The organism is Streptomyces sp. NPDC054866, assembly GCF_053610745.1.
On record NZ_JBSGZA010000001.1, the window covers coordinates 1,707,676 to 1,765,346 of the forward strand.

A 57,671-nucleotide genomic window follows, 5' to 3' on the forward strand; every position below is an offset into this window, starting at 1 on the left:
GATGACCGCGTCCACGCGCACCGTGACGTTGTCGCGCGTGATGCCGTCCTGCGCGGGGACCGGCATCGTCACGATCTGCAGGTTCACCTTGTGCAGCCGGTCCACACCGGGGACGATCATGGTGAATCCCGGCTGGCGGATGTTTTCCCGCAGCCGGCCCAGGCGGAGCACCACGCCTCGCTCGTACTGCTTGACCACGCGGGCCGCCGACACCACGTACACAAAACCGGCGGCCGCGACCGCGGCCCCTGCTGTGAGCAGCTCTTCGACCATGACGACCCCCCTTCTTCCGAGTCGCCCGTCTGATAACAAAGATATGCCCAGGTTTGTCCGTGGTCGAGCCTCGGCCGATCCCGCCGCTGACCAGCGCCGCTGACTAGGGTGGGGCGGTGTTCACCTCCCAGGGACCCACACTCCGCGAACTGGCCGTGCAAGCCCTTTCGTCCATCGAGGACGGCTACGACCTGCTGGCCCCGAAGTTCGACCACACCCCTTTCCGTACGCCGGACCGGATCCTGGACGCGGTCGCGGACACGCTGGGCGGCCTCGGGCCGTTCGACGCGGGTCTCGACGTCTGCTGCGGGACCGGCGCGGGCGTCGAGACGCTGCTGCCGCTGTGCCGGGAGCGGGTCATCGGCGTGGACTTCAGCGCCGGGATGCTGGCCGAGGCGCGGGCCGCCGTTCCGCGCGAGGGTGGGTTCGCGGTGGGTGACGGTGGGCCCGCCGGGGATGACGGCGGGCCCGTGGTGGACTGGGTGCGGGCCGACGCCCGCGCCCTGCCCTTCGTCGATGCCTTCGACCTGGCGGTGAGCTTCGGGGCGTTCGGGCACTTCCTGCCCGCCGAGCGCCCGCGGCTGTTCGCGGAGGTCTGCGGGGCGTTGCGGCCCGGCGGGGTCTTCGCTTTCCCGATCGGTGCGCCGCCGCCCCTGACGTCGCCGCTGCACTGGGCGATGCTCGGCTTCGACGGGGTGATGCGGGTGCGGAATCTGCTGTGGCGTCCGCCGTTCGTCATGTACTACAGGACTTTTCCGCTGCGGGGTGTGCTTGAGGACCTGCTTCGGGCCGGGTTCACGATGCGGTTGCATCCGCTGGAGGAGTTCGGGCGCCGGGTCGATGGCAGTCCCCGCTGGTGCATGGTCGAGGCGCGGAAGGTCTGAGCGTCACTCGGGGCGGGGCTCGCGGTTACTGGAATGCCCTGCGGTAGGCCTGCGGGCTGACTCCGGCGACGCGCTTGAAACGGTCGCGGAAGGCTGTGGGCGAGCCGAAGCCGACCTGGACGGCGATGCGCTCGACGGAGTGCCCGGTCGTTTCGAGCAGGTGCTGGGCCTGGCGGATCCGTGCGCGGTGCAGCCACTGCAACGGCGTGCTGCCCGTCTGATCCCGGAAGCGGCGCAACAGGGTACGGGTGCTCATGCCCGCCCGTCCCGCGATGTCCTCCAGGGTGAGCTCGCGCCCGGCGTTCTCCTCCAGCCAGCGCAGGAGCGGTTCGAGCTCCGAGCCCTGCGGGGTGGGCGGAGCCTCGGCGACGATGAACTGGGCCTGGCCGCCCTCGCGTTCCAGGGGCATCACCGAGAGGCGGGCGGCGTCCGCCGCGACGGCGGAGCCGTAGTCCCGGCGGATCAGATGCAGACACAGGTCGAGCCCGGCGGCGGCGCCGGCGGACGTCAGGATCTGCCCGTTGTCGACGTAGAGCACGTCCGGGTCGACCTCGATGTCGGGATGGCGTGCGGCAAGACCGGCCGCGGCCATCCAGTGTGTGGTGGCGCGGAGCCCTGACAGGAGTCCTGCCGCGGCGAGCGTGAAGGTGCCCGCGCAGATCGAGGCGATCCGCGTGCCGTTCGCCGCCGCGTCCCGCAGCGCGTCCAGCACCGCGTCGGGAACCGGCCTGGACACGTCGGCGGTGCCGGGCACGATGATCGTGTCCGCGTCCGCGAGCCCCTCCAGGCCCCACGGCGCCTGGAGGGTGAACAGTCCGGCGTCGACCAGCGGCGCGGCGGCGCAGACGCGCACCCGGTAGCCGTCACGGCCGCCCGGCAGCCGGGTGCGGCTGAAGACCTCGATGGGAGTGGACAGGTCGAACGGGATGACGGTGTCCAGCGCCAGAACGGCCACGGTGTGCATGGCGGCAACGTACGGCAGAGTCGGGATCCCGCCAAGCGCGAGCACAGGCGATGAGGCTTCCCCGTACCGCGTGAGCTGGCCTGGGATTCGATGGCGGTATCTCTGCGAAGCCTGTCACTAATGCCACTGTTCCGCCGCGGGGAGCGCTGGCTAATCTCGGCGACCGGGTCCCGATCGGGAGCCGCCTGACCTCCGCCGTTCTCCGAATCCCAGAGGCCCTTGTGACCAAGTTCTTCCTGACGCTGCATGTGCTGGCCGCCATCCTCGCCGTCGGCCCGGTCACCGTCGCCGCCAGCATGTTCCCCGCGGCCCTGCGCCGCGCCCAGGCCGACCCGCAGGACACGGCGGCCGTAGCCTCGCTGCGCCTGCTGCAGCGCATCTGTTCGGTGTACGCGTTCGTCGGAGTCGCCGTCCCCGTCACCGGATTCGCGACCGCGAGCAGCCTGAACGTGCTCGGCAGCGCCTGGCTGATCGCCTCGATCATCCTCACGGCCGCGGCGGCCGCGGTGCTCATCGTCCTGGTCCTGCCGCGTCAGGAGGCGGCGCTCGAAGCGGTGACAGGGGAGGGCGGCGACGACGGCGCGCGCGGCCAACTGGCCGAGGGCGCAGGAGTGGTGGCCGTAGCCGACCGCACCAGTTCCCAACTCGCGATGTACACAGGCGTGTTCAACCTCCTCTGGGCCACCGTCACCGTCCTCATGATCATCAGGCCCGGCTCCACGACCGGAGCCTGATCCCTCGTACGGAGTTGCTCGAACCTAGGGCCTGTCCCAGGGCCCGTCGTCCTAGATCGCTGTTGACCCCCGTGGAGCGAAACCCCTAAGTTCGGTGAACGTGCGTTCACCAGCGCTTTCCTTACCACGGGGGTATCAGGAATGGTCCGTGCACCACATGCTCCACAGGCCGCTGACCCGGCCGCCCTGCCACCGGCCGCCGCCCTGTACGTCGAGCTGGCGCTCGACGACGCCGAACAGGAGCGGCTGCGCGCCGTCGCGCCGGGGCCTGTCTGGTTCGCCGAACCGGACTCCGAATCCGCCGACGACGCACGCGTCCTCGCCGACTCCCACATCGCCCTCGGCAACCCGAGGGCGGACCGTCTTGAGCAGGCGCCGCACCTGCGCTGGCTGCAGCTCGCCTCCGTCGGCATCGACCGCTATGTGGGCCTCGACTGGCCGGTCCTGGGGCAACGGCTGACCGTCACCAACCTCGGCGGGCTCTTCGCCGACCCGGTCGCGGAGACCTGCCTCGCGGGCATCCTCGCGCTCTACCGCGGTGTCGACGTCCTGGCCGGACTCCGCGCGGGGGAGTCCTGGTCGAAGCTCGACGTACGCCCGGGCCTGCGGCTCCTGGGCGAGGCGAACGTCCTCATCCTCGGCAGGGGATCCATCGCCCTGCGCCTGGCCGCACTCCTCGCGCCCTTCGGCTGCTCCGTCACGCACTTCGCCCGGGGCGACGGCGACATCCGCACCCGGCGCGAACTCGACGCCACACTGCCCGAGTTCGACGTCGTCGTGGGACTGCTGCCGGGCACGGACGAGACCGCGGACCTCTTCGACCGGCGGCGCGTCGACCGGCTGCGTCCCGGCGCGGTCTTCGTGAACGCCGGACGCGGCACCCTGGCGGACGAGGACGCCCTGGTCGCCGCCCTCGCCTCCGGCCGGCTCGGCGGCGCGGTCCTCGACGTGACCCGCGAGGAACCGCTCCCCGCCGGGCACCCGCTCTGGAGCTGCCCGAACGTGATCCTCACCCAGCACACCGCGGGCGGTTCACGCGACGAGACGAAGCGGATCGTCGACGTGTTCGTGGACAACTGGCAGCGGCTCACCGAGGGAAAGCCGCTGCGCAACGTCGTGCGCTGGTCCCAGGGGTACTAGTAGGTACTGGTACCAGGACCACGCGCCGTCACAGGAAGTGGAAGCCCGGCCTCGGGTGCATGAGGAAGTCGTGGTGCGAGATGTTCCACGCGTACGCGCCCGCCATCGCGAACGCCACCCGGTCCCCGGCCCGCAGCCCCGTCACCGGAACCTGCCGGGCCAGGACGTCCTTCGGGGTGCACAACTGCCCCGCGAACGTCACCCGGTCCTGCCGTGCCTCGGACCGGGGCCAGGGGTGCCGCCACGGCTCGCGCGCCGGGAGCACGGTGCAGGGCTGGTCGTGGCCCTTGGCCGCGGGGGTGCGCAGATGGTGGGTGCCGCCGCGCACCACCGCGAACTCCTCGCCGTGGCTCTGCTTCACGTCCAGGACCTCGGTGGCGTACCAGCCGCAGTACGCGGTGAGCGCCCTCCCCGGCTCGATACGCAGCGTCAGTTCCGGGTGCGCCGCGCAGAGTCGGGCGAGGCCTTCTCCGTACGCGGCCCAGTCGAAGCGCGCGCCGGGGTCGGCGTAGTCCACGCTCATCCCGCCACCGACGTTCACCTCCGCGAGGCGGATGCCGTGCCGCCGGGCCAGCGCCTGCGACCAGGTCACGACGGACTCGGCGATCGCGAGCTGCCGCGGTGCGTCGAGTCCGCTGGCCAAATGGGCGTGCACGCCCAGTAGATGGAGTTGGCCGAGGCTGCCGTCGGTGAACAGCGAGACCACGGAATCCGCCTCGGCCGGGTCGATGCCGAAGGGAGTGGGGCGCCCGCCCATCGCGAGGGAACTGCCCGCCAGGGACTCGGCGTTGAGGTCGAGATTGAAGCGGAGCAGGACGCCGACGCGGGTGTGCGGCGCGGCGCGGGCGGCGATCGAGGCCAGCATCCGCAGCTCGTAGGCGCTCTCGACATGGAAGCGTTCCACGCCGAGCTCAAGGGCTGCCGTGGTCTCGTCCGGCGTCTTGCCGGGGCCGCCGAAGGCCAGCGGCCGTCCCGCGACCGCCTTGGCCACATGGGCGAGTTCGCCGCCGGATGAGACCTCGTAGCCGTCGACGTGCGGGCCGAGCGCGGTCAGGATCTCCGGCTCCGGATTGGCCTTGGCGGCGTAATAGAGCTCCACCTGCCGGGGGAGCGCGGCGCGCACCGCGGCGGCATGGGCGTCGAGCGCCGACAGGTCGTACAGATAGGCGGGCAGTTCCTCCGCGGCGAGGCCGAGGGCACGCTCACGTACGGCGGGGGTGGGGAGGGTCATTCGGTGATGCTCCAAGGTGCGTCGGTGCGGGCGCCCAGGTCCCGTACGTGCTCGGCGAGCGGAAAGGGGGAGGTGAGACGGACATATCCCGCGTCCCGGTCGGCCTTGCGCTCCCAGCGGGTGAGCAGATTGGCCTTGGCGGGCAGCGGCACTCCGGCGAGCAGGGCGCTGAGCCGGGGCGGGCAGCCGTGCGTGTCGGCGAACTCCTGCACGGTGGCACGGACTTGTGACCAGAGCGCGGCCTCGGTGTGCGGATGGAGGTCGGCGAGGGCGGCGAGCAGCTCGGCGACGTGGTTCACCAGGAGGCAGTAGACGACGCGGTCCCAGCCGCGCTGCGCGTCGTACGTCATCGGGCCCGCGACCTCGGGCGGGAGCGCGGCCAGGGTCTCCGCGTGACGCTCCGGGACCAGCTTGGTGCCCTCCAGGTCGCGGAAGAGCACCTGCGCGGGCATGCCGTCGTCGTCGACGCAGATCAGGACGTTCTGCAGATGCGGTTCGAGCACCAGGCCGTGGTCGAAGTACGCGGCGAGCACCGGCGGCAGCAGAAGCCGGAGATACCTCTGCCACCAGTCGAGCGCCCGCTGCGGGCCCGCGCCCCCGAGGAGGCGGGAAATGTGGCCCGGCCCTGTCGGGTACTCGTCCGCGACGGCCGCGGCGAGCAGCGGTGTCGTGCCGGGAAGGAGCCGTCCGGCCAGGCCTTCGCGGACGATGACGCCGAAGCCCTCCAGGAGGGCGAGGTCGGGGCGCCCGTCGGGACCCGGGAGCGCAAGGCCGCGGTAGGCGGGCTCACGGAGCACGGCGTTGCCCGGGAAGCGGGCGGCCAGGTCGTCCAGGGTGCCTTCGAGTACGCGGGTGAGTGCGACCGCGCCCGACAGTTCGTAACTGGCGTTCTTGCGCAGGCAGTTGGTGATGCGGACGTTCAGGCTGAACTTCAGGAAGGTGTCACCGTCGTACAGCGTGCGCACGGAGGCGGTGGCGGCGAAGGGGGAGCCGCCGGGCCCCAGGTCGATGACGTCGTCGCGGTCCAGGGCGGCACGCAGCCCCGGGTGCTCCCGCAGCAGGTCGTACTGCCAGGGGTGCACCGGAAGGAGCCGGTAGCCGTCCGGCACGGTGCCGAGGCGGTCGAGGGGGGCCGTGGCGCCCGGCCGCGCCGACTCCTCGGCGATGAGGTGGTCCCGTACGGCGAGGTGGCGCAGCGGGAAGGCTGCCGCGGTCTCGGGGGCGTACGCCGCCCAGTCGGCGAGGTCGCCGCCGCGGGCCTTGGGAGTGGGGTGGAAGCGGTGGCCGAACAGCAGGGACTGCTCGGAGGCGAGGTAGTCCGCGAGCCACTTCGGGGCCGGGGCCGGGGTCGTCCCCGTGAAGGGAGCCGAGGGCGTCTCCGGGGAGGGAGCCGGGGCCGTCTCCGTGGACGGCGCCGGACGGGCGGCGGCGATCGCGGCGCTGACGCCTTCGTGGCTGGAGGCGATCTGCTCCAGGAACTCCTCGTTGCTCACGCCCGTACGCAGCGAGAGCTCGGCATGGGTGTACTCGGCGAGGCGCGGCCAGCCCACCTCCACCCAGGCGCCGTCCCGCTGCTCGGTCACCGGGCCGGTGAAGCGGTGGGCGCCGAGGAGGGACGCGCGGCGCAGCGCGACGCGCAGGAGGACCCCGCGGCGCGGCAGCCGGAGCAGGAGGTCGCCGTCGACGACGGCGGTCTGGTGCTCGGGGCCGGAGACCTCGCGCAGCAGGCAGTTGAGGAGGGTGTGCGTCACCGCTTGGTCGGCGCTGGGCAGACGGGTGGGCGCGGCCCCGGCGACGGGGGCGCCCGCGACGAGGGCGGCGGACTGGGCGGGCGCCCAGGGCGGGGCGGCGAACGTGCCGGTCGGCAAGGACATCAACGGCTCCAGCGGATGCGGGGCGAGCGGCGGAACAGGGCGGGGAGAGTGGCGGCGGCCAGGGCGACCAGGGCGATCGCGGTGCCGGTCAGGAGGGGCGCGGGCAGGCCGATGAGGCTGTGGCCGGCCGCTGCCGCGAGACCGGCGGCGACCGCGCCGCCTTTGGAGACGAGCTCCAGCGTGCCGAACATCCCGCCGGGGGGCCTGCCGTGGGCGCACTCGGCGGCCAGCACGGACAGGCTGACGAGGCCGAGGGTGAGGCCCGCGCCGAGCAGCAGTCGCACGCCGGTGAAGGCGGCGAGCGAATCGGCGGCGCCGTGCCCGGCGAGACCGAGCGCGACCAGACCGAACCCGGCGGCGATCCCCTGCATGGGGCGGCGCTCGACGGCCCGGTGCACCCGCAGCGCGAACAGCAGGTAGCACAGGTGCGGCAGGGCGAACAGCACGCCGGACACGACCGGCGAGACGCCGGGTATTCGCTCCTCGACCAGCGCGATCAGGTAGGGGAAGGAGATGACGGTGGAGAAGACGAAGGCGAACTCGAAGGCGTAGAGCGCCCTGAGAGGGGCGAGCGGTGCGGCGGTCTCCGGCGCGTCGGCCACTTCGGTGCCCGGCGGTTTCGCCGTGGGCTCCGGCAGGGCCGCGAGCATCACGGCCGCGGCGAGCGGCAGGGCGGCGAGCAGTGCGTACTGGCGGTGCGGGGAGATCCAGGGGGTCAGCGAGCCGACGACGATCGGCGCGAGGACGAGCGCTGCCCGCGCGGCACCCTGCATCAAGGTGAGCGCCTTGGAGAGGCCCGAGCCGGTGAGCGCGGCGGCGAGGTAGCCGTTGGACGCGGCGAACGTGCCGCCCAGGACGCCTTGCAGCACCAGGGCCGTGACGAACGCGCCGAGGGAATCGGCCCATCCGGCGAGCAAGAAGGAGACGGCGAGGCCGAGTTGGGCCCGCAGGAGCAGCCGTTTTCGGCCGAAGCGGTCGGCGGCCCGGCCCCACAGGGGCGCGCCGAGCGCGCCGAAGACCGTCGGGACGACGTACAGGAGCCCGGCCCAGCGGGCGGTCGTGTCGCCCAACTCAGGGAGGATCGCGGTGAGATACGGGGGCAGACCGAGCGCGGCGAAGGACGCGACGAAGTAGCAGGCGGCGACGGCGTGCACTTGGCGCCGGCCGAATCCTGTGCCCACGGTCGGGCCCTCCGTAAGCGCGTGCGCCGATGAAGCGGTGGCCATCATGAAGTCCCCGCCTGCCGCAGGTAGTTGGGTCCTGTCGTGTAGTGCTTGTTGATGTCGGCGGCCCCGGAGCGCTCCTTGGAGAGCAGGGTGCCCGCGGTGACCATCGCCTTGACGGGCAGCTCGGGCGCGTCAAGGACGTGCGCCCGCAGAAGCGCACCCGGTTCGCCCGGGCCGAGCCGCTCGACGGCCTCGGCGAGCCGCTCGCGCACGAGCCGGAGCAGCCGCTCCAGCGGGGCGTGGCCGTGCCGGGCGAGCCCGAAGGCGTAGGAGCCGGCGCAGAGGTGGAGGGTGATGGTGGTGAACACGTCGAGCACGGGCCGATCTCCGTCGACGAAGATCCTGAGATCATTGAACGCGCCGGTCTCCAGGGCCTGTTGCCCCATGGCGTCATGCAGCCGGTTGAGGTTGACGCGGGGCCCGTCGTTGTCCTTGAACAGCAGCCGCAGCCGGGTGGGGCCGGTCACGTCACCCCCCGCGGGGTGGTCCATCACCAGCGAGATGTTCTGCTGATGCGACTCCAGGGCGATCCCGTAGGCGAAGAGGGTGGTCTGCCAGTCGAAGAGGAGGGTGAGTGTGGCGTCCAGGAGGGCGAGGGGGTCGCCGCCGTAGAAGCGGTCGGCGAGGTGGTCGATCAGCAGCCGGTCGCCGCCGGGCGCCGGGCACAGGAGCGCGGCCATCGGCACGACCGCGGCGCCGTCGAGACCGGCGGGGTAGCGGCGCAGGAGCACGGCGAGGAGTTCATGTCCGGCGTGGGCGAAGCGGGTCTCGTCCGCGTGCAGGACGACACCTTTGAACCGGGGTTCACGGTCGATGACGGCTTCGACGAGCCGCTGGCCCGCGGCGCCGTCGGCGAGGGTGCCCGGCTTGATGGTGCGCCGGTTGCGCAGGCCCAGCGTGGCGGTGGCGAGCGGCAGTTTGAGGTGCTGCGTGGCGTCGGAGGTGAGGGCGACGGTACGCATCGAGAGGGTCGGTACGACGTCGGGTCCGGGACGGTCGACGAGCCGGGCCCGCCCGTCGAGCCCCGCTGCCCGCAGCGCGTCCCGCAGGGGTCCTTCCGCGGTCAAGGGGTGTACGGGGAGGAGGAGATGGGTCCCTTCGAGCTCGGGCATGCCGGCTGCGGCGGGTGACAGCCAGGAGGTGGTGTTGCCGCCGATGGTGAGGGCCTCGCGGGGGAGGGCGAGCTGTCGCAGCGCGAAGGTGGGGTGGAACTCGGGTGCGTACGAGCGCAGTTGGTCGACGGAGAGCCCGGAGCGGCCGCGCGAGGTGGGATACACGGGGTGATCGGCCCGAGCGGCGAGGACGTCGTAACCGAGCCCGCCCGCAAGTCCGGTCCAGTCGGCGGGATCCGCGCCGTACCGGCCGACGAGCAGGCTCTCCACCTCACCCTTCGTCTCGTCATGCAGCCGCAGGGCATCGAGGGCCTGCTCACACTCCACGGCGAACGCCTCGAACCCGCCACGGTCGACGGGCTCGGCGAGATCACGCAGGGCACCGAGAATGCTGCCCGCGTCGGCGAGTTCGCACCCGTCGGACTCCCACCGAAGCAGGGGGAGCCGAGCGGCGTACGCGGCTTGATAACCGTCCGGGTGGACGGCCATCAGCAGAGCGTCGGCGCCGGGCACGCACCCGGCGGGGCGCGGACTCGGCGTGTTCCCGGCGGGGCTGCCTCCGGGCGGGTCAGCGAAGGCGACCTCGGCTTCTACGGAGCCAGGGGGTTCCGCGCCAGGCGGGACGGCGGCCTGGACGTCGGGGCCGACCGCCCCCGAGCCAGGCCCACCGCTCACGCCGACGCCGGGCAGGCGGGCGGAACCACGGGAGGCCGCAGCTTCTTCTACGGAGGCATGGGGTGCCGCTGCCGGCGGGATCGCGCCTGGCAGGCCGCATCCACGGCCCTCGGCGGCGGCTTCGTCCTCGGCGGAGGCATCGCGCGTGCTTGGCGCGGCCGCAGTGGGCAGGCCGCCCCTGGCCGCGTCGGTACCGACCCGCGGCGCGGGGACCCTAGCGGTGGCTTCGTCGTCCGCGGGGGCATTGCGCACCGCGTCCGGCGGGATCGCCCCTGGCAGGCCGTCCCCATGGTCCGCGTCGGCGTCGATGCCCTGCCGTGGCACGGCGGTTCTGGAGGCGGCTTCGTCCTCTGCGGAGGCATCGCGCGTGCTTGGCGCGGCCGCAGTGGGCAGGCCGCCCCCGCCTCCGTCGGCACCGACCCGCGGCGCGGGGACCCTAGCGGTGGCTTCGTCGTCCGCGGAGTTTTCCCGCACCGCCGCCACCGGCAGTCTCAGCCACAAGCCGTCCGGTTGCCGCACCGCCGTGCTTCGGGTGCGCCACCCCGCCACGTCCTCGCGCAGGAGCGCGCTCAGTACGCGTAACAGGAGCTCGGCCTCGACGTCGGCCCCGGTCGAAGGCGCCCCGCCAGGCTGACGCGTCACGGCGTGATCTCCCAGTGATGCTCGGCGAGGAAGTCCGCCACGGCTCGGTCCACCGCCGACTGTTCGGTGCCGGTGGCGCGGACCACCCCGAGGAAGTCCCGGTTCGTGCCGTGGAGTTCGTGGCGTTCGCCGACTTCGCGCAGTGGGCGGTAGGTGAGATGTACCCCGCCCACCCTCACTTCGGTCGCGCCCGGCGCAGCCGTCAGCGTTCCGGCGCTCTGCGCGCACGGATAGTCGAGCAGTGCCCGGCCGTCCGTCCGCGCGCCCAGGTCCGAAGGGAGCGGCTCGCCCAGATGCGTACGGAGGATGTGCTCGAAGAGCGGTATGTCCAGGAGCTGGGCGAGGAGCAGATCGCACTGGTCGCCGATGGCCCGGTAGTTGACCTCGATGAGCCGTGCCCGCCCCTCCGACACCACGAATTCCGTGTGGCACGCCCCGAACCCCACCCCAAGCACATCAAGTTGGGTCAGGACCTGAGCCACCACCGCCTCCGGATGCGCCGGGACGAACGTCAGCCGTTCCTCTATGAAGTACGGCGGCGGCGACACCTCCGTACGGAAGCCGCCCAGTACGTGCCTGACGTGGCCGTCGCCGAGCGTCTCCAGGGTGCACAACTCCCCGGCCAGGTACTCCTCGACGACCAGTGCCGCCCCCGGACGCCGCGCCTGTATCTCCGCGCACCGCCTCACCAGCTGCTCCGGTCCCTCGACCAGCACCACGTCCTCGCTCGCTACACCCTCCCGCGGCTTGACCACGCACGGGAACGGCACGTCGAGAGCCGTGAGTTCGGCCGGATCCTGGTCGGCGGACAGCTCCGCCGACCACACCGCGTCAGCACCCGCAGCCGCGAGATGGCGCCGCATCTGCGCCTTGTCCTTGGTGCGCAGCGCGGCCCGCCAGTCCTTGCCGGGCAGCCCGAAGTACTCGGCGGCCAGGGCGGCTTGGGTCTGCAGATGGTCACTGTTGGTGAAGATCGCGCCGGGGGAGTGGTGGGAGGAGATCCGGCTGATGACGGCACGGAAATCGAGTACGTCGCACTCCAGGATCTCCACAGACCCCACAGGCTTGCGAGACTCCAGGGATTCGAGGCTCTTCTGAGCCAGGCCGTCCCGGTGGGCATCCGGCTGATCGGTGAGGAGGGTGACGTCGAGGCCGAGCCTGCGCGCGGCGGGCAGAAAACCTTCGGTGACCGAGTCGGTGGGGTTGCGGGCAAGGACGTACAGCCGCATGGCGAGTCCACTTCCGGGTGCGAGCGGAGGTGCATGTGGGGGGAGAGAACCGGGGGGGGAGGGGCGGGCCGGTCGATCGGCCCACCCCCAACCAGCGGCTACTTGGCCGGAAGTTCGGCGCCCGTCGCCTTGGCCACGTCTTCGAGGACATGCTCCGCGGCCTGGACACCGATGCCGGACATCCACGTCTCGTCCGGGACCGTGAAGACCTTCTTCTTCTTGACGGCCGTCAGGTCCTTCCAGACCGGGTTGGACGTGACGTCCTTCTGCTGGGTCTTGTCGGGAGCGTCGGCGACCGTCACGAAGATCAGGTCGGCGTCGGCCTTGTCGATCTGCTCGGGGCTGACGTCCAGCATCGTCTTCTCGGGGTCGGACGAGTTCTGCGAGGCCGGGCGCGTGAGGCCGATGTCGTCGAGGACGATGCCGCTGTAGGCGGACTTCTGGTAGAGCCGGGTCGGGCCCGCGATGAAGCGGACGACCGAGGCCGACGGCATCTTCCCGTCGTACTTCGCCTTGATGGATTCACCCAGGGCCTTGGCACGCGTCTCGTAGCTCTTGAGCGCCGTGTCGGCCTGGCTCTCCATGCCGAGCGCCTTGGCGTGGACCTTCAGGTTCTCCTTCCAGGGAGAACCCGTGGTCTCGGTGAAGACGGTCGGCGCGATGCCCTTGAGCTTGTCGTAGACCTTCTCGTGCCGGACCTTGGAGGAAAGGATCAGATCGGGCTTGAGGGAGGCGATCAGCTCCAGGTTCGGCTCCTCCATCGGGCCGACGTCCTTCACGCCGCCGATCTTGTCCTTGAGGTACGAGGGGAAGCCGCCCGCGGTCTTGAAGTGCGGGGAGACCGCGCCCACCGGCTTGACGCCGAGCAGCGTGACGTCGTCGAGCTCTCCGGTGTCGAGGACGACGACCTTCTGCGGCCGTGAGGGGATCTCGGTGCTGCCCATCGCGTGCTTGATGGTGCGCGGGAAACCGGTGTCGGCGGCGGAGTCGCCCTTGCCCTTGTCGTCCCCGTCGGAGTCACCGCACGCGGCGAGCGCGCCGGTTCCGAGGACGACGGTGAGCAGGACGGCACTGAGCCTGCGTGGAAGGGTGCTTGTGGTCATGAGGGCTGGATTCCCTTGCTGTGAGCGGATGGTGGGGCAGTGGGACGGGACCGGTCGTGATGGACGGGACGTGACGCCGGGGACGGTCAGACGGGGACGGCCAGGCGGGGACGGCCAGGCGGGGACGGCCAGGCGGGGACGATCAGGCGGGGACGGCCGGATCGCCCGAAGCGCGGCGGGCGGTTCTGCCTTTCGGTACGACCAGTGGGGTGCCGGTCTCCGGGTCGGGGATGACCCGGCAGTCGACGTCGAACACGTCCTTGACGAGTTCCGCGTCGAGTACGTCGGCGGGCGCCCCGGCCGCGGCGAGCTGCCCGTCCTTGAGGACGACCAGGTGGTCCGCGTACCGGGCGGCCTGCCCGAGGTCGTGCAGCACCATCACCACGGTGCGGTCCGCCTCGGTGTGCAGATCGGCGACCAGGTCGAGTACGTCGAGCTGGTGCCGCAGGTCCAGGAAGGTGGTCGGCTCGTCGAGGAGCAGCAGTTCGGTGTCCTGGGCGAGCGCGAGGGCGATCCAGGCGCGCTGGCGCTGGCCGCCGGAGAGCCGGTCCACGCTTCGATCGCGCAGCTCCGTGGTGCCGGTGCGCTCCAACGCCTCGTCCACCGCGGCCTGGTCGGCCTTGGACCAGGGGCTGAGGAAGGTCTGGTGGGGGTAGCGGCCCAGGCGTACGAGGGCTTCGACCGTGATGGCCTCGGGTGTCACCGGCTGCTGCGGCAGGAGGCCCATCCGCCGGGCGAGCGCACGCGCGGACATCCGGTGGATGTCGGCGCCGTCCAGGGCGACACTGCCGCCGGCGGGCGCGAGCAGCCGCGTCAGACCGCGCAGGAGGGTGGACTTGCCGCAGGCGTTCGGGCCGACGATGGCGGTGACGGCGCCGCCGGGCAGCGTCATGTCGAGGCCGCCGACCACGACCTTGTCGCCGTACCGCAAGTCGAGCCCGTGCGTGGAGAGTTGGTTGGCGGGGGACGCCGGTGCGGACGTCTGTGTGGGGCTCATGCGGCACTCCGGTTGACGGGCCTGCTCTGTCGGATCATCAGGACAAGGAGCCAGGGAGCGCCGAGCGTCGCGGTGACCACCCCGACGGGGAGCCCGGACACCGGCAGCAGATGCTGCACCACCAGGTCGGACGCGAGGAGCAGCACCGCGCCCGCGAGGCCGGTGAGCGCCAGCGTCCCCGGGGTCGGCGGGCCCGCGACGAACCGCACCAGATGCGGTACGGCGAGCGCCACGAATGCGACGGGCCCGGTGAGAGCGGCGGCGAGCGAGGCCAACACGATGGCGGTGAGGAGGAGTTGGAGACGGGCGGCGGACGGGTTCAGGCCGAGCCCGCCCGCCGACTCGTCGCCGAGATCCAGTACGGCGAGCCGCCGCTGGAGCGCGAACGCGGCCACCAGCGCGAGCGCCACAGTGCCTCCTGCGGCCCACACCTCGGTCCACGTCCGCCCGTAGAGCGATCCGGTGGTCCATTGCAGTGCGGAGCTCGCGAGTTCGGCGGGGAAGCGTACGACCATGAGGTTCACGGCGGCGGCGAGGCCCGCCTGGACTGCGAGCCCGACGAGCACGAGGCGGGTGACGGTGAGCCCCGAGCGCCAGCCGAACACTCCGAGAAACAGAGCCGCCAGGAGGCCGCCGCCCAGCGCTGCCAGGGGGATCAGTGTCTGGGACGCCCCCGTGGCGAGCAGTACGACGGCCCCGAAGGAGGCGCCGCCCGTCACGCCCATCACGTCCGGCGAGGCCAGTGGATTGCGGAACACCCGCTGCAACATCGATCCCGCGACCCCGAGCCCGACCCCGGCGATGACCGCCGCGACCACCCGGGGCGCCCGGAAGTCCTGCACCACGAGCACGTCCGCCGGGTCACCGAGCCCGACAAGGCCACGCAGCGCGACGGACGCCGCCATCGGCATCTGGCCCTTCGTCAGGGCGAGTGTGAAGAGGACGAAGAGGATGGCGAGGCCGCAGACGGCGAGCAGCGCGAGGCGGCGGGCCTGCCGGGCTCGTGTCCCGGTGGGGGCGGCCTTGGCCTCCCGTACGGCGAAGACGGTCATCGCGCCACCTTCCGGGCCAGGACCGCGAGCAGCGGCGCGCCGAGGAAGGCGCTGACGATGCCGACCTCAAGCTCGGAGGGGCGCACGACGACGCGGCCGAGTACGTCGGCGGCCAGGAGCAGCAGCGGCCCGGCGATCAGACAGCCTGGCACGAGCAGCCGGTGGTCGGAGCCGACCGCGAGCCGCACGAGATGCGGGGCCGCGAGCCCGATGAACGCGACGGGCCCGGCGACCGCCACCGCCGAGCCCGCGAGGAGGACGACCGCGATGCCCCCGGCCACGCGGATCCTGGCCACCGGCACGCCGAGCGCCTGCGCCGAATCGTCGCCAAGGGCGAGGGCGTTGAGGGCGGGCGAGATCGCGAGGGCGAGGACCAGGCCGATGACGAGCGTGGGAAGGACCGGCCAGAGCACGTCGAGCGTGCGCCCGGACAGCGACCCCGCCAGCCAGAAGCGGGCCTCGTCCAGCGTCCGTTCGCTGGCCAGCATCACGGCCTGGGTCCAGGAGAGGAGCACCATCTGGAGCACGACGCCACCGAGCGCGAGCCGCACCGGATCGAGGTCACCCGCGTGCCGTGCCAGCATCTGGGCGAGCATTCCGGCCGCCGCGGCACCGAAGAAGGCGAACCACAAGTACTCGACGGGCCGCGTGAGATGCAGGGCGTAGATGGCGACGACGACCGCGAATCCGGCACCCGCGTTGATGCCGAGCGTGGTCGGCGATGCCAGCGGGTTGCGCGTGATGCCCTGGGCGACGGCCCCGGCCACGCCTAGGGCGGCGCCCACGGCGAGCGCGACGACGGTGCGCGGGAGGCGCAGTCCGGTGACGACGATCGCGTCCCGCCCATGGGCGTCGCCGAAGAGCGCTTCGGCCACGGTGGACAGCGGCACCGGGCGAGACCCCAGGGCCAGGCTCAGCGCGGCGCACAGGGCCAACGCGCCGATTCCGGCGAGGAGTAGAGGGATCCGCCGCGCGGAGGGGCTGCCTGGCGGGACGGCCCGAGCGATCTTGGACACGGGGCGAGAGTTTAGGTTAGGTATGCCTAACGATGTCAACTCGCTGTGAGGGGTGGATCACTCGCGATGGCGAGGTTGGCGGCGCGCCGCTCACGATGCGGCAAGTTGAAGAGAAATAAGGTAAGCCTTACCTAGTTCGCGGTGGACGGGTTCGCCGCGGAACGACCGATGGCCCTGCCTTCCAAGGAGTACGAGTGCCGCTGACCGTGGCCCCGGACCTGGCGCCGAACGCCACCGCCGTGAGCCCCGCCGCCCTGCTCGCCGCGACCTGCCGGCGGCTCGCCGCGCACTGCGAGACACTCGCCGTCACGGTCGCGCAACCCGGCTCGACTCCGGGGCAAGGGTGGGTCACCGGCGCCGAACTGACGTCGGATCAGGACGCTCTGGAGGCCTTCGTCGCGGCGGAAGCGGCACGCATCCACGCCGGTCACGACCACACCCCGCGCCCGGACGTCGCCGCATCCCGCGCCCTGCACGGCTACCTCTGGTCGGTCTCCCTGCTGATGAGCGGTGCCTGGTACCTGGAGCGTCGCGTGCCGCGGATCCGCCCCGAGGACGTGCGCGTCCACCTGGAGACCGGCGCCTTCGAGGTCGTCCCCGGTTCCTTCGCCTGCCTCCAGGGCGACCCGGCGGCCGGGCTCCCCGGAGTGCAGGTCCTCGCCGACGAGGAGTCTCTCCGCGTCGAACTCCGTGCCGCGGTCGTCGCGCACATGCGGCCGCTGCTCACGGCGATCGGGCCCCGACTGCGGCGCGGGCAGCGGGCGTTGTGGGGCATGGCCGGGGACGACCTCATCTCCGGGATCTGGTACCTGGGGCGCATGCTCGGCCAGGAGGACGAGGCGCTGCGAGCGGTGGACGCGCTGCTCCCCGGCCCTGTCGAGCCCTTCCCCGGCGGCGCGGCCTTCCGCCATCTGACGACGCGTGACGGCGAGCGGCACCCGACCCGCACCCGTCTCGGCTGCTGCCTCTACTACACGATCCGCGCCGCCGAGGCGTGCGGCACCTGCCCGCGCGTCTGCGACGCGGAACGACTGCGGAGGCTGGAGGCGGACATCACCTCGGCCGACGTACCGTCGGAAGCCGCGCGGTGAGATCGTGATAGGGAATCTCGCGTAGCCCTCGCTCACGCCAGGAGACGCCGATGCCCTTCCAGGTTCCCGTCATCGACATCACGCCGTACGTCGACGACGACGGCCCGGCGGCCGAACGCGCCCGCGTGGCACGGGAGATGGACGAAGCCTGCGCCCGTGTCGGCTTCGTCCAGATCCTCGGTCACGGCGTTCCCGACGAGACGGTGGACGGCCTGACCGCCGCCGTGGACGGCTTCTTCGGCCTGCCCCTGGAGACGAGGAAGAGCTACCGCGTCACCGGCGCGAACCGCGGCTACAGCCCGCCCAAGAGTGAATCCCTCAGCCTGAGCCTCGGCCTGGAGTCCGCCGGGCGCATGAACGACTTCTTCGAGGCGTTCAACATCGGCACCGAAGCCCGCTCGTTCCCCGGACTCGACCTCTCCGAGGACGACTACGGGCTCAACATCTGGCCCACGCAGGTCGACGGCTTCGAACCGGCCGTGCTGAACTACTTCGCCGAGGCCGGCCGCGTGGCACGCACCCTGACCCGCGTCTTCGCGGACGCCCTGGGGGAGCCGTCCGACTTCTTCGAGCCGCTGACCGACCACTCCATCGACGTACTGCGCATGAACAACTACGCCCTCCCGGAAGGCACCGTCACCCTCGACGGCGACCTGACGGGGATGGGCGAGCACACCGACTTCGGCCTCGTCACCGTGTTGTGGGCGGACCAGGTCGCCGGTCTTCAGGTGCTCGGCACCGACGGGGCCTGGCACGACGTCACCCCCGTCGACGGCGCGCTCCTGGTCAACCTCGGCGACCTCACGGCCCGGCTCACCAACGACCGTTGGATGTCCACCCTGCACCGCGTCAAGCCGCCGATCGTGGACGGCGGCATCGTCCGGCGCCGGTCCGCCGCCTACTTCCACGACGGCAACGTCGACGCGGTCATCTCCACACTGCCGAGCCATCTCGACGCCTCCGACGAACTCGCCTACGAACCGATCCTCGTGCGCGACCACATCAAGGCGAAGCTCGCGGGATCCCGGCAGGGCAAGGCGAACGCCGCGGCCGTCCGGGAGGCGGCGCGGGTGCGCGCGGCCGCGGGGCGGGAGGCAGGGAAGGGCGGCCCCGCGGCCGGATCCGGCTCGGTCACGCCTGGTCGAGGGAGGCGCGGATCGCCTCCAGAGCCTCGGTGATGTGCGCTTCGGCTGCCGCCTTGTCGATGCCGAGCCCGGCGAGGGTGCCCGTGCCGCCCTCCGCCTCCAGGAGCGAGAGCAGGATGTGCTCGGTCCCGATGTAGTTGTGACCGAGCCGCAGCGCCTCGCGGTAGGTGAGCTCGAGGACCTTCTTCGCCCCGGCGTCGTACGGGATGAGGTCGGGCACCTCGCCCACAGCGGGAGGCAGCGCTTCGGTGACGCTCTCGCGGATCGCGTCGAGCGAACTCCCCAGCGCGACAAGGGCCTTCGCGGCGAGGGCGTCCGGGTCGGTCAGGAGGGCGAGCGTCAGGTGGCCGGGGCCGATCTCGTCGTTCCCCGCGGCGCGGGCCTCCTCCTGCGAGGCCATGACCACGTGCTTCGCCCGTGGGGTGAACCTGCTGAAGCCCTGACGGGGATCGAGGTCCGACATCTCGCCGGGGTCCTTGGCCACGAACCGCTTCTGGGCCGCCTGCCGGGTGACCCCCATGCTCTTGCCGATCTCCGTCCACGAGGCGCCCGAGCGGCGCGCCTGGTCCACGAAGTGGCCGATCAGATGGTCGGCGACGTCGCCGAGGTGATCGGCGGCGATCACGGCGTCGGAGAGCTGGTCGAGGGCTGCTTCGGGGTGGGCCTTCTTGATGGCCTGGATCAGATCGTCCAGACGGATGGGGTGAGTGGGTTGCGTCATGTGTCAACGGTAGGTTGACAGTGAAGAGGGTGTCAACCCTTCGTTGACACCCCGCCTCCCGTCGACAGGTGCTCCAACTACTCCTTCCAGGGGGAGTTCTGGATGACCTCGACGAAGTCGCCGCGCGTGTAGCCGGGGACGAAGTGTTCGAGGACGTCGGCCTTCACGTTTCCGAAGGTGGTCTCCGGCTTGGGGGCGATGCCCTCGGTGAACGCCTCCAGGATCCGCCGCTTGAAGTCGGGGCGTGGATGCAGCGCGGTGATCTCGGCGCGATCGCCGGGGGTCAGGTCCTCGTAGCCGATGCCCAGTACGTCGTACTCCACCCCGGCGGTGACCAGGGCGACCTCCGGTTCCATGAACTCGGGGATGCCCGGGGTCGTGTGCAGGGCGATGGCGGTCCACACTCGGCGCACGCTGTCCTCCGGGACGCCGTGACCGTGCAGGAAGCGACGGGCCTCCTCCGCGCTGTCCACCTCGAAGCGGCGCCCGCTGTCCCGGAACCGCTCACCCAGGCCCAGGTCGTGGAACATCGCGCCGATGTAGAGCAGTTCGGGGTCGAAGCTCAGTCCCCGTCGCGCGCCTTGCAGGCTGCCGAACCAGAAGACGCGGCGGGAGTGGTGGTAGATCAGGTCGCTCGCCGTGTCCCGCACCAGTTCGGTGGCGGCTGCGGCCAGCTTGGTGTCCGGCACGGACACCCCGGCGGCGGAGGAGGAGTGGGCGGAAGTCGCGTGGGCGGTCATGGTGTGACTCCTGTCGTCATGGAGAAGGGGGGGCGGGGCGCCGGGCGCAGGGTTGTGGCCCCACTGCCGGAACCTGTCAGCCCCTTGGGGCCAGCCTGCTCTCCGTACGCCTTCCGCGGCCATGTCCCTGTGGACACGTACCCCACACATCTGGACACGTCCTGCCGCTACCGTGGTCCCGTGCGCGAACAACAGGACGGGCCCCGCCCCCACCACGTCTACGTCCTCGCCTTCGACGGCGTGCGTCTTCTCGACGTCGCGGCGCCCTTGGAGGTCTTCGCCACCGCGAGCCGTTACACCGGCGGCCGCTACACCGGCGGCCGCTACACCGTGCGGGTCTGCACCCCCGACGGGCAGGACGTTAGGACCTCCACAGGGCTGCGGATCGCGGCGGACCTTCCGGCGGCCGAGGTGGCTGAGGCGGGCGGCGTGGACACTCTCGTCGTCCCCGGTCACGCCGAGCTCGTCACGTTCGCCGAACGGCCCGACCTCGTCGAGCTCGTGGCCCAACTGGCAAGCGGGGCAGGTCGGGTGGCCGCCGTGTGCACCGGCGCCTTCGCGCTCGCGGCGGCGGGACTCCTGCGCGGCCGCAGGGCGACGACGCACTGGGAGCACGCGGCGAAGCTGGCCCGGCTGCACCCCGACACCACCGTCACGGCGGACGCCATCTACGTCCAGGACGGGCCCGTCCTCACCTCGGCCGGGGTCACCGCCGGCATCGACGTCTGCCTGGCTCTCGTGGAGCAGGACCACGGCCCCGACACAGCGCGGCGGGTTGCCCGTGACCTCGTGGTCTTCCTCCAGCGGCCCGGCGGTCAGTCCCAGTTCTCTGCGGCCTCGCGCGCCCCGGCGACCAGTCACCCGGTGCTGCGCCCCCTGCTCGACGCCATCGCCGCCGACCCGGCGGCCGACCACCGCCTGGCGACCCTGGCCGGGCGGGCCGCCGTGAGCCCCCGGCATCTGACCCGCCTCTTCACGCGGCAGCTCGGCACCACCCCGGCCGCGTACGTGGAGTCCATCAGGCTGGAGGCCGCCCGCATGCTCCTCGAACGCGGCGCCAGCGTCACCGACGCGGCCGAGCGCAGCGGCCTCGGCAGTGACGAGACGCTGCGCAGGGCCTTCGCCCGCCACCTGGGGACGACCCCGTCCGCGTACGCCGCGCGCTTCCGCACGACACGGGTCGATGTGCGGGTGCACGGAGTTACCTCAGGGGCGTGAACTCGGGCAGGGTGAGGGCCGAGTGGGCGGGGCGTCCCTCCCTGGAGGGCGTGGTGCTGACACTGCGCAGCCTGTTGTTGCGCTGCTCCAGGGCCCGGGCGGTGGTGGGGAAGAGGGCGGCGTCGCCGACGCCGATCCGCCCCTGGTTCAGGGTCACGAACTCACGGGTGTCGTGTTCGTAGGCGGCGAATCCTGCGGCGGCGTCCCGGCCGGCCAGGGATCCGGCGAGCATGTACGCACCGACGAGCGCCAGGCTGGAGCCTTGTCCGGTGAGGAACGAGGGTGCGTACGCGGCGTCGCCCACCAGTGCGACGCGGCCGCTTGACCAGCGGGGCATGCGGATCTGGCTGACCACGTCGATGAACAGGTCATCCGCGTCGTGCATGGCGGCGATCATGCCCGGGACCTCCCATCCGGCGTCCGCGTAGATCTTGGCGAACAGATCCCGTCGGGCTTCCGGGTCACGGAACGCGTCGGCGTCGAAGGGCGGTTCCGGGTGGGCGAAGTTCAGGAAGGCGTGCACTTCGTCGTTGTCGCCCACGGCGTAGAGGGCCGCGGCTCTGCCCGGGGTGTTCCACATCATGACCTCGCGGGAGAGGCCGAAGGTGTTGCGCAGGGTGAACACGGCGAAGCAGTACCCGAGGTAGCGGTGGAACTGCTCTTCGGGGCCGAACGCGCACTCCCGGGTACGTGAGTGCAGGCCGTCCGCGCCGAACACCATGTCGAACGTACGGCTGTTGCCGCTGCGGAAGGTGACGTCGACCCCGTGGCCGGGCTGACTGGCCTGGCTGGGCTGGTGGGACTGGTCGAGGGTGTCGATGGAGTCGTTGAACAAGAACCCCACGTCGTCACGCACGGCGGCGTAAAGAGCGTCGGTCAGATCCCCGCGCCGCACTTCGAGGTCCCGCCCCGCGACACTGCCTGCGACGGAATGCGGGTTGACCGAGGCCACCTTGTCGCCGTCCCCGTCGAGGAAGGTGATCCGGCGTGAGTCGATGTGCGCGTCCCGCAGTTGAGGCAGGACCCCCATCCTCCGTACGACCTCAAGTGCGGTGCCGCGTACGTCGATGGGGTAACCGCCACTACGTGGCGCGCCCGCCTTCTCCACCACCGTGACCGCGTATCCGTAGCGGTTCAGCCAGAACGCGAGGGCGGTGCCCGCGATGCTGGCCCCCGATATCAGGACCTCGCGCCTCGGCGTGGAACGGCTATGACCATCCGTCAACTCACCGGTCAGGTTCATGCTTTGACTCCTTTGCGCAGGGTGCGGACGACGAGCAGTGACAGCGCCGTGACGACGCCTGCGATGACGAAGCCGGTGACGAAGGCCGATTCGGCCGGGTCGTCCGTCCCGGGGCGGGTCCCGGCGGTGAGGAAGGCCCCGCTCACCTGCGCGCCCGCGGCGAAGCCGATCACGCGCGTCACCAGGACCAGGCTGGTGGCGGTGCCGGTGTCGCCGTGATCGACGGAGGTGGCGGTCTTGACGACCATCGCCGTGATGCAGACTCCACTGGCCAGGGCGATCAGCGCCTTGCCGACGACGAGGTGCCAGACCTCGGTGTGCGCGAACGCCATGGCCGCCAACGTGGCCGTCATGACGCCGATCCCCGCGGTGACCACGGCAGTCGAGCCGAAGCGCCGCGCCGCGAGCCCGCCGAGCGGCCCGCTGATCGCCCCCGCGACGGCGCCGGGCAACAGGTAGCGCCCGATGTCGGTGGAGCTGGCGTCGAAGCCGTACCCGTCCCCGGACGCCGCGAACAGCTGCGGAACGAGATACATCGACACCGAGGTGCCTACGCAGACGGCGAAGGTGATCACATAGGAGCTCCATACGGAAGGCTTCGCCACCACGCGCAGATCGACCATCGGCGACGGTGACCGGCGTTCGACGGACATCCATGCGGTGACGAGGACGGCCAGGAGTACGACGATCGCGCCGAGCGCAAGAGGCTGGCTGCCGAGCTCGGGTGCCATCGAGAGCCCGAGCATGAGCGTCAGCAGAACGCCGCTCAGGAGAACCAGGCCGGGCCAGTCGATCCTGGCGTCCGAGCGACCCGGCGGATCGTCCGGCATCAGCCTGTGGACCAACAGGGTCGCCGCGACGATCGCGATCGTCGGTATCGCGAACATCCAGTGCCGGGAGAGCCCTTCCGCGATGGGTCCGGCCATCAGCGTGCCCAGCATGCCGCCGCCCACGAACAACCCGCTGACCATCCCGATGGCCACCTGGGACTCGCCCGACGTGAGGTGCTTGCGCACCAGGATGAACGAGAGCGGCATCGCGCCCACCATCGCGCCTTCGAGTACCTGACCGAGCAGCAGTACCGGCAGGTTCGGTGCCAGCGAGGACACCAGGCCTCCGGCCGAGACCACCGCCATCAGCCGGAGCATCACCCGTTTCCCGCCGTAGCGGTCACCGAGGCTGCCCGCGACGGGCGTGACGAGAGCGCCGGTGATGAGCATCGTGATGCTGAGAAGTGCCCCTTGGGCAGGGCTCATCGACAATTCGCGTTGTAAGAGCGGGAGTGTCGGTGTCACCACCGACTCCAGGGCTCCGGTGGCGGCCGCCAGCATACCGAGAGCCCAGACAGCGGCCTTTCCGATGCGGACCGGGGGAGCCGGGGCTGTGGTCATTGTGGTCATCAACGTCCTTTCCCTCGTTGCCGGTTGAGCGTGCGGTCGGCAGCGCGTGGGTGCCGACGTCACCGAAATTACACTACACCGTGTAGTAAAGTCGGGCTAAGATACGGCCATGCCAACCACGAAGACACTGCGCGAGGGGTCCACGCGAAAGCGGGCCGCGATCCTCTCCGCGGCCCGGGAACTGTTCCTCGCCGACGGCTTCGACCGGACGAGCGTCGACGCGATCGCCGCCCGTGCCGAGGTGTCCAAGCGGACGGTCTACGACTACTTCGGCGACAAGCAGACGCTGCTCCAGGCAGCCGTCGACACCGTCGGCCAGTCACTGATCACCACGATCCGGCGCATCCTCGACGACACCCTCACCGACCCGACCGAAGCCGCCGACCTCGAAGACGTCCTGGTCACGTTCGCCATGCGCATCGCGACCGACATGCTCGGCTCGGCGGAGTACGCGACGCTGCAACGCCTGGTCCGGGCGCAGTCCGGGCACCTGCCGGGCGGGGGTGAGAACGCCATGGCCGACACCCCTGACGAGGCGCTCGCCGAGCGGTTCGCCGCCTTCGCCGAAGCCGGGCTGCTCGACGTCCCCGACGCCCGTCTCGCGGCCGACCAGTTCATCGCGCTGACCTTCAACGTCGCGCTCAACAGGTTCGGTTCGGCCAATGCCGCGGAGGACGCCCGTGTCCGGCCGCTCCTCGTCGAGGGGGTGCGGACCTTTCTCCGGGCGTACCGGGCCGCGTAGTGCCGGTGAGTTGTTGTTCCGGCGGTGGTCAGCTGTGCGACCGCCGGGCGCCGGGCGTGTGGCCGAAGGCGCGGCGGAAGACGTCGATGAAGGCGCTGCTCGACGCCCAGCCGCAGCGGTGCGCGACCACGGTGACCGGGGTGTCGTCGGCCAGCAGGCACAGCGCGTGGTGCAGGCGCAGCTGGGTGCGCCACTGCGGGAAGCTCATGCCGAGTTCGGCCCGGCAGAGCCTGGTCAGGGTGCGGTCGCTGACGCCGGTCGCGGCGCCGAGCTGGGCCAGGGTCCGGGGGTCTGCTGGCTCATCGCGGAGGACGGCGCACACCGCGACGAGACGGGGGTCGCGGGCCGCCGGTACGTGGACGGGCTGCTGGGTCGAGTGGCGTAGCTGGTCGAGCAGGACGGACCGCAGGCGGCGGCGCTCGGCGGTACGGCCGACGGGCGGCTCGGGCTGCCGGGTGTAGGCGATGATCAACTCGCGCAGCAGCGGGGCGACTTCGAGGACTGCGGGCTGGTCGAGGCGCAGCGGATTGTCCGCCACCGGCAGGCCCACCAGGTGCAGATCCGTGTCGCCGTACGCGCGATGCTCGTGGACGGTTCCCGCCGGGATCCAGAGCGCCCGAGTCGCGGGCGCGACCCAGCTGCCCGCGTCGGTGGTGACCGACAGGACGCCGCGGCCCGCGTACACGATCTGGTGCTCGTCATGCCGATGCGCGTCGACCTCCGCGCCCGCAGGGAGGGGGAGGAGGCCGGTGGTCGCGCGAGGAGCGTGGCGGATTTTCGACACAAGCAGGCACTTTATCGAAGGCGGGAAGGAGCGTACGGACGGTTCACTGATCCGCAGGGGAGTCGGCACCGGGAGTGGCAGGCGCGGGGGCAGGGCGGGGAGCCAGTGGTGCTCTTTGCGGAGCAGGTCCGGGGTGCGTTCCGTGTACGGCAGCCGCACCGTCAACTCGGCTCCCAGACGCCGCGGTTGGTTGTCCCAGCCCCTGACAGTCCCGTGGAGTTCGAGACCCGCGAGGTCCGGATGCCCTCTCCGCCCACCGCACCGCCGGACCCATCGCGAGGCTCGCCCCGAGGAAGATCCCGCCGAGGAGGAGCCAGCCCGGTACGCCCCACACCACGAGGAGCGAGGTGAGCAGGAGCGGGCCGAGGGTACGCGCGACGGGGACTCCGGTGCCGAAGAAGCCCTGGTACTGGCCCACTTGATGCGCGGGTGCCAGGTCGAAGCTGATCTGCCAGGAGCCTGCCGACTGCCGCATCTCCGCAATGACCTGGAGCACCGCTCCCGCCACCAGGACCGCGACCGTCGCCCACACGGGAAGCCCCGCGGCAGAGCAGGCGAAGACCGCGCACGAAGCGAGCATGACGAGACCGGAGTGCCGCACCGCACGCGTGGCCGAGCGCGGTCCGCGGACGTCACGGGCCACGCGGACCTGGAAGGCCATCACCGCAAGGGTGTTGAGGACGAAGAGCGCCGAGACCAGCCAGCTCGGCGCGTCCGTCCGGTCCACCACCCACAGCGGAATCGCGAGGCTCAGCAGCGGCATCCGCAGCAGCAGGACCGCGTTGAGGGCGGTGATGACGGCGTACGGCCGGTCGTGGAGCACGGCCAGACGGGGCTCACCCTTCCCGCGCGCCACGGACCGCGGCACCGCGGGCAGCCGCAGCAGCACCAGCGCGCAGCACAGGAAGCTGACCGCGTCCAGCGCGACGACCGCGAGGTACGCCCCGCGCGTGTCGTGGTGCAGGGCGAGGCCGCCGAGGGCCGCACCGACGGCGAGACCGGCATTGAGCGTCGACTGGAGGTGGGCCAGGACGCCCGTACGTGCCGCGGGCGTCACAAGACCCGCGAGCAGCGCCTGCCGCGCGGCGGCGAGACCGCACTGGGCGACGGCGTACAGGCAGGCCGCGATGAGGAACGGAACGAAGGAGCGGATGAAGAGGAAGGAGGCGACCGACGCGGCGGTGGCCAGGGCGAGCAGTACCGCCGTGCCGCGCGGCCCACTCCGGTCGGCGAGCGCGCCCAGCGGAACACCCGTCACGGAACCGATGGCCCACGCGACCGTGAGCGCGAGTCCGATCTGCGTGGGGGAGAGGCCGACGACGCGGGTGAAGTACAGGGCCGAGGTCACGTAGTAGGCGCCGTCGCCGAGCGAGTTGCTCAGCTGGGCGGCGGCGAGCACGCGCGGGGCTCCGGCGGGTGGCAGGACCTGAATCGGCACAACGCTCCCTTGGTAGGCGGCCGTTGGGCCGTTCGTTCGCTGCTGAGAGCAGCTGGTGAGAACCGCTGATGGGAAGAAGCTAGCCAGCCAAATGGTCCGACCCGTGGACCATTTACGCGTCATGAGCGTGGGCCAATTCCGCACCCGGTGTCATGGTGAACTCCGCCTCTGGGGCGACGCCCACCCTTACTCGTCCTCGGGGTCGCGTGCCCCTCACGCACGATGCCCCGGGCCGTCCGACCGTGTGTCCTGGAGCCATGGGCATGCAAGCGATCACCGTGCGGGGCGAGGACGCCACGCACACGAACATTCCGGTCGTGGCAGACCGCCGGGCCTCCGAGGGGAAGTACTTGGGTCTGTTCGCCGCGAACGAGCCGCCGGAGGGCGCCTGGTTCGCGACGTACACCGTGGACGCACCGAGCGCCGGGGTCCACGAGCTGACCGCGGTGGCCACCGCGCCGGTCGAGGTGCCGCACACCGAGGCGGTCGCGTCGTACATCCAACTGGCAGTGAATGATGGGCCGGTGACGGAGATCGCCCGCTCGCAGCCCTACTGGTACGAGTCGAGGCCCGCCTGGGGCGACCTCTCCACTCTGCGCCTCGGCGACGTGGAGCTGCGGTGTGGCGAGAACACGCTGACGTTCTCCGTGGCCGAACCGACCGTGGTGGACGACGCCACGGTCTACGTCCTACGCCTGGACCACTTCACGCTGACCCCGGCCGAACACCCCGCCCTGCGCGACGCGTTCGTCGGCGATCCGCGGACCGGTCTCGGCACGTACCGCCCTGGTGAAGACGCCCGCCTGACCCTGCGGCTGGGCGGCCACGCGACCCGGCCGCAGCGTGTGCGCTACACCGTCACGGACTACTTCGGGAAACGAGCCGCCTTCGGCGCCGCGACCATCGCGGAGGGGGACGCGGAGACGACCGTCGGCCTGTCCCGGCTGCCGCCCGGCAACTACCGTGTCGAAGCGGCCCTGACCGTCTCGAACGCCACGCCCGCCTCGAACGCCACGCGCCCACCCCTCACGCGCCACTTCGCATGCCTTCCGGAGGAGCGCCCCGCACCAGACGGGCCGGCCAACCGCTTCGGCGTCAACGCGTTCGTCTCCTCCCTGGTCCCGCCCTCGCGTCTCGACGCCTTCGCCGCCGCGATGAAGGACATGGGCGTGGGCTGCGTACGGGACGGCAACTCCTGGCCCGCCGCCGAACCCGCACCCGGCGCCTACGACACCGCGCACTACGACCGCGTCACCAAGGCCCTGCGCCGCCAGGGCCTTTCGGCCGTCGAGGTCATCTCGCCCGCTCCCGAGTGGGCCATGTCCGATGCCTCGCTGCCCCTCCCGGCCGACCTGCGCGTCGCCTACCACTACGCCCGCCACCTCGCCGCCAAGCGCGACACCGCCGCCACCCCGTACGCGCTCCAGCTGTCGAACGAACCGGACGTCGATGTCACCCGCTGCACGGGCGACGCGCACGCCGCGTACGTGAAGGCCGCCGCGCTCGGCATCGCGGACGCGGACCGGCCGCCGCTCACCGTGCTGCCGGGCATCGCCGAAGCGGGGCACTTCCAGCGGCTGATGCTGGAGAACGACGTCGTGCGGTACGCCGACGTGTGGGCGTTCCACGGCTATCCGGACCCCGCCGACCAGGACGAGCCGGAGTTCCCCGGCGCGGCCGACGAGCAGCACGAGCTCAGCCGCCGGTACGGGGCGGACCTCCCCCTGTGGATGACCGAATGCGGAGTGTTCCTCGACGCGGCGCCGCAGACCGATCTCGACCCGGCCCAACAGGCCGGCCAGGCACGGTACTTGGTGTGTTCCATGGTGGAGGGGCTCGCCGCGGGGAACGAGCGCCAGTTCTGGTTCGGCGGGCCGCCCGTGCACGACGACGGCGTCTACTTCGGGCTGCTCAGCCGCGACTTCCAGCCCTGGCCCGCCTACAGCGCCTTCGCCGCGCTGACCTCGCTCCTCGGTGAGGCACACTTCGCGGGATCCGTGGTGGGGCTGCCCTCCCCGGTCGTCGGCCACGCCTTCGACACCGGGCGCGACCTGGAGACGGCCACGGTCCTGTGGGCGCCGCATCGCTCACGTATCGAACTGCCGCTGTCCGGCGGCCAGGCCACGGTGTTCGACATCATGGGCAAGCGCGTCACGACGGTCCCCCCGTCAGCTGCGGGCACGGTCGGCGTGGACGTCTCGCGCGATCCCGTATACGTCGTGACCAACGGCGGCGGCACACCTCGTGAACGCCCCGCGCCGCGCCCGCGGGGCCGTGCCCGCTTGTCCCCGGCCGAGCACATCGTCCTCAGCCAGCGCTATCACGTACGCAACGCGGCGCCGGGCAAGGACAACGGCGACGCCGCGCCACCCCTGGGCTACCGGCTCGGCGCACGAACCCGCATGAGTCTCGACGTCCACAACTTCAACGACACACCCCAGACGGTCACCGTCACGGCGCACCCGGCAGAGGGATGGTCGGCGAGGAACGTGGGGTCGCGCACCGTCGACGTACCGCCCATGGGCCGCGAGAGCGTGGAGTTCACGATCACCGCGGGCCGGGCGGTGGAGCGCCGCGTCGACCATCGCCTCGCCTTCACCGCACGGCTGGCGACCGACGCCGACGCCGGTGGCACAGGCGCCGCCGCCGTCCCGCCGTCGGTGTCATGGGTTCAACTCAAGTCCCGCTATCCGCGCCGCTTTTGAGACGGCCCGGCCGCCGCACCATGTAGACGTCGATCGGGTCTTCGTCCTCGACGCCGAAACCGTGGCGCTCGTAGAGACGCTGGGCCGCACTGCCCCGCAGGACGTTCAGGCGGACGAGATCGCCGTCGGCGTCGGTCCGGTCGAGCAGCCCGCGGAGCACGGCCGATCCCAGGCCCCGGCCCTGGAGAGCGGGGTCGAGGTAGAAGTGTTCGAGCCACTGGCCGTCCTCGGCGGGTCGCAGGGTCACGCAGCCCGCGAAGACGCCGTCGGCGACGATGACCGAGGTGTGCACAGGAGAGAAGGAGTCCCGAAGTCTCTGGCGCACCCGATGCTCGTCGAACCGGCCGAGCCGCTCCAGATCCGGGCGCATCACCCTCGCGCGCAGCTCGGCGATGGCCTCGACGTCGTCGGGCTCCGCGGCCCGCAGCGCCCACCCCGGGGCAGGCGCCACGGCCTTCCGCGACTGTTCGGCATGCGTAGTCATGGCCGAAGTATCCGTCAGCGGATGACCCGCCAGCTGAGCGAGCCCGTCATCAGTTTGCGCAGTTCCGGGGCGCGGACCGCCTTGGTCGGGTCGGTGGCGCGTGCCGTGACGGTGTGCGCGCGTCCGTCGGCGGGTACCCCGAGCCCCTTGGCAGTCACGCTGTCCGCGCCCCGCGCCTTCCGGGCCTCGCGGCCGTCCACGTACCAGCGCAGTCGGGCGTGGGAGGACACCTCGACGCGGATCCGTTCGGTGCCGCGCACCTTCCGGTCGGTGGGGGTGGTGGAGGTGAGGACGGGTGCGTGCTGGTGGAAGCCCGCGATCATCGCCTCGCGTCCGGGCAGGTTGAACTCGCGGCCCAGGGTGCGCATGATCGAGTCATCGGTGGGGCGGTTGAGGCCGTGCCCGTGGTAGCCGCCGCCCTCGTACGCGCCGACGGTGCCGCCGTCGGGTGATTCCTGGCCGAGCCAGCGGTGCCACTTCACCTTCTGCGCGGCCATCTCGGCGGCGCTGAGTTTGGTGAGGTTGGACTCGCCCGGCTCGGGGCCGGTGTAGGTGCTCTCGTCGTACCAGTACTCGTCGGCGAGCTTGCCGAAGGAGTGGCCGGTCTCGTGGACGGCGACCTGGTCCGAGTCGGGGTGGTCGGAGGAGGCGGTGCCTATGCCGTCGTATCCGGACGGTGAGGTGATGTCGTTGTAGCCCGCGCCGCCGTACTTGGTGGAGTTGCTGAGCACGATGACGAGGTCGGGGTCGGCGGCCTTGCTCGCGTACGCCTCGACCTTGTTGGTGTCGACGCACAGCAGCCGCTCGATGCCGTCGCAGAAGAACGCCGAGTCCAGGGCGGTGTTCTTGCGGACGTCGCTCGTCGGGTCGCCCGAGACGCCGGAGTCTTGCGAGTGCGCGTCGACGGCCCAGACGTTGAACAGGTCCTCGTACTCGGCGTACGGCTCGACGGCGGCCATCTGCTTCCACTTGCTCCGCACGTCGGCGTGGAAGTCCTCCTGCTGGGCCGCGGTGTAGCCGTCGCCGATGAAGACGACGTCGACCTTGGTGTCACTCGCCCCGGCCTCCACGATCGGCAGGACGTCGCCGTCGTCCTGGATCGTGGCGCGTTCCTTCCTGGTGAGCGGGGTGGAGCTCGGGACGTCGGTGTGGCGGGGGTGGCTGTCGGGACGGGTGAAGTACTCGACCTCGACGCGGTCGGCGTCGGTACCGTGGGCGGCTGCCCGCGCGCTGCCGTCCTTGCCCTGGTCAGCGGCGACCGGCGCGGTGGCGGCGAGCGCCGAGGCCAGGGCGACTCCGGTGGCGATGGCGAGCCGCTTGCGGGATATGTGGGATGTGCGGGATGTACGGGAAGCGTGTCTACGCATGGAGGATCTCCCGAGAGTCAGCGCGGACCCGGGATCGGCAAGTCCGCGATATAAGTGGGGGGTTAAGGGAGCTTAAGGCGCGGTTCAATGTAGGGGCTGCGGGGAATCCAGGCAATGCCTGAGGCGCAAGGTGGTTGTGGGAAGCGTGAGTTCGCGCTCCGCACACCCAAGTGCACGTGCCTCAGGCCTTGATGGACGTAGCTCGGACCCGGAGAGGGAGAGATGACGGAGAGCGGAACTGCGGGCGGCCGGCTGGACGAGCCCGCGGCGATCGGGCGTCGCGTCCTGCGACTGCGTACGGAACTGGGCCTCACTCAGCGGCAGTTGGCCGAACCCGCGTACACGCCCGCCTACGTCTCCACTCTGGAGTCGGGCAAGGTGAGGCCCTCCGAGGCCGCCCTTCGGCACCTGGCTCAGCGTCTCGGCGTCACTCCCGAGGAACTCGCGACGGGACGCCCGGCCCGCCTCGCCGCCGAGCTACGCCTGCGCCTCACCGACGCGCGGCGCGCCCTGGCCACCGGATCTCCCGAGGACGCCGCCTCCCTCTTCCGCGCGTTGTGCGCCGAAGCCGTCGAGCACGGCCTGCCGGGGGAGCGGGCCACCGCGCTCCTCGGTCTCGGCGACTGCCTCCTCGAATCCGGTGACCTCGACGAAGCGCACGAGTGCTTCGCCTCGGTGGAGCGGCTGCTCGCCGACGAGCCGCTGCCGCGCCGCGTCCCCGCCATTCGAGGCCGCGCCAACGCCCACCGCCTCACGGGCGAACTCCGGTACGCCTGCCATCTGTTGGAGACCGCTCTCGACCAGCTCAACGCTTCGGGCCTGCACGACCCCGACGCCCTGCTCCTCCTCTACTCGGCGTCCATCGCCCCGTACATGGACATGGGCGCACACGAGCGCGCCGCGCACGCCGCCGAACTGGCCCTCGCGCTCGCGTCGCGCGTGGACGACCCCGCCCTGCTCGCCGGGATGCACCGCGGGGTGGCCCGTACGCTCATCGCCCAGGGCCGGATCGCCGAAGCCGACGCGTCGCTGGCCAGAGCCCAGGATCTCTACCAGCAGCTGCACATCCGCACCGAACTCGCGCACTGCCACTGGATGCGCGGTTACGTCCACGCCCAGGACGGCGACCTGGAACGCGCCGAGTCCGAACTGCGCACCGCGCACGACATGCTCACCACCAAGCGGGCCGCGCTCTACGCCCAGCAGGTCGAGGTGGAACTCGCGGACGTGCTGCGCCGGCGCGGCAGGATCCGGGAGGCCGAGGCGCTGCTGAGGCCGCTGCTTGCGGCCGGCCCGGAGACGGCGGAGATCCCGGCACTGCGGGCGGGACGCGGCGCGGTGCACAGGGGCGCGGCACACCGGCTGCTCGGCCTGATCGCGGAGGAGTGCGGTGACACGGAGGGCGCCGAGGAGCACTACCGCGCCGCCCTGCCGCTGCTCGAACGCGCGGGCGCGGCCGGGGACGTGGCAGGCCTGTGCTGCCTCCTCGGCGATCTGCTCCGGCGCACGGGACGGACGGAGGCCGCCATGGACGCCTACCGCACCGGCCTCGCCCACCGGACCACGCCGGGCACGACGACGCTGGGCCCCGCGCCGGCGCCCCCGCCGATGTGAGGGGCTCTCGGCGGACCGCCGGGCGATTGTCCGGCTTTTGTCACGGTGCTGTGCGCGCGGACAACCTGATGTCCACTCATGTCTGTCTGCCTGCTAAAAATACGGGCGGCACAGGGACGCGGACCACCTTGTGCGCATCCATCGCATCATTCTGACAGTTGGGCCCGAAAGGCCCGCAGGGGGAAAGGCACCAGCCTTGATGAACCACGCACGTACGACCGCCGCAGTCCTGGCCACGGCAGGGGCCCTCACGGCCGCTCAGCTCGGCCTGGCCGGATCGGCGTCAGCGGCGGACGCGCCGAAGGCACCGAAGGCGTCGACCGCCTCGGCGCAGAGCGCCGGCTGCCCGATCGACATCGTCTACACGTCCCGGTTCTACATCGGCCCGGGTGGATGGGTGAAGGGCGACGGCCTGTACTTCGGCCTCAAGAACAAGAGCACCAAGAGCTTCAAGAAGGTCACCTTCACCGTCAGCAACGTCAAGAACGTCCGCTTCGGTACGGCGAAGGCGAAGGGCGGCAAGATCACGCACAAGACCTCGAAGACCGTCTCCGTCTACGACAAGAGCCTGGCGGGCAAGGCCAGCCTCGGGGTCAGGGTCAAGACGCGTCTGCTGAACACCCGCTCGTACAAAGTGAAGTTCAAGGTCCACGGCAACGGCTGGAACTGCGCCGTCAACCAGGGCACCTGGGGCGCCTGAGCACCACGCGCCACGCGCTCGCGGGCCCCGGATCGCTCCGTGGCCCGCGGGCGGGGCCCACTCGCGCCAGGCGAACGTGATCGCGAGTAGCATCCGCACGGTCGGCGGTTCGTACGTGGGTCAACAAATGAGGTCGGGAGCGGTCAAGTGGACGAGGTAGCGCAGGCGGGGCTCGGCGCCGGGAAGTATTTGCTCGTCACCAGTTACCGCAAGAACGGCACCCCGGTGCCGAGCCCCGTCTGGGTCGTCGAGGACGGCGACGCGCTCGGCATCTGGACGGTCGCGGACTCCTGGAAGGTCAAGCGGATCCGCAACCGCGCCGACGTCCTGATCGGCCCCTGCGACCTGCGGGGCAACCCGACGGGCGAGTCGATCCCCGCCACCGCCGAGATCTGCGATCCGGAGACCACCGCGCGCTACCGCACCCTCCTCGCGCGCAAGTACGGCCTGATCGGCCGCCTCACGCTGCTCGGCAGCAAGCTCCGGCGCGGCACGAGCGGGACGGTCGGCATCCGCATCACACCAGCGCAGTGACGCCCCGGCGCTCCCCGCGTCACGTCCTGCTCAGCTCCCCGGCCATCTCGTTCCGGAAGTCGATCGCCGCCTCCCGCGCCTGCCGCAGCCCCATGCGTGCGAAGTCGGCTTCGAGCTCGGTGAGTTCGGCCAGCGTCTCGCTCCGGTCGCGGCCGAGCCGGGCCCGCGACTTGGCGAGGCCGAGGCGGGACAGCGCCGCGCCGCGCGGCTCCCGCATGGCGTCGAACTCCTCCAGGGCGATGGCGTACATCTCGCGGGCCGCGGCGTAACTCCCGTCCCGATAAAGGACGTTGCCCCGCATCTTGTGGTTGTACGCGAGCGCGCTCGCCAGATCCATGGCGCGGCAGATCACTTCCGCCTCCGAGAGCAGCGCGAGCGCCTTCTCCGCCTCGCCCCGCAGTGAGAGGACGTCGGCGACACCGCGCAGCGACCAGGCGCGCCCCCGCGCGTCCTGCGCGTCGGCCGAGATCCTGACGCACTCCTCGAACAGCTCAAGCGCCTCGGCGTAGTCGCCGGTGTTCCGCCGCATCTGGGCTATGCCGGACATCGCCCACACCATGTGCCGCGCCTCCCCGTGCGCCCGGCCCTGTTCCAGGAGCTGCTCGTGGAGGGCGGCCACCGCCGCGTAGTCCCCCTGGATGCGTCCCGTCTCGGCGAGCCCTGCGAGTGCGTAGCCGTGCGCGAGCCGCTCGCCGCTGTCGGCGGCCAGCTCGACTCCCCAGGCCAACAGACGCCGGGCGAGCCGCAGTTGGCCGCACTGGCGGGCCAGCGTGCCGCCGCTCCACAGCGCCCAGGCCATGGCGCCCGCGTCCCCCGCGACGCGTGCGCTGCGGTAGCTCTGGCGCCAGGCGGAGCCCGCGTCGTCCACCTGGCCGAGCCGCCGGTTGGCCTCGGCGAGGGCCAGTGCGGCCCGCGCCCTCTCCAGTGCGGTGTCCGCCCGGGAGAGGGCGCGGTCCGCCTCCGTCAGCACCTCCTCGTAGGAGGAGTTCACCCCGAGTGCCGCGCCCAACTCGCCCTGGTATTCGGGCGCGAATGCCTTGCCGTGCATAGATCCATGACCTCTCGATCAACTCCGTACGCCGGTCTCCGTACGTTGATCAAGAAGCTACGAGCGGGGCGGGGTGCGGCGAATCCCTCCGCGTATGGGTCATTCCGTACGACTCCAGGGCTACGGGAGAGGCCATGGTCATCATCGGGATGTACGGGGAGGGTGGGGCCCGCGGTCGTCAGCCGGCGTCCCGCGCGGCGTCGGCCGTGTCGTCGAAGACGGGCATGTCGTCGAAGACGGCGACGGCGTCAGAAGCGGCAGCGACGGCGTCAGAAGTTGCAGCGGCGGTGGCACCGGCAGTGGCGGAACCGGCGGCAGCCGAGCCCGCCGTCGCCGCCTGGAGCGCCGTGATGCACGCGGCGATCGACTGCTGCAGCTCCTCCAGGCGCCGCAGCATGTCGTCCTCGTAGATGTCCTCGGCCTCGGCATCGTCGAAGGTCAGCTCCTCGAAGACCTTCGTCGCCTTCTGCAGGCTGCTGTAGAACTTCGCGCGGCGCTCCTGCACCCGCAGCTGCGGGTCGCTCTGGACGGTCTGGGCGACCAGGTCCTTCACGGTGTCGTACGCCTCGCGGGCCCACTCGCCGGAATCCTCGCCGTCGTCGAGCTCGTCGATGAGGGACAGATGCCGCTCGGCCTCCTCCTTCAGCTCGGCGGGCGCGTCGATCAGCTGCCCCGCCGGCGTCTTGACCTGCCCCTTGTCGACGATCTGGCGTACGTAGTCGACGCGGTCGCCCGCCTTCGCCTCGGCCGCGACCGCCTTCTTGAGGTCGTCGGCCCGCACGATGTCGCGCACGAGCTCGGTGCGCAGCGCCGGGTCCTCCTCGAGCCGGTCCATCAGCGCGCGCCGGGCCGCCTCGGCGGTCCCGGGGTCGGCGAGGATCGCGGCCCGCAGCGCGGTGGGGTTCTCGGCGACCTCCAGGGCCTTGGTGGGGCGGATGCCCTCGGCCTCGGCGGCCTCCGTGATCGCGGTGCCGCGCGGGGAGAGGGCGCTGGAGCGGGAGGCGTAGTACGTCAACCAGACGTCGGAGTCCGGAAGTTCGATGTCCTCGCCGGGCGTGAGCGCCTCGAAGTGGGGTACGAGGCCATCGTCAGCGGCCTTGTCCCAGGCTTTGTAGTAGCGCATGACGCGCTCGGCCGAGCAGCCGGCAAGATCGCTGAACTCCTTCGCCGAGACCTTCGGCGTCTCGTCGGCGCCCTGCCCGCCGGGGCGCACACTGCGCGCCACCTTGAGGGCGAAGGCCCAGCCGCCGGTCCGCGCGTAGGCACCGAACTCGCGGGCGTCCCGGGCCACCGCCTCGGGCACCTCCGGCGACGGGGCGGCTTCAGACGGCGCGATGGCAAGAGTCACGAAGGTTCTCCTGGATGGTGATGACAAGTATCTGAGAGCTGACTCGACACCTTATCTCTCCTATTGAGGTGTTATGAGGGCGAGTTGCTCCGGGGTAACAGGTGCCCCAAGGCGCGGAGGCGAAGCCTCCGGTGACCGGGCGCGCGGTGTGGGTCCTACACATCTTGATCACGTCTCCTCCCCGAGGATGACCCAGCGTGCACGGCACTACAGCGCCCGTGGGCGCAGAGTCCGACTCTGAGTCTGACTTCCGGACCGGATAGGGCCTGGACTATTGAGAGGAAACCTGCTGACCGCCCTGACGTGCGCTGATCGTGCCCCCGGGGGGTCTCACTCCGCCTGCCGAAACCGACGGGAGCCCCTTCGCCGTGGCTACGTTCCTCTACAAACTGGGCCGCCTCGCCTTCCGGCGACGCCGCTATGTGGCACTGACGTGGGTGGTGCTGCTCGTCGCTGTCATCTTCTCCGCGTCCGCGGCGCCCGCGGCGCCCGAAGACTCCTTCTCCATGCCGGGGACGGAGTCCCAGAAGGCCTTCGACCTCCTCGACGAGAAGTTCCCCGCGGCCAGCGCGGAGGGCGCCACGGCCCGTGTCGTCATCCGGGCCCCCGAGGGCGAGAAGCTGACCGAGTCCGGCCCCAAGGCCGACGTCGAGAAGCTGGTCAAGACGCTGGGCGCAGGTCCGCAGGTCTCCGAGGTCGCCGACCCCTTCAAGGCCAACGCCGTCAGCAAGGACGGCACCACCGCGTACGCGTCCGTCACGTACAAGGTGGCCGCCCCCGAGCTGACCGACAAGGCGCGTGACGCGCTGACCAAGGCCACCGACGACACCCGCAAGACGGGCTTCACCGTCGAGACCGGCGGCGACGCCGTCATGGCCGAGCAGGAGATGGGCGGCACCGCCGAACTCATCGGCATCGCGGTCTCCGCGGTCGTCCTGATCATCACCTTCGGCTCGATGATCGCCGCCGGCATGCCGCTCCTCACCGCCATCATCGGCGTGGGCATCGGAGTCTCGGGCATCGCGGCCCTCGGCAGCCTGCTCGACCTCTCCGCCACGACCTCGACGCTCGCGATGATGATCGGCCTCGCCGTCGGCATCGACTACGCGCTCTTCATCGTCTCCCGCTACCGGGCGGAGATCGCCGACGGCCGTGAGCCGGAGGAGGCCGCGGGCCGCGCCACCGGCACCGCCGGTTCCGCCGTGGTGTTCGCCGGACTCACCGTCATCGTCGCGCTGTCCGGCCTGGCGATCGTCAACATCCCGATCCTCACGAAGATGGGCCTGGCCGCGGCCGGCACGGTCGCGATAGCCGTCCTCATCGCGCTCACCATGATCCCCGCGCTGCTCGGCTTCGCGGGCAAGAAGGTGCTGCGCCGCAAGGACCGCAAGAAGGCGCCGTCCGAGCTGCAGGACCCGAACGCCAAGCCGAAGCTGGGCACCCGCTGGGCACGCTTCGTGCTGCGCCGCCCGCTTCCGGTGCTGCTGCTCGCCGTGGTCGGCCTCGGTACCGCCGCCGTCCCGATGGCCAGCCTGGAGCTGGGCCTGCCCGACGAGGGCACGTCGGCGCCGGACACCACGCAGCGCAAGGCGTACGACATGCTGTCCGAGTCCTTCGGCGCCGGCTTCAACGGCCCGCTGATGGTCACCGTCGACACCGACAAGGACAAGGGTGCGGCCGCCGCGGCCGGCACCGTCGGCAAGGAGATCGCCAAGATCGACGGCGTCGCCGCCGTCACACCGGCGAACGGCAACAAGTCCGACGACACCGCGATCTTCAACGTCGTACCGACGACCGGCCCGAGCGACCACAAGACCGAGGGCGTCGTCAAGGAGATCCGCTCGACGGTCGACGGTCTCGGGGACAAGACCGGCTCCGAGGTCCTGGTCACCGGCGCCACCGCCATGACCATCGACTTCTCGCAGACCCTGGACGACGCGCTCCTGCCCTACCTGGGACTCGTCGTCGGCCTGGCCTTCCTGCTCCTGATGCTGGTCTTCCGCTCGGTCCTCGTACCGCTCAAGGCGGCGCTCGGCTTCCTCCTGTCGGTGGCCGCCGCGCTCGGCGCGGTCGTCGCGGTCTTCCAGTGGGGATGGCTCGCCGACATCGTCGGCGTGGACCAGCCCGGCCCGATCATGAGCATGATGCCGATCTTCATGATCGGCGTGGTCTTCGGCCTCGCGATGGACTACGAGGTCTTCCTCGTGACCCGCATGCGTGAGGCGTACGTCCACGGGGCGCGCGCCGGCGAGGCCGTCGTCACCGGCTTCACGCACGGCGGACGGGTCGTCGCCGCCGCGGCGGTCATCATGATCAGCGTCTTCTCCGGCTTCATCATGGAGAACGACGACATGATCAAGATGATGGGCTTCGGTCTGGCCATCGCCGTCCTCTTCGACGCCTTCGTCGTCCGCATGGCGATCGTCCCGGCCGTGCTCGCCCTCCTGGGCAACAAGGCCTGGTGGCTGCCGAAGTGGCTCGACCGCGCGCTGCCGAACGTCGACGTGGAGGGCGAGAAGCTGCACAAGCAGCTCGGCGACTTCCCCGCGGCACGCGAGGACGACCAGGACCGGGAGCTGGAGTCCGTACGCGGCTGAGCATCTGACGCTCCGTGAGGAGTACGCACGTCAGCCCGGTGACCGATCACGGTCACCGGGCTGACGCCTGTCCTGGGCTACCGGCGGCCAGGGTCAGCGGTCCGCGAAGACCATCCAGACCTGCCCGCGGGCGAAGGGCATCCGCTGTCCGTTGGAGAGCGTGAAGGTCGTGCCGCCCTCGGGGCTCGACCGCTTCCAGCGGGTCTCGTACGCCTTGCCGCCCCGCAGGACGGTCGCCCTGCCGCTGCCGACCGTCTTGATGTACGGAGTCGCCGCGCCGTTGACGTCCTTGTAGCGCGACGGGGGCATGTCCACGTGCTGGATCACGATCGTCCTCGCTCCGAGACGCGCCCCCGAGGTGCCGCGGGCCGGGGCCCCGTCGAAGGACGCCAGCCAGCGGCGCTCCTGTGGCGACCAGCTGAAGGTGTGGCTGGCCGATGAGTAGCGGACGGTCCGCGCCGTGGCGGGGCTGCCGCCGGTCGGGGCCGGGCCGAAGCGGAAGCCGATGTCGGCGGCGTGGTCGGCCTTCGGGGCCGAGCGCAGCACCGCCTCGGGGCGTACGAAGAGGTTGTGCGGGGCGGGGCGGTTGGCGTCGCGGGTGTAGGCGCCCGGGAGGCGGCCGGGCGAGCGGGCGTACAGCGGGGACCGGTTGAGCATCTTGTTGAGCGAGCTGCGCACCCCCGAGTAGGCGAGGGCCGGGCGGCCGAACTGCCGCAGCAGCTCGACGTCGGACTCCCGGGCGCTGCGCACCGGGCCGACGGCCTCGGGCAGCCGGCTGGAGTACACACCCATCAGGCGGCTCATGCCGCCCTCGACCTTCTCCACGTAGACGATGTCCGCCTGCGCGAGACCGGTGTGCGGCCGGGCCATGCGCGCGTTGTCGAACTTCACCGCGAGGACCGGTCCCTGATCCGCCCTCTTCCCGGTGAAGGGCGACCGTTCCAGGGGCGGGGCCCCGGTGTCCGCAGGTGCGCTCTCGTGTGCGGCTCCCATGGTGAGCGCGCCCACGGCGACGGTGGCGAGAAGGCGTGTGCCGACGCGGGTACGGCGGCGGGCCCGGCTCCCTGATCCGGCCTGATCCACACGAGAGGCCTTAGCTGTCATCGCGGTTCTCCGTTCGTCCCCGAACGCGCGGTTCCGGGACCAGTTCGTTCCTGGCAGTGGCAGCCGCAGTCCTTCCTCCGGGGCAAGTGCGGTGAACCCGGTTAGGGCCATCCAGCCGCCAGGACTCACCGCAGCGGCGTACGCGCCGGGCCCTCCCGCGGGCCCGGCGCGGTTCTGTCAGGCGGTGTGCAGGGTCAGGCCGTAGCGCCCGAGGATCTCGTTGACCGGCTGGTGCCAGGTCTGGCCGCCGCTACTGCAGTTGCCCCAGCCGCCGGAGGTGACGCCCTGGGCCTGGTCGCCGCTGATGAACGAGCCGCCGGAGTCGCCGGGTTCGGCGCAGACGCTCGTCTTGGTCATCTGGTGGACGGCGCCCTGGCTGTAGTTGACGGTCTCGTTCTTGGCGAGCACAGTGCCGCAGTGCCAGCGCGTGGTGGAGCCGGAGCGGCAGACCGACGCTCCCACGGGTGCCTCGGCCGAACCGCGGACGAGCTGGTCGGGGACGGTGCCCCAGCCGAGCACCACCGGGACGGTCCACCAGCCGTTGCCCACGCTGACGTACGCGTAGTCGTCACCGGGGAACGAGGAGCCCTGGAAGCTGCCGATGTTCGAGCCGTCCCAGCCGCGCACCCCGGCTCCGGCCCGCCCGCAGTGGCCCGCGGTGACGAAGCCGCCGTGCACCGAGAAGCCGATGGAGCAGCGGACGTTGCCGGTGTAGTAGGGGTCGCCGCCCACGGTGCCCGCGGCGAAGGTGCTCGGTGCCTTGCCGACGGTCTCGACCTTGACGGGGCCCGCCTTCCGGGCGCGGTCGACGAAGCGCCGGACATCGTTGTCGTCCTTCTGAGCGGCGACGACGTTCACCACGATGGTGTTGCCGCGCGGCGCCACGTGCCAGCTGCTGACGCCCTTGGGCGCGGACAGGGCGTCGATGCGCTCCTTGGCGGCGTCCAGTTCCTTGGCGCTGTGGCGGACCACGCGGACGGTCGCGCCGGTCTCGCGCAGGGCGGCGGCCTTGCCCGCGCTGGTGGTGGCGACGGTCAGCTTCGCGGTATCCGCGTCGTACCAGGATCCGGCGTACGTGGATCCGGCCGTCCGCTGCGCCGCGCGGTCGACGCGGATCGCGGTCTTCTCGGCGGCGAGACGGGCGCGCGCCTGGCTCGCGGTGAGTCCGAGGTCGTTCTGCAGGGCGGTGAGCATGCCCGCGGAGGCCGGGGGAGCGGAGGGTGCGGGGGCGGCCCCGGCGGTGGAGGTGAGCGAGGCGCTCGCCCACGTGCCGACCAGGAGTAAGGAGGAGAAGGCGATGCGGACTCCGGTTCTGCGTCTCATGGCGGTGCCCTTTCTGTCGTTCCATCGGGGTGGGGAGGAACAGGGTGATGAGAGCGCTCTCACGATGAGTTCAGGCGGAGCATAAGAGCGGTCTGGCGGTCATGTCCATACCAACTGGGCGTTCCCGAGCGGCAATTGGAGCCGGAAATTCCTGCGCGACGAAGACTGGGTACGGTGTACGCTTTTCCTTCTGCCCGGTTCAGGTCAAGGAGCATCAGTGACGGTCATCCCCGCCGACAGCCACCACGTGATTCAGGTGCGAGGCGCCCGCGAGAACAACTTGCGGGACGTGTCCCTCGACATCCCCAAGCGGCGCCTCACCGTCTTCACCGGAGTCTCGGGCTCCGGAAAGTCCTCGCTCGTCTTCGGCACCATCGCCGCCGAGTCGCAGCGCCTGATCAACGAGACGTACACCGCGTTCGTCCAGTCGTTCATGCCGAGCCTGGGCCGCCCCGACGTGGACGGCCTGCGCAATCTCAGCGCGGCGATCGTCGTCGACCAGGAGCGGATGGGCGCCAACTCGCGTTCCACGGTGGGCACGGCCACCGACGCGTACACCATGCTCAGGATTATTTTCAGCCGCCTCGGCGTCCCGCACATCGGGACGTCGGGCGCCTTCAGCTTCAACCTGCCCGAAGGCATGTGCCCCGAGTGCGAGGGCACCGGCGAGGCCTCCACCGTCGACGTGGACCAGCTCGTGGACCGCGAGCTCTCGCTGAACGAGGGCGCGATCACCGTCCCGTACTACGCGGTGGACTCCTGGAGCTGGCAGATCATGGTCAACTCCGGCTTCTACGACCCCGACAAGAAGCTCAGGGACTTCACCGAGCAGGAGTGGGCCGACCTCCTGCACAAGGCCCCGGTCAAGGTGAAGGTCGGCTCGAACGGCTTCACGTACGAAGGCCTCGTGGCCAAGATGCAGCGGACGTGGCTCGCCAAGGACCGCGATTCCCTCCAGTCCCACATCAAGGCCTTCGTGGACCGGGCCGTGGTGTTCGCCCGCTGCCCGCTCTGCGACGGCACGCGTCTGACCGCGGACGCGCTGTCGTCGAGGATCGACGGCCTGAACATCGCCGACTGCTCGTCGATGCAGATCAGCGATCTGGCCGCGTTCGTACGCGGCCTCGACGACCCCGCGGTCGCGCCGCTGATCGCGAGCCTGCGCGAGCTGCTCGAATCGCTGGTCGAGATCGGGCTCGGCTATCTGAGCCTGGACCGCACATCGGGCTCGCTCTCCGGCGGCGAGGCCCAGCGCGTGAAGATGGTCCGCCACCTCGGCTCCAGCATCACCGACGTGACGTACGTCTTCGACGAGCCGACCATCGGCCTGCACCCGCACGACATCCGGCGCATGAACGACCTCCTGATCCGGCTGCGCGACAAGGGCAACACCGTGCTCGTGGTGGAGCACAAGCCCGAGGTCATCGCCATCGCCGACCATGTGGTGGACCTCGGACCCGGGGCCGGTACGGCGGGCGGCGAGATCTGCTTCACCGGCGATGTGGCCGGGCTCCGCGCCTCCGGCACGCTGACCGGGCGGCACCTGGAGCACCGCGCCCGGCTGCGCGAGCAGGTGCGTGTGCCCAAGGGGCAGCTGTCCATCAAGGGTGCCGATCTGCACAACCTCAAGGACGTCGAGGTCGACATCCCGCTCGGCGTGCTCGCCGTGGTCACCGGAGTCGCGGGCTCCGGCAAGAGCTCGCTGATCCACGGCTATCTCTCCGGGCGGGATGGCGTGGTCGTGGCCGACCAGTCGCCGATACGCGGCTCGCGGCGCTCGAACCCGGCGACCTACACCGGACTGCTCGGCCCGATCCGCACCGCGTTCGCCAAGGCCAACGGCGTCAAGGCGGCACTGTTCAGCGCGAACTCGGAGGGCGCCTGCCCGAAGTGCAACGGCATCGGGCTCATCTACACCGACCTGGCGATGATGGCCGGGGTCGCGTCCGTCTGCGAGAAGTGCGACGGGGAGCGGTTCACGGCCGAGGTCCTCACCTACCGGCTGCGCGGCAAGAACATCAGCGAGGTACTTGGCATGTCCATCGCCGAGGCGCACGACTTCTTCCCCTCGGGCCAGGCGCACACCATCCTCGGCCGCCTCAGCGATGTCGGGCTCGGCTATCTGCGGCTCGGCCAGCCCCTCAACACCCTCTCCGGCGGCGAGCGCCAGCGCCTCAAGCTCGCCATCCACATGGCCGAGAAGTCATCGACGTACGTCCTGGACGAGCCGACGACCGGACTGCACCTGGCCGATGTGGACAAGCTGCTCGCGCTGCTCGACCGGCTCGTCGACGACGGCAACTCCGTCGTCGTCATCGAGCACCACCAGGCGGTGATGGCGCACGCGGACTGGATCATCGACCTCGGCCCCGGCGGCGGCCACGACGGTGGCCAAGTGGTGTTCACCGGCACGCCCGCGGACCTGGTGGCCGAGGGGGAGACGGTGACGGCGCGGCATCTGCGGGAGTACGTCGCGGGCTGAGGCCAGGTCGGCGGTACAAGCCGATCGTGCTCGGGCGGCGTGTCCGCGTAGGGTGCGTGAATGAGCATGCTGGATGACGCCCGCGCGGGCATGAACCCTGAGATCCGGCCGCAGGACGACCTGTTCGGCCACGTCAACGGTCACTGGCTGGAGAACGAGCCGATCCCCGAGGATCGCTCCAGCTGGGGCCCCTTTGTGCAGCTGGTCGACACGGCCGAGGAACAAGTGCAGGTGATCATCCAGGACCTCGCGTCGGCCGCCTCGGCCGGCGCCGTCCCGGATGACGCGCGCAAGATCGCCACGCTGTACGCCTCCTTCATGGACGAGGAGGCGATCGCCGCCCGCGGGCTCGCTCCGGCGCAGCCCCTGATCGACGAGGTCGCGGGGTTGCGGGACACCCGGGAGCTCGCGGCGTTCCTCGGCCGCTTCGAGCGGACCGGCGGCTCCGGTCTCTTCGGTTCCTACATCGACTCGGACGACCGAAACTCCGACCGCTACCTCTTCAACATCCTCCAGGGCGGGCTCGGCCTGCCCGACGAGTCGTACTACCGCGAAGAGAAGTTCGCCGAGATCCGCGAGAAGTACGTCGCCCACCTCACCGAGCTGCTCACGCTCGGGCAGCACGCCTCGCCCGCCGAGGCCGCGCAGACGGTCCTCGCCCTGGAGACCCGTCTCGCCGCGGGACACTGGGAGCGGGCCGAGACGCGTGACGTACAGAAGACCTACAACCTCACCACCCTGCACGAACTGATCACCCTGGCGCCGCACTTCGACTGGCGCGGCTACGCCGAGGGGCTCGGCGGCTCGGACGCCACCATCGCCGAGACGTGCGTCCGCCAGCCGTCCTACCTCCGTCACCTGTCCGCGGTCCTCGCCGAGGTGCCGATCGAGCAGTGGCGGGACTGGACGCTGGTCCGGGTCCTCCGCTCCTGCGCGCCGTACCTCACGGACGCGTTCGTCCGGAACAACTTCGAGTTCTACGGCCGCACCCTCAACGGCACCCCGGAGCTGCGCGCCCGGTGGAAGCGGGCGGTCGCCTTCGTCGAGGGCTCCATCGGTGAGGCCGTCGGCAAGGAGTACGTGGCGCGGCACTTCCCGCCGAGCTCCAAGGCGATGATGGACGACCTCGTCGCCAACCTCCTGGAGGCCTACCGCCAGTCGATCGCCCGCCTGGACTGGATGACGGACGAGACGAAGGAGCGCGCGTACGAGAAGCTCGCCACGTTCCGTCCCAAGATCGGCTACCCCGACACCTTCCGCGACTACTCGGCCCTCGAGGTCTCCGCCGACGACCTGCTCGGCAACGCGCACGCGGCGGCCGCCTTCGAGTCCGACCGGCAGCTCGCCAAGATCGGCGCGCCGGTGGACCGCGACGAGTGGTTCATGCTGCCGCAGACGGTCAACGCGTACTACAACCCGGGCACCAACGAGATCTGCTTCCCCGCGGGCATCCTGCAGAAGCCGTTCTTCTCGCCCGACGCCGACCCCGCCGAGAACTACGGCGGCATCGGCTCGGTCATCGGCCACGAGATCGGCCACGGCTTCGACGACCAGGGCGCGCAGTACGACGGCGCGGGCAACCTCAACGACTGGTGGACGGCGGCCGACAAGACCGCGTTCGAGGCGAAGTCGAAGGCGCTGGTCAAGCAGTACGACGCGTTCTCGCCCCGGAACCTCCCCGGCGAGTTCGTCAACGGCTCGCTGACGGTGGGCGAGAACATCGGCGACCTGGGCGGCCTGACCATCGGGCACACGGCGTACAAGATCGCGCTCAATGGCGACCCCGTGCCTACGAGCGACGGCCTGACCGGCTCGCAGCGGCTGTTCATGAACTGGGCCTACTGCTGGCGCACCAAGCGCCGCAAGGAGCAGGAGCAGCAGTACCTCACCATCGACCCGCACTCGCCGCCGGAGTTCCGGGCCAACATCGTCCGTAACCTCGACGAGTTCCACGAGGCGTTCGGGACGGCGGACGGTGACGGCCTCTGGCTGGACCGGGCGGAGCGCGTCAGGATCTGGTGAACTCCCGGTGGCCGCGGCGCTGTTGCCGCGGCCACCGTCCCCGCGTTGATCGCGTTGACCGTGGATCCTGAGGATCCTGACAGAAGCATTGACGTGCCCTTGCCACACTCCTAGTTTTTGGTCGGTTACCCGAACTGTGTCCGATATTTCGAACGAGCCGATCAGGGATGAGGCACCCATGGCCCCCGCCCCCACGCCCGCCAGACGAGCCGTCCTGCGTGCCGCGGTTCTCGCGGCGGCGATACCGGTGATCCCGTCTCTCGCCGCGAGCAGGACGGCGGGCGCGGCTCCGCGCTCCGTGGCCCCCGCGAGTGCGCGGCCGTTCGCGCTCAAGGACGTAACCCTGCGCGAGGGACTCTTCGCCGCCAAGCGCGCCCTGATGCTCGACCACGGCCGGGGCTACGACGTGGACCGGCTCCTCCAGGTGTTCCGCGCCAACGCGGGGCTCTCCACCCGCGGCGCGGTGGCCCCCGGCGGCTGGGAAGGGCTCGACGGCGAGGCGAACGGGAACCTCCGCGGCCACTACACCGGCCACTTCCTCACCATGCTCTCCCAGGCCTACGCCAGCACGGGCGAGAAGGCGTACGCCGACAGGATCCGCTCGATGATCGGGGCGCTGACGGAGGTCAGGGAAGCGCTCCGCCACGACCCGAACGTGCTCAGCGTCTCCGGCAGGTTCGGCACGGCGGCGCAGAATGTCCGCGGTTCCCACCAGTACGTCGATCTCCCGTCCGGTGTCCTCGGCGACGCCTCGGACGTGACCCTCTCGGCCTGGGTGAAGCCCGCCCACGACGCCGACTGGACCCGGATCCTCGACTGCGGCGACGACACGAGCCGATACCTCTACCTGGCCGCCCGCAACGCGGACGGAGTCCCACGCTTCGCCATCACCACGCACGGTCCTGGCGGCGAGCAGGGCATCAACGGCACCGAGCCGCTTGCCCTGCACGAGTGGAGCCACGTGGCGGTGACGATCGCGGGCTCCACCGGCACGCTCTACGTCAACGGCACCGCGGTCGCCGCGAACACCGCGATGACCCTCGATCCCGCCGCACTCGGCCCCCTGAAGAACAACTGGCTCGGCCGCTCCCACTTCGCGGCCGACCCCGTCTTCGCCGGCGCGTTCGACGAGGTCAACCTCTGGTCGCGGGCGCTGACCGCCGGTGAGATCGCCGGACTCCAGGACGAGCCCGCCGCCGAATCACCCGCTGGAGCGGGGGACTTGGCGGCGTACGCCTTCGACGAGACAAGCGGCGCCTCCTTCGCCGACAGGTCCGGCCGCGGCCTGCACGCCACCCTGCGCCGCACCTGGGGCGGGCCGAGCCACCCCGGGTTCCTCGCGGCCTACCCGGAGGCGCAGTTCATCACCCTGGAGTCGATGACCCGAGGCGACTACACCGTGGTGTGGGCGCCGTACTACACCGCGCACAAGATCCTGCGCGGTGTCCTGGACGCCTATCTCCACACGGACGACAGCCGGGCGCTCGACCTCGCGTCGGGCATGTGCGACTGGATGTACGCCCGCCTGTCCGCACTGCCGCGGACCACCCTGCAACGCATGTGGGGCATCTTCTCCAGCGGAGAGTTCGGCGGCATCGTCGAGGCCATCTGCGACCTGTACGCCATCACCGGCAAGGCCGAACACCTGGCCCTGGCCCGCCTCTTCGACCTCGACAAGCTCATCGACGCGTGCGCCGCGGGCGACGACACCCTCGACGGGCTCCACGCCAACCAGCACATCCCCATCTTCACGGGACTGCTCCGGCTGTACGACGAGACGGGCTCGCGGCGCTACCTCACCGCCGCGAAGAACTTCTGGGGCATGGTCGTGCCGACCCGTATGTACGGCATCGGCGGAACCAGTACAGGCGAGTTCTGGAAGGCGCCCGGTGTCATCGCCGGCACGCTCGGCGACACCACCGCCGAGACCTGCTGCGCGTACAACCTGCTCAAGCTGAGCCGGGCGCTGTTCCTCCACGAGCAGGACCCCGCATACATGGACTACTACGAACGGGCCCTCTACAACCAGGTCCTCGGTTCGAAGCAGGACAAGGCCGACGCGGAGAAACCGCTCGTCACCTACTTCATCGGCCTGACCCCCGGCCATGTGCGCGACTACACGCCCAAGGCGGGCACGACCTGCTGCGAGGGCACGGGCATGGAGAGCGCCACCAAGTACCAGGACTCCGTCTACTTCCGGAAGGCCGACGGCTCCGTCCTGTACGTGAACCTCTACAGCCCCTCCACTCTGACCTGGAAGGACAAGGGCGTCACGGTCACGCAGACCACCGACTACCCGAACGAACAGGGCACCACGCTCACCGTCCGGGGCTCCACCGCCGCCTTCGACCTGCGGTTGCGTGTACCCGCCTGGGCGGGGAGCGGGTTCGGCGTGAGCGTCAACGGCAGGAAGGCGAAGGGCGATCCGATCCCGGGGGCCTACTTCTCCGTATCGCGGACCTGGCGTGACGGGGACACCGTCCGGGTGTCGATCCCCTTCCGGCTGCGGGTGGAGAAGACCCTCGACAAGCCGGACATCCAGGCCCTGTTCTACGGGCCGGTCCATCTCGTGGCCCGCGACAGCGCGAAGACCTACCTCCGGTTCGGCCTCCACCGCAACACCGCACTCTCCGGCGACCTGCTCCCCACCCTCACGCCGGTCGACGGCGAACCGCTGCACTACACGCTCGACGGCGTCCGCCTCGCACCCTTCCACGAAGGCACCCAGGACCCGACCCACGCCTACTTCCAGCGAGTCGAACCCAAGGTGGTCTTCGGCACGACCGACTCGGGCGTCGCCAACCCGGCACGGTCCGACGGCACGACGCTCCTCGACGAGATCTGGTCGGCCGCTCCCTTCAGGAACAAGACCGCGCTGGTCGATCACGTCCGAACCGTCGTGGACACCTGGGTCACGGCAGGACGCCTGAGCGCGGCGGACGGCAAGAAGGTGGTGAGTACGGCGAAGAGCGCGACGTACGTGCCGTAGGCGAGGGTGGCCGACTCGTGTCGGGGGAGCGGAACAGAAGGCGTGGTGCGGTGGTTGACCCTGACGGAGACCGACGGCGAGGCACGTACGGCGATGTGAGCCCGGCCATGATCCACGGGCATTGCGCACGGCTACGACCTCACGTAACGTCCGAGCAGGTTACGAATGCCAGCGTCAAACCCTGGGTGGAGGTGACGGACGTGCCACAGGTGCCGCCCGTGCCCGACCCGCGCGTCCTCGTGATCGCCCCGAGCCGCCAGGTGCATCTGTACTCCCGGCCGCACATCGACCTGCAGCGCGTCGCCGGCGCCCTCTGTCGTTCCTGACCCGTCACCCCGCCGCCGCACCCTCGAAACCGAGGGGCCGGTGTTCTCGTACGGTCGAATCAGGAAGGCACTCCTTTCGTGTCGTCATCACCTTCACCTTCATCCGCCCTGCCCTCTTCCCCTGTCAACGACCCTTCCGCCGCGCTGCACCTCGCCGTCGCTCTCGACGGCGCGGGCTGGCACCCGGCCGCCTGGCGTGAACCCGCCGCCCGCCCTAGGGAGTTGTTCACCGCCGGGTACTGGGCCGATCTGGTCACCGAGGCCGAGCGCGGCCTGCTCGACTTCGTGACGATCGAGGACGCGCTCGGCCCCCAGTCCTCGCACTTCACCGAACCCGACGAACGCACCGATCAGATCCGCGGACGGCTCGACGCCGTCCTTATCGCATCCCGCGTCGCACCGCTGACCAGCCACATCGGTCTAGTGCCGACCGTGGTGGCCACCCACACCGAGCCCTTCCACATCTCCAAGGCGATCGCCACGCTCGACTACGTGAGCACGGGCCGCGCGGGCCTGCGCGTGCAGGTGTCGGCACGCCGCAACGAGGCCGCGCACTTCGGACGCCGTACCTTCCCCGCCTTTGGTTTCGAGGACCTCGAAAGCCCGGCCGTACGGGAGTTGACCACCGATCTCTTCGACGAGGCGGCCGACTACGTCGAAGCGGTGCGCCGGCTCTGGGACAGCTGGGACGACGACGCGGAGATCCGGGACGCCGCCACCGGCCGCTTCATCGACCGCGACAAGCTGCACTACATCGACTTCGAGGGCAAGCACTTCAGCGTCAAGGGCCCCTCGATCACGCCACGGCCGCCACAGGGACAGCCCCTCGTCAGCGCGCTCGCCCACGAGAACCCGACCGACGCGCCGTTCCGGCTGCTCGGCCGCTCCGCCGACATCGGATACGTCACCCCGCGCGACGCCCGGCACGCACGCGCCGTCGTCACGGCGGTCCGCGCCGAACAGGACGCGGCCGGGCGGGCCGACGAGCCCCTGCACCTCTTCGGTGACCTGGTGGTGTTCCTCGACGACGACCCGGCCGCCGCCAGGGCCCGCCGCGAGCGTCTGGACGCCCTCGCAGGGCACCCGTACACCAGTGACGCACAGGTGTTCACCGGCACGCCCGCCCAACTGGCGGACCTGCTCCAGGAGTTGCGGCAGGCCGGACTCAGCGGGTTCCGGCTGCGCCCCGCCGTCATCGGCCACGACCTCCCGGCGATCACCCGGGGCCTGGTGCCCGAGCTCCAGCGGCGCGGCGCCTTCCGGTACGCGTACGAAGCCGACACCCTGCGCGGCCTCCTCGGCCTCGCCCGCCCCGCCGGCCGCTACGCCGCCACCGCCTGAGCAGGAAGGACCCCGTTATGAGCAAGTCACCGGACAAGCCGCTCAAGCAGATCCACCTCGCGGCGCACTTCCCCGGCGTGAACAACACCACCGTATGGAGCGACCCGGAGGCCGGAAGCCACATCGAGTTCAGCTCCTTCGCGCACTTCGCATGGACCGCCGAGCGCGCCAAGTTCGACTTCCTGTTCCTCGCCGAGGGGCTGCGCCTGCGTGAACAGGGCGGCAAGATCTACGACTTGGACGTCGTCGGGAGGCCCGACACCTTCGCCGTCCTCACCGCGCTCGCCGCCGTCACCGAACACCTCGGCCTGACCGGCACCATCAACTCCACCTTCAACGAGCCCTACGAGGTGGCCCGCCAGTTCGCCAGCCTCGACCACCTCTCGGGCGGACGCGCCGCCTGGAACGTCGTGACCTCCTGGGACGCCTTCACCGGCGAGAACTTCCGCCGCGGCGGGTTCCTGCCGCAGGAGGAGCGCTACTCCAGGGCGAAGGAGTTCCTCAGCACGGTGGGCGAGCTGTTCGACTCCTGGCGCGGGGACGAGATCGTCGCCGACCAGGAGACCGGCACCTTCCTGCGCGACGCCCGGGCGGGCGCCTTCGTCCACCAGGGCCAACACTTCGACATCCAGGGGCAGTTCAACGTCCCGCGCAGTCCTCAGGGGCGGCCGGTCATCTTCCAGGCCGGTGACTCGGACGAGGGGCGTGAGTTCGCCGCCGCCGGGGCGGACGCGATCTTCAGCCGGTACAGCACGCTCAAGGAAGGCCAGGCGTTCTACACGGACGTCAAGGGCCGCCTCGCCCGCCACGGCCGCACCCACGACCAGCTCCTCATCCTGCCCGCCGCGACCTTCGTCCTCGGGGACACGGACGCCGAGGCGGAGGAACTCTCGCGCGAGGTGCGGCGCAAGCAGGTCAGCGGAGCCACCGCGATCAAGCACCTGGAGTTCGTCTGGAACCGCGACCTTTCCGCGTACGACCCGGAAGGCCCGCTGCCCGACATCGGCCCGGACGTCGGCGAGCACACCATCGCCCGCGGCCGGGCCCAGGTGCGGATGTACCGCGACCCGCTGGCCACCGCCCGGGAGTGGCGCGAGCTGGCGGCCGCGAACAAGTGGTCCATCCGCGACCTCGTCATCGAGACCGGCAACCGCCAGTCCTTCGTCGGCTCCCCGGCCACCGTCGCGGAGACGATCAACACCTTCGTCCAGGCCGACGCCTCCGACGGCTTCATCCTCGTCCCGCACATCACCCCCGGCGGCCTCGACGCCTTCGCCGACACCGTGGTCCCGCTGCTCCAGGAGCGCGGCGTCTTCCGTACGGAGTACGAGGGCACCACCCTGCGCGACCACCTGGGCCTGGCCCATCCCGACGCGGGCGTCCACACGTCCGAGTCCGTGCCCGAGCCCGAGTCCGTGCCCGCGTCGGCCGGCCGCTGAGGAGGACCACACACATGTCAGCCATACCTCTCGGCGTCCTCGACCTGGTCCCGGTCTCCTCCGGCTCCACCGCGGCCGAGGCGCTGCACAACTCCATCGACCTGGCCCGGCAGACCGAGCAACTCGGCTACGCCCGCTACTGGTTCGCCGAACACCACCTCAACCCGGGCGTGGCAGGCACCTCACCCGCGGTCGTCCTCGCCCTGACCGCCGCCGCGACCTCCACGATCCGGCTCGGGGCGGGCGCCGTACAGCTCGGTCACCGCACCGCGCTCTCCACGGTCGAGGAGTTCGGCCTGATCGACGCGCTGCATCCCGGGCGCCTCGACCTGGGGCTCGGCCGCTCCGGCGGCAAGCCGCCCGCGACGCCCGCCGCTCCGCTGCCGACCGCGACCCCCGTCGTCGACGGCCGCGCCCCCAACGGGCTGCGGATCCCGGCACGGTTCTCCTACGAGCACCTGCTCGGCTCGCCCCGCGTCGCCCTCCAGCGCAAGCTGCTCCAGCAGCCGCGCGCCCAGGCGCAGGACTACGGCGAGCAGGTCGACGACATCCTGGCGCTGCTCGCGGGGACGTACCGGTCCGATGACGGCATCGAAGCGCATGTCGTCCCCGGCGAGGGCGCCGACATCCAGGTGTGGATCCTGGGCAGCAGCGGTGGGCAGAGCGCGGACGTCGCGGGCCGCAACGGACTGCCGTTCGCGGCGAATTACCACGTCAGTCCGGGCACGGTGCTGGAAGCCGCTGAGGGCTACCGCGCCGCGTTCAAGCCCTCCGACGTACTCGACAAGCCCTATGTCAGCGTCTCCGCCGACGTCGTCGTCGCCGAGGACGACGAGACCGCCCGTGAACTCGCCGCGGGTTACGGTCCGTGGGTCCGCAGCATCCGCACGGCCGAGGGCGCCATCCAGTACCCCACACCGGCGGAGGCGCGACGGCACGTCTGGACGGACGCGGACCGGGCCCTGGTCGAGGACCGCACCGAAACCCAGTTCACCGGCTCCCCGGGACGCGTCGCTGACCTCCTGGAACAGCTCCAGGAAGCCACCGGCGCCGACGAGTTGCTCATCACCACCATCACCCACGACCACGCCGACCGGGTGCGCTCCTACGAACTGCTCGCCGAGGAGTGGCGGCGCAGGTGACATGTCCGTCCGCCGGGCGCCGTCGCACCCGGCGGACGGCTACCCGCCACGGCCCCCGAGCACGATCGTGCGGGCGATGTCCAGCGTGAGGCGCTGCCACGGGTCCTGCGGGTCGCGCGAGGTGATGTCCCGGACGCGGCGCAGGCGGTAGCGCACGGACTGCGGGTGGAGGTGGAGCTCGCGGGCCGCGGCGTTGGCCGAGCCGGTGTCGATGTACGCGGTGAGGGCTTCCAGGAGGTGGCGCTGGGCGCCCTCGACCAGCGGGCCGAGGACGATGCGGCCGATCTGGTCGGGGCTCACCACGGGGTGGCCCGCGAGCAGCGCCAGGACGTGCGCGTCGGCGTCGGTGAGAGCCCGGTCGGTGTGATGGGCGTGCGGGGGAGCGGTGTCCAGGGCGCCCGCCGCGAGCCGGTGGGCGACGGCGACGCGGTCCAGGCTCTCGCCCGAGATCACGCAGCCGCGCCAGGCGTGCCGGCGCAGGACCTCCGGCACGGCGTCGGCGGAGGCGGCGGGCAGGAGCAGGACGGCGCGCGAACCGTGCGTGGTCGCCAGTGACGTTCCGCGCGCCCCGCCGCCACCGAGGGCCGCCAGCAGGGCGGTCGACGTCATGAGGGAGATGTCGGACGAGCCGCCGTCCAGGACTCCCGCGTCCGCCGGTTCCGCCACCAACAGGCAGTAACGCTCGGGGAGTTGGACGCCCAGGCGGGACGCCCTCGCGCCGAGCGCGCCCAACGACGCGTGCCGGCCCGCGATCAGGTCGTCGAGCAGCAGCTGGAGCGACCTGTCGCGATCACCGGTGAGGCGCTCACTGGTGGCCGCGTACGCCGTCGTCATCTCCTCGGAGATGGTGTCCATGGCGGTCAGGAGCAGCTGTGCGAGGGCGAAGGCGTCCTGCGCGGACAGCTGCGGGGCGCGGGCGGCGACCTCGTCGGCGAGCACGGCCGCCGCGACCCGGTAGGCGCGCAGCACGGCCTGCAAGGGGCGGCCGTCCGCCGCCCGCGCCGCCGCGATCCCCCGGAAGCGCCGCAGATCGCCGTCGCTGATCGCGCTGTCCGTGACCCAGCGGTCCAGGAGGCGGTCCGTCGCCCAGGCCGCGATGGCCCGCACCTCGGGGAACCTGCTGCCGTCGAGCGCCGTGTACGCCGGAACCTGTTCGTGCACCGCGTCGACGACCGCCTCGACGAGGTGGGAGTCGGCCAGGAGTTCCTGCCGGACGCGTTCCCGCTTGTTTGTCACAGGGTGATAGTCCCATCAGAAAAAGGTGCGTACGGCCATGGACGGGGCTTGTCACTGTGGCAAGGATCGTCGGGTAGACAGTGCTGTTCCGTGCTGCTTCACGCAGCCGCGCGCAGCCTCACGCAGTCACGGCCACCGGACGGGACCCACCACATGACGACGACGCCGAACTGGGCGGACTTCCAGTACGAGATCTATCTCAACGGCATGACTGGCGCCGTACCCCGCCTGCCCACCGACCTGACCCGCCTGGAGGAGCTGACCGAGCAGCGTCTGGGCCCGGGACCGGTCGGCTATGTCTCCGGGAGCGCGGGCAACGGCAGTACCGCCCGCGCCAACCGCGAAGCCCTTGAACGGCGCCGGATCGTGCCGCGCATGCTGCGCGACGTCCACGAACGCGACCTGTCCGTGGAGGTGCTCGGCCACCGGCTGCCCGCGCCGCTCGCCCTCGCTCCCATCGGCGTCCTGTCGATCATGCACCCGGAGGGCGAGTCCGCCGCCGCCCGCGCGGCCGCGGCCCGCGGCGTCCCGTACATCCTGTCCTCTGCCTCCAGTACGCCCATGGAGCAGGTCGCGAAGGAGATGGGGGACGCACAGCGGTGGTTCCAGCTGTACTGGGCCAAGGACCGCGACGTCACCAAGAGCTTCCTGGACCGCGCCAAGGCCTCGGGTTTCACGGCCCTCGTCGTCACGCTCGACACCCCGCTCCTTGCCTGGCGGCCACGCGACCTCGACCAGGCGTATCTGCCCTTCTTGCACGGTGTGGGCACCGCCAACTACTTCAGCGACCCGGCGTTCCAGGCAGGCCTCGCCAAGCCGGTGCACGAGGACCCGAACGCGGCCGTGATGCACTTCGTCGGCATGTTCGCCGATCCCGCGAAGACCTGGCCGGACCTGGCGTTCCTGCGCGAGAACTGGGACGGCCCGATCGTGCTCAAGGGGATCCTGCACCCGGACGACGCGCGCCGCGCCGCCGACGTCGGCATGGACGGGGTGGTGGTCTCCAACCACGGCGGCCGTCAGGTCGCGGGCTCCGTCGCGGCGGCCGACGCGCTGCCCCGCGTCGTGGAGGCGGTCGGCGACCGGCTCACTGTCCTGTTCGACAGCGGCATCCGTACCGGTGACGACATCTTCAAGGCGCTCGCCCTCGGCGCCGAGGCCGTGCTCGTGGGGCGGCCGTACGCCTATGGGCTCGGCCTCGACGGCCAGGCGGGCGTCGACCACGTGATCCGCTGCCTGCTCGCCGAACTCGACCTCACCCTGGCCCTGTCCGGACACGCTGGACCCGCCACCCTCACCCCCGACGACCTGATCGAGGAGACCGCATGACCGCCGTGAAGAACGTCCTCGCCATCGTCTCGCCCCACGTGGGCGGCCGAGCGGCGGGAGGCGCCCTCGCCGGGCTGCTGCCCGCTTCGGCGCATGTCACCGTCGTCGAATCGGCCGACGAGGACCCCGCCGCCCTGCGCGAGGCACACGTCATCATCACCGGCCTGGCGCCCGTCACCGCCGAACACATCGCGGCGGCCCCGGACCTGGAGGTCGTCCAGTGCGCTAGCCACGGCTTCGACTACGTCGACCTGGACGCCGCCCGCGCACGCTCCGTGACCGTCTGCTCGATCGGCTCCAGCGGCGCCGAGAAGCAGAACGTCGCCGAGCAGACCTTCGCCCTCATGCTCGCCCTCGCCAAGCAGCTGATCCCGGCGCACACCGCCCTCACCGAAGCCGACTGGGCGCTGCCCCGCCTCCAGCAGTCCATCACGGAGCTCTCGGGCAAGACCCTCGGCATCGTCGGGCTCGGCCACATCGGCGAGGAAGTCGCCTGCCGCGCGGTCGTGTTCGACATGAGCATCGTCTACGCGGGGCCGAGCGCCCTCGGCGCGGAGGCGGAGGCCCGCCTCGGCGGCGCGCGCCACGTGGAACTCGACGAGCTTCTCCGTACGTCCGACTACGTCAGCCTGCACGCCCCGCTCACCGAGCGGACGCGCCATCTCCTGGACGCCGAGCGCCTCGCCCTCCTGAAGCCGACGGCCTTCGTCATCAACACGGCGCGGGGCGCGCTCATCGACCAGGACGCCCTCGCCGACGCTCTCACGGCGGGCAAGCTGGCCGGGGCGGGCATCGACGTCTTCGATCCCGAACCGCCCACCGCCGCCCTGCGGTTGCTCAAGGCGCCGAACGTGGTGCTGTCCCCGCACGTCGCGGGTGTCACCCGCGAGACGCTCGTCCGCATCGGCCTCGCCGCGATCCAGAACGTGGCCGGTCACCTGGAGGGCAAGCCGCTGGGGGACGTGGTCTCCTGACGGCTTGTCAGTTGCCGGTGGTGGCCGCGCCCCTGAGGCCGCCACCACCGGCGACCGTGATCTACCAGATCGCTCCGACCCACTCGGGGTGGTCGATGAACGGGTTGCGGTTGTGCTGGAACTGGTCGTAGATGGCCTGGTTGCGGTTCTTCTCGAACGTGTCCGGCGGGTCCTCGTCGCTCCACTGCTTCAGCACGGAGAGGCGTCCGATGGCTGGTGCGCTGCCGTTGTCGACCTTGTCGTTGGGCTCCAGGTCGGCGAAGCCGTCCTCGCCGTCGTAGCGCACGGCCATGTAGAGGATCATGCGGGCCACGTCGCCCTTGACGGCGTCACGGGGCTCGAAGGAGTCGGAGTCGGTGAAGTTGCCCGGCGCCTCGCCGACCGCGCTGCCGCCGTTGTCGAAGTCCTTGTTGCCGCGGGTGCTGTTGACCGACACGTCCTCCGGGCGGAGGTGGTGGATGTCGGTGCCAGGGCCGGTCGCGGTGCCGAAGTCGCCGTGGGACTTGGCCCACACGTGCTCACGGTTCCACTGGTCGGGGTCGCCGCCGTTGCTGTCCTTGCTCTGCGAGCGGCCGGTGTAGAGCAGGATCACGTTGCCGCTGTTGGCCGGGTCCTGGTCGGTGACCTTCAGTGCGTCCCATACCTGGTCGTACGACAGCTTGGTCTGGTCGCTGATGATCGTGTGCAGGGCGCTCTTCAGCTCCGGACCGGTCTTGCCGAGCGCGTCCTTGTAGTACGTGTCGTCATAGGCGCCGGTGGCTGCCGCGGTCGGCGTGGGGGCCGTTGTCGCGGCGTCGGCGGCGGCCGGGACGGTGATCCCGACGAGGACCGCGGCGGCCGTCATGGCGAGCGGTTTCCAGCGACGTATGTGAGGGACGGGCATGTGGGGGGTG

The 57,671-nt window shown here is 71.1% G+C and carries 46 protein-coding genes (1 of these 46 running past the window's edge); 21 read left to right on the top strand and 25 right to left on the bottom strand.

Annotation, left to right across the window (positions count from 1 at the left end; translation table 11 throughout):
• On the bottom strand, positions 1-273 hold the 5' portion of the coding sequence (locus ACWGI2_RS07385; protein WP_453396129.1) for a slipin family protein. Its footprint begins 558 nt before the window's first position; the window shows 273 of its 831 coding nt (coding positions 1-273); its start codon is at positions 271-273; the stop codon falls past the left edge of the window.
• Positions 274-389: 116 nt separating this feature from the next.
• Between ACWGI2_RS07385 and ACWGI2_RS07390 the strand changes: the two genes are divergently transcribed.
• Positions 390-1,157, top strand: coding sequence for a class I SAM-dependent methyltransferase (locus ACWGI2_RS07390; RefSeq protein ID WP_453396130.1), 768 nt, complete (start codon positions 390-392; stop codon positions 1,155-1,157).
• A gap of 25 nt (positions 1,158-1,182) precedes the next feature.
• Here ACWGI2_RS07390 and ACWGI2_RS07395 read toward each other — a convergent pair whose 3' ends face one another.
• Positions 1,183-2,121 (bottom strand): GlxA family transcriptional regulator, encoded by a 939-nt coding sequence (locus ACWGI2_RS07395; RefSeq protein WP_453396131.1) that lies wholly within the window; start codon positions 2,119-2,121, stop codon positions 1,183-1,185.
• 221 nt (positions 2,122-2,342) lie between these two features.
• Here ACWGI2_RS07395 and ACWGI2_RS07400 point away from each other — a divergent pair, with 221 nt between their 5' ends.
• The gene (locus ACWGI2_RS07400; protein ID WP_453396132.1) at positions 2,343-2,855 is read left to right on the top strand and encodes a hypothetical protein; all 513 of its coding nucleotides are present in this window, start codon (positions 2,343-2,345) and stop codon (positions 2,853-2,855) included.
• Between the two features lie 141 nt (positions 2,856-2,996).
• Complete coding sequence (locus ACWGI2_RS07405; protein WP_453396133.1) at positions 2,997-3,995, top strand: D-2-hydroxyacid dehydrogenase; 999 nt, start codon at positions 2,997-2,999, stop codon at positions 3,993-3,995.
• 28 nt (positions 3,996-4,023) lie between these two features.
• Here the strand turns inward: ACWGI2_RS07405 and ACWGI2_RS07410 are convergent, their stop codons facing one another.
• The 9 genes from ACWGI2_RS07410 to ACWGI2_RS07450 form a co-directional block, all read right to left on the bottom strand.
• Positions 4,024-5,226: a type III PLP-dependent enzyme gene (locus ACWGI2_RS07410; RefSeq protein WP_453396134.1), complete on the bottom strand. Its 1,203-nt coding sequence runs from the start codon at positions 5,224-5,226 to the stop codon at positions 4,024-4,026.
• Positions 5,223-7,100, bottom strand: a complete 1,878-nt coding sequence (locus ACWGI2_RS07415; RefSeq protein ID WP_453396135.1) for an IucA/IucC family protein — start codon at positions 7,098-7,100, stop codon at positions 5,223-5,225. The genes ACWGI2_RS07410 and ACWGI2_RS07415 overlap by 4 nt, the downstream gene beginning before the upstream one ends.
• Positions 7,100-8,326 carry an MFS transporter gene (locus ACWGI2_RS07420; RefSeq protein ID WP_453694684.1) on the bottom strand — a complete coding sequence of 409 codons (1,227 nt, stop codon included), beginning with the start codon at positions 8,324-8,326 and terminating at the stop codon, positions 7,100-7,102. Before ACWGI2_RS07420 ends, ACWGI2_RS07415 begins: the two co-directional genes overlap by 1 nt.
• Positions 8,326-10,113, bottom strand: coding sequence for an IucA/IucC family protein (locus ACWGI2_RS07425; RefSeq protein WP_453694685.1), 1,788 nt, complete (start codon positions 10,111-10,113; stop codon positions 8,326-8,328). Before ACWGI2_RS07425 ends, ACWGI2_RS07420 begins: the two co-directional genes overlap by 1 nt.
• 638 nt (positions 10,114-10,751) lie before the next feature.
• Positions 10,752-11,984 carry an ATP-grasp domain-containing protein gene (locus ACWGI2_RS07430; RefSeq protein WP_453694436.1) on the bottom strand — a complete coding sequence of 411 codons (1,233 nt, stop codon included), beginning with the start codon at positions 11,982-11,984 and terminating at the stop codon, positions 10,752-10,754.
• A gap of 98 nt (positions 11,985-12,082) precedes the next feature.
• Entirely contained in the window at positions 12,083-13,087 is a 1,005-nt protein-coding gene (locus tag ACWGI2_RS07435; RefSeq protein ID WP_453694437.1) for an ABC transporter substrate-binding protein, read from the bottom strand.
• A gap of 142 nt (positions 13,088-13,229) precedes the next feature.
• Complete coding sequence (locus ACWGI2_RS07440; RefSeq protein ID WP_453399185.1) at positions 13,230-14,084, bottom strand: ABC transporter ATP-binding protein; 855 nt, start codon at positions 14,082-14,084, stop codon at positions 13,230-13,232.
• Positions 14,081-15,136, bottom strand: coding sequence for a FecCD family ABC transporter permease (locus tag ACWGI2_RS07445; protein WP_453694438.1), 1,056 nt, complete (start codon positions 15,134-15,136; stop codon positions 14,081-14,083). The genes ACWGI2_RS07440 and ACWGI2_RS07445 overlap by 4 nt, the downstream gene beginning before the upstream one ends.
• Complete coding sequence (locus tag ACWGI2_RS07450) at positions 15,133-16,152, bottom strand: FecCD family ABC transporter permease (RefSeq protein WP_453399183.1); 1,020 nt, start codon at positions 16,150-16,152, stop codon at positions 15,133-15,135. The genes ACWGI2_RS07445 and ACWGI2_RS07450 overlap by 4 nt, the downstream gene beginning before the upstream one ends.
• Positions 16,153-16,352: 200 nt before the next feature.
• On the opposite strand from ACWGI2_RS07450, the gene ACWGI2_RS07455 reads away from it, so the two are divergent.
• Positions 16,353-17,243, top strand: coding sequence for a (2Fe-2S)-binding protein (locus ACWGI2_RS07455; protein ID WP_453694686.1), 891 nt, complete (start codon positions 16,353-16,355; stop codon positions 17,241-17,243).
• Between the two features lie 50 nt (positions 17,244-17,293).
• Positions 17,294-18,421 (top strand): isopenicillin N synthase family dioxygenase, encoded by a 1,128-nt coding sequence (locus ACWGI2_RS07460; RefSeq protein WP_453694439.1) that lies wholly within the window; start codon positions 17,294-17,296, stop codon positions 18,419-18,421.
• On the opposite strand, the gene ACWGI2_RS07465 is transcribed toward ACWGI2_RS07460, so the two are convergent.
• Complete coding sequence (locus ACWGI2_RS07465; RefSeq protein ID WP_453399181.1) at positions 18,375-19,109, bottom strand: Clp protease N-terminal domain-containing protein; 735 nt, start codon at positions 19,107-19,109, stop codon at positions 18,375-18,377. The genes ACWGI2_RS07460 and ACWGI2_RS07465 overlap by 47 nt on opposite strands.
• 77 nt (positions 19,110-19,186) lie before the next feature.
• Complete coding sequence (locus ACWGI2_RS07470) at positions 19,187-19,849, bottom strand: HD domain-containing protein (protein ID WP_453694440.1); 663 nt, start codon at positions 19,847-19,849, stop codon at positions 19,187-19,189.
• A 180-nt stretch (positions 19,850-20,029) separates the two neighbouring features.
• Here ACWGI2_RS07470 and ACWGI2_RS07475 point away from each other — a divergent pair, with 180 nt between their 5' ends.
• Positions 20,030-21,067 carry a GlxA family transcriptional regulator gene (locus ACWGI2_RS07475; protein ID WP_453694441.1) on the top strand — a complete coding sequence of 346 codons (1,038 nt, stop codon included), beginning with the start codon at positions 20,030-20,032 and terminating at the stop codon, positions 21,065-21,067.
• On the opposite strand, the gene ACWGI2_RS07480 is transcribed toward ACWGI2_RS07475, so the two are convergent.
• Both ACWGI2_RS07480 and ACWGI2_RS07485 read right to left on the bottom strand, forming a co-directional pair.
• The gene (locus ACWGI2_RS07480; RefSeq protein ID WP_453694442.1) at positions 21,051-22,310 is read right to left on the bottom strand and encodes an FAD-dependent monooxygenase; all 1,260 of its coding nucleotides are present in this window, start codon (positions 22,308-22,310) and stop codon (positions 21,051-21,053) included. The genes ACWGI2_RS07475 and ACWGI2_RS07480 overlap by 17 nt on opposite strands.
• Positions 22,307-23,701, bottom strand: a complete 1,395-nt coding sequence (locus ACWGI2_RS07485) for an MFS transporter (protein ID WP_453694687.1) — start codon at positions 23,699-23,701, stop codon at positions 22,307-22,309. The genes ACWGI2_RS07480 and ACWGI2_RS07485 overlap by 4 nt, the downstream gene beginning before the upstream one ends.
• Positions 23,702-23,819: 118 nt before the next feature.
• Between ACWGI2_RS07485 and ACWGI2_RS07490 the strand changes: the two genes are divergently transcribed.
• Positions 23,820-24,452 (top strand): TetR/AcrR family transcriptional regulator, encoded by a 633-nt coding sequence (locus tag ACWGI2_RS07490; RefSeq protein ID WP_453694443.1) that lies wholly within the window; start codon positions 23,820-23,822, stop codon positions 24,450-24,452.
• A 28-nt stretch (positions 24,453-24,480) separates the two neighbouring features.
• Here ACWGI2_RS07490 and ACWGI2_RS07495 read toward each other — a convergent pair whose 3' ends face one another.
• On the bottom strand, positions 24,481-25,236 hold the full coding sequence (locus tag ACWGI2_RS07495) for an AraC family transcriptional regulator (protein WP_453694444.1): 756 nt from the start codon (positions 25,234-25,236) through the stop codon (positions 24,481-24,483).
• A 43-nt stretch (positions 25,237-25,279) separates the two neighbouring features.
• Entirely contained in the window at positions 25,280-26,674 is a 1,395-nt protein-coding gene (locus ACWGI2_RS07500) for an MFS transporter (protein WP_453694445.1), read from the bottom strand.
• A 263-nt stretch (positions 26,675-26,937) separates the two neighbouring features.
• Here ACWGI2_RS07500 and ACWGI2_RS07505 point away from each other — a divergent pair, with 263 nt between their 5' ends.
• A complete protein-coding gene (locus ACWGI2_RS07505; protein ID WP_453694446.1) occupies positions 26,938-29,379 on the top strand; it encodes a hypothetical protein in 2,442 nt (813 codons plus the stop codon).
• Here ACWGI2_RS07505 and ACWGI2_RS07510 read toward each other — a convergent pair.
• Both ACWGI2_RS07510 and ACWGI2_RS07515 read right to left on the bottom strand, forming a co-directional pair.
• Positions 29,351-29,863, bottom strand: coding sequence for an N-acetyltransferase family protein (locus tag ACWGI2_RS07510; RefSeq protein ID WP_453694447.1), 513 nt, complete (start codon positions 29,861-29,863; stop codon positions 29,351-29,353). The two genes, ACWGI2_RS07505 and ACWGI2_RS07510, sit on opposite strands and share 29 nt — an antisense overlap.
• 14 nt (positions 29,864-29,877) lie before the next feature.
• The gene (locus tag ACWGI2_RS07515) at positions 29,878-31,230 is read right to left on the bottom strand and encodes a M64 family metallopeptidase (protein ID WP_453694448.1); all 1,353 of its coding nucleotides are present in this window, start codon (positions 31,228-31,230) and stop codon (positions 29,878-29,880) included.
• A gap of 222 nt (positions 31,231-31,452) precedes the next feature.
• On the opposite strand from ACWGI2_RS07515, the gene ACWGI2_RS07520 reads away from it, so the two are divergent.
• The 3 genes from ACWGI2_RS07520 (at position 31,453) to ACWGI2_RS07530 (ending at position 34,078) form a co-directional block, all read left to right on the top strand.
• The gene (locus ACWGI2_RS07520; protein ID WP_453694449.1) at positions 31,453-32,844 is read left to right on the top strand and encodes a tetratricopeptide repeat protein; all 1,392 of its coding nucleotides are present in this window, start codon (positions 31,453-31,455) and stop codon (positions 32,842-32,844) included.
• 199 nt (positions 32,845-33,043) lie between these two features.
• Positions 33,044-33,544 (top strand): hypothetical protein, encoded by a 501-nt coding sequence (locus tag ACWGI2_RS07525; RefSeq protein WP_453399170.1) that lies wholly within the window; start codon positions 33,044-33,046, stop codon positions 33,542-33,544.
• A 147-nt stretch (positions 33,545-33,691) separates the two neighbouring features.
• Positions 33,692-34,078, top strand: a complete 387-nt coding sequence (locus ACWGI2_RS07530; RefSeq protein ID WP_453399169.1) for a PPOX class F420-dependent oxidoreductase — start codon at positions 33,692-33,694, stop codon at positions 34,076-34,078.
• Between the two features lie 19 nt (positions 34,079-34,097).
• Here ACWGI2_RS07530 and ACWGI2_RS07535 read toward each other — a convergent pair whose 3' ends face one another.
• Positions 34,098-35,126 carry a tetratricopeptide repeat protein gene (locus ACWGI2_RS07535; protein WP_453694450.1) on the bottom strand — a complete coding sequence of 343 codons (1,029 nt, stop codon included), beginning with the start codon at positions 35,124-35,126 and terminating at the stop codon, positions 34,098-34,100.
• 178 nt (positions 35,127-35,304) lie between these two features.
• The gene (locus ACWGI2_RS07540) at positions 35,305-36,474 is read right to left on the bottom strand and encodes a hypothetical protein (protein WP_453399167.1); all 1,170 of its coding nucleotides are present in this window, start codon (positions 36,472-36,474) and stop codon (positions 35,305-35,307) included.
• Between the two features lie 368 nt (positions 36,475-36,842).
• Between ACWGI2_RS07540 and ACWGI2_RS07545 the strand changes: the two genes are divergently transcribed.
• Complete coding sequence (locus ACWGI2_RS07545; protein WP_453399166.1) at positions 36,843-39,071, top strand: MMPL family transporter; 2,229 nt, start codon at positions 36,843-36,845, stop codon at positions 39,069-39,071.
• Positions 39,072-39,164: 93 nt separating this feature from the next.
• Here the strand turns inward: ACWGI2_RS07545 and ACWGI2_RS07550 are convergent, their stop codons facing one another.
• Both ACWGI2_RS07550 and ACWGI2_RS07555 read right to left on the bottom strand, forming a co-directional pair.
• On the bottom strand, positions 39,165-40,175 hold the full coding sequence (locus ACWGI2_RS07550) for a DUF3048 domain-containing protein (protein ID WP_453694451.1): 1,011 nt from the start codon (positions 40,173-40,175) through the stop codon (positions 39,165-39,167).
• A 177-nt stretch (positions 40,176-40,352) separates the two neighbouring features.
• On the bottom strand, positions 40,353-41,498 hold the full coding sequence (locus tag ACWGI2_RS07555; protein ID WP_453694452.1) for a S1 family peptidase: 1,146 nt from the start codon (positions 41,496-41,498) through the stop codon (positions 40,353-40,355).
• Positions 41,499-41,745: 247 nt separating this feature from the next.
• Here ACWGI2_RS07555 and ACWGI2_RS07560 point away from each other — a divergent pair, with 247 nt between their 5' ends.
• The 7 genes from ACWGI2_RS07560 (at position 41,746) to ACWGI2_RS07590 (ending at position 53,239) form a co-directional block, all read left to right on the top strand.
• Positions 41,746-43,980, top strand: a complete 2,235-nt coding sequence (locus tag ACWGI2_RS07560; RefSeq protein ID WP_453399210.1) for an ATP-binding cassette domain-containing protein — start codon at positions 41,746-41,748, stop codon at positions 43,978-43,980.
• A 60-nt stretch (positions 43,981-44,040) separates the two neighbouring features.
• Complete coding sequence (locus ACWGI2_RS07565) at positions 44,041-46,002, top strand: M13 family metallopeptidase (protein WP_453399163.1); 1,962 nt, start codon at positions 44,041-44,043, stop codon at positions 46,000-46,002.
• Between the two features lie 178 nt (positions 46,003-46,180).
• Positions 46,181-48,991: a beta-L-arabinofuranosidase domain-containing protein gene (locus tag ACWGI2_RS07570; protein WP_453694453.1), complete on the top strand. Its 2,811-nt coding sequence runs from the start codon at positions 46,181-46,183 to the stop codon at positions 48,989-48,991.
• Between the two features lie 191 nt (positions 48,992-49,182).
• Positions 49,183-49,317, top strand: coding sequence for a putative leader peptide (locus ACWGI2_RS07575; protein WP_453399161.1), 135 nt, complete (start codon positions 49,183-49,185; stop codon positions 49,315-49,317).
• A 78-nt stretch (positions 49,318-49,395) separates the two neighbouring features.
• Entirely contained in the window at positions 49,396-50,658 is a 1,263-nt protein-coding gene (locus ACWGI2_RS07580) for an LLM class flavin-dependent oxidoreductase (RefSeq protein WP_453694454.1), read from the top strand.
• 17 nt (positions 50,659-50,675) lie between these two features.
• Entirely contained in the window at positions 50,676-52,097 is a 1,422-nt protein-coding gene (locus ACWGI2_RS07585; protein WP_453694455.1) for an NtaA/DmoA family FMN-dependent monooxygenase, read from the top strand.
• Between the two features lie 14 nt (positions 52,098-52,111).
• The gene (locus ACWGI2_RS07590) at positions 52,112-53,239 is read left to right on the top strand and encodes an LLM class flavin-dependent oxidoreductase (protein ID WP_453694456.1); all 1,128 of its coding nucleotides are present in this window, start codon (positions 52,112-52,114) and stop codon (positions 53,237-53,239) included.
• Positions 53,240-53,278: 39 nt separating this feature from the next.
• Here the strand turns inward: ACWGI2_RS07590 and ACWGI2_RS07595 are convergent, their stop codons facing one another.
• On the bottom strand, positions 53,279-54,475 hold the full coding sequence (locus ACWGI2_RS07595; protein ID WP_453694457.1) for a PucR family transcriptional regulator: 1,197 nt from the start codon (positions 54,473-54,475) through the stop codon (positions 53,279-53,281).
• Positions 54,476-54,628: 153 nt separating this feature from the next.
• On the opposite strand from ACWGI2_RS07595, the gene ACWGI2_RS07600 reads away from it, so the two are divergent.
• Together ACWGI2_RS07600 and ACWGI2_RS07605 are read left to right on the top strand one after the other, a co-directional pair.
• Positions 54,629-55,804 carry a lactate 2-monooxygenase gene (locus ACWGI2_RS07600; RefSeq protein WP_453399209.1) on the top strand — a complete coding sequence of 392 codons (1,176 nt, stop codon included), beginning with the start codon at positions 54,629-54,631 and terminating at the stop codon, positions 55,802-55,804.
• Positions 55,801-56,778, top strand: coding sequence for a 2-hydroxyacid dehydrogenase (locus ACWGI2_RS07605; protein WP_453694458.1), 978 nt, complete (start codon positions 55,801-55,803; stop codon positions 56,776-56,778). The genes ACWGI2_RS07600 and ACWGI2_RS07605 overlap by 4 nt, the downstream gene beginning before the upstream one ends.
• A gap of 61 nt (positions 56,779-56,839) precedes the next feature.
• Here ACWGI2_RS07605 and ACWGI2_RS07610 read toward each other — a convergent pair whose 3' ends face one another.
• The gene (locus ACWGI2_RS07610; RefSeq protein WP_453399155.1) at positions 56,840-57,661 is read right to left on the bottom strand and encodes an endonuclease I family protein; all 822 of its coding nucleotides are present in this window, start codon (positions 57,659-57,661) and stop codon (positions 56,840-56,842) included.
• Between the last annotated feature and the right edge of the window lie 10 nt (positions 57,662-57,671).

Bases quoted from the DNA above. Each gene is read 5' to 3' on its own strand.
- ACWGI2_RS07395 (WP_453396131.1), bottom strand. From the start codon at position 2,121: ATGCACACCGTGGCCGTTCTGGCGCTGGACACCGTCATCCCGTTCGAC.
- ACWGI2_RS07405 (WP_453396133.1), top strand. From the start codon at position 2,997: ATGGTCCGTGCACCACATGCTCCACAGGCCGCTGACCCGGCCGCCCTG.
- ACWGI2_RS07410 (WP_453396134.1), bottom strand. From the start codon at position 5,226: ATGACCCTCCCCACCCCCGCCGTACGTGAGCGTGCCCTCGGCCTCGCC.
- ACWGI2_RS07415 (WP_453396135.1), bottom strand. From the start codon at position 7,100: ATGTCCTTGCCGACCGGCACGTTCGCCGCCCCGCCCTGGGCGCCCGCC.
- ACWGI2_RS07420 (WP_453694684.1), bottom strand. From the start codon at position 8,326: ATGGCCACCGCTTCATCGGCGCACGCGCTTACGGAGGGCCCGACCGTG.
- ACWGI2_RS07430 (WP_453694436.1), bottom strand. From the start codon at position 11,984: ATGCGGCTGTACGTCCTTGCCCGCAACCCCACCGACTCGGTCACCGAA.
- ACWGI2_RS07435 (WP_453694437.1), bottom strand. From the start codon at position 13,087: ATGACCACAAGCACCCTTCCACGCAGGCTCAGTGCCGTCCTGCTCACC.
- ACWGI2_RS07440 (WP_453399185.1), bottom strand. From the start codon at position 14,084: ATGAGCCCCACACAGACGTCCGCACCGGCGTCCCCCGCCAACCAACTC.
- ACWGI2_RS07445 (WP_453694438.1), bottom strand. From the start codon at position 15,136: ATGACCGTCTTCGCCGTACGGGAGGCCAAGGCCGCCCCCACCGGGACA.
- ACWGI2_RS07460 (WP_453694439.1), top strand. From the start codon at position 17,294: ATGCCCTTCCAGGTTCCCGTCATCGACATCACGCCGTACGTCGACGAC.
- ACWGI2_RS07465 (WP_453399181.1), bottom strand. From the start codon at position 19,109: ATGACGCAACCCACTCACCCCATCCGTCTGGACGATCTGATCCAGGCC.
- ACWGI2_RS07470 (WP_453694440.1), bottom strand. From the start codon at position 19,849: ATGACCGCCCACGCGACTTCCGCCCACTCCTCCTCCGCCGCCGGGGTG.
- ACWGI2_RS07480 (WP_453694442.1), bottom strand. From the start codon at position 22,310: ATGAACCTGACCGGTGAGTTGACGGATGGTCATAGCCGTTCCACGCCG.
- ACWGI2_RS07485 (WP_453694687.1), bottom strand. From the start codon at position 23,701: ATGACCACAGCCCCGGCTCCCCCGGTCCGCATCGGAAAGGCCGCTGTC.
- ACWGI2_RS07490 (WP_453694443.1), top strand. From the start codon at position 23,820: ATGCCAACCACGAAGACACTGCGCGAGGGGTCCACGCGAAAGCGGGCC.
- ACWGI2_RS07505 (WP_453694446.1), top strand. From the start codon at position 26,938: ATGCAAGCGATCACCGTGCGGGGCGAGGACGCCACGCACACGAACATT.
- ACWGI2_RS07510 (WP_453694447.1), bottom strand. From the start codon at position 29,863: ATGACTACGCATGCCGAACAGTCGCGGAAGGCCGTGGCGCCTGCCCCG.
- ACWGI2_RS07515 (WP_453694448.1), bottom strand. From the start codon at position 31,230: ATGCGTAGACACGCTTCCCGTACATCCCGCACATCCCACATATCCCGC.
- ACWGI2_RS07520 (WP_453694449.1), top strand. From the start codon at position 31,453: ATGACGGAGAGCGGAACTGCGGGCGGCCGGCTGGACGAGCCCGCGGCG.
- ACWGI2_RS07525 (WP_453399170.1), top strand. From the start codon at position 33,044: ATGAACCACGCACGTACGACCGCCGCAGTCCTGGCCACGGCAGGGGCC.
- ACWGI2_RS07535 (WP_453694450.1), bottom strand. From the start codon at position 35,126: ATGCACGGCAAGGCATTCGCGCCCGAATACCAGGGCGAGTTGGGCGCG.
- ACWGI2_RS07550 (WP_453694451.1), bottom strand. From the start codon at position 40,175: ATGACAGCTAAGGCCTCTCGTGTGGATCAGGCCGGATCAGGGAGCCGG.
- ACWGI2_RS07555 (WP_453694452.1), bottom strand. From the start codon at position 41,498: ATGAGACGCAGAACCGGAGTCCGCATCGCCTTCTCCTCCTTACTCCTG.
- ACWGI2_RS07565 (WP_453399163.1), top strand. From the start codon at position 44,041: ATGAGCATGCTGGATGACGCCCGCGCGGGCATGAACCCTGAGATCCGG.
- ACWGI2_RS07570 (WP_453694453.1), top strand. From the start codon at position 46,181: ATGGCCCCCGCCCCCACGCCCGCCAGACGAGCCGTCCTGCGTGCCGCG.
- ACWGI2_RS07585 (WP_453694455.1), top strand. From the start codon at position 50,676: ATGAGCAAGTCACCGGACAAGCCGCTCAAGCAGATCCACCTCGCGGCG.
- ACWGI2_RS07590 (WP_453694456.1), top strand. From the start codon at position 52,112: ATGTCAGCCATACCTCTCGGCGTCCTCGACCTGGTCCCGGTCTCCTCC.
- ACWGI2_RS07600 (WP_453399209.1), top strand. From the start codon at position 54,629: ATGACGACGACGCCGAACTGGGCGGACTTCCAGTACGAGATCTATCTC.
- ACWGI2_RS07605 (WP_453694458.1), top strand. From the start codon at position 55,801: ATGACCGCCGTGAAGAACGTCCTCGCCATCGTCTCGCCCCACGTGGGC.
- ACWGI2_RS07610 (WP_453399155.1), bottom strand. From the start codon at position 57,661: ATGCCCGTCCCTCACATACGTCGCTGGAAACCGCTCGCCATGACGGCC.